Source organism: Enterococcus sp. JM9B (genome assembly GCF_009933265.1).
In the GTDB taxonomy this organism is placed as follows: Bacteria; Bacillota; Bacilli; order Lactobacillales; family Enterococcaceae; genus Enterococcus_C; species Enterococcus_C songbeiensis.
In genome coordinates this window covers 36,311-86,146 of sequence record NZ_MAEK01000022.1, presented here as the reverse complement: position 1 = coordinate 86,146, position 49,836 = coordinate 36,311, and the positions used below count along the sequence as shown (strand labels likewise).

45 protein-coding genes, 1 pseudogene and 1 other annotated feature are annotated in these 49,836 nt (G+C 41.6%); of the genes and pseudogenes, 16 read left to right on the top strand and 30 right to left on the bottom strand.

Annotated features, from left to right (window positions below; all coding sequences use genetic code 11):
• Positions 1-34: 34 nt before the first annotated feature.
• From BAU16_RS06455 to BAU16_RS06420, 8 genes and pseudogenes are all read right to left on the bottom strand, one after another.
• A complete protein-coding gene (locus tag BAU16_RS06455) occupies positions 35-922 on the bottom strand; it encodes a ParB/RepB/Spo0J family partition protein (RefSeq protein WP_161526748.1) in 888 nt (295 codons plus the stop codon).
• Positions 912-1,676 carry a ParA family protein gene (locus BAU16_RS06450; RefSeq protein WP_161526747.1) on the bottom strand — a complete coding sequence of 255 codons (765 nt, stop codon included), beginning with the start codon at positions 1,674-1,676 and terminating at the stop codon, positions 912-914. Before BAU16_RS06450 ends, BAU16_RS06455 begins: the two co-directional genes overlap by 11 nt.
• A gap of 81 nt (positions 1,677-1,757) precedes the next feature.
• Positions 1,758-2,474, bottom strand: a complete 717-nt coding sequence (gene rsmG, locus BAU16_RS06445; RefSeq protein WP_048604651.1) for a 16S rRNA (guanine(527)-N(7))-methyltransferase RsmG — start codon at positions 2,472-2,474, stop codon at positions 1,758-1,760.
• Positions 2,475-2,681: 207 nt separating this feature from the next.
• A complete protein-coding gene (locus BAU16_RS06440; protein WP_161526746.1) occupies positions 2,682-3,326 on the bottom strand; it encodes a FusB/FusC family EF-G-binding protein in 645 nt (214 codons plus the stop codon).
• A 224-nt stretch (positions 3,327-3,550) separates the two neighbouring features.
• Complete coding sequence (locus tag BAU16_RS06435; RefSeq protein ID WP_048604646.1) at positions 3,551-4,504, bottom strand: SPFH domain-containing protein; 954 nt, start codon at positions 4,502-4,504, stop codon at positions 3,551-3,553.
• Positions 4,491-4,706: a hypothetical protein gene (locus BAU16_RS06430; protein ID WP_048605317.1), complete on the bottom strand. Its 216-nt coding sequence runs from the start codon at positions 4,704-4,706 to the stop codon at positions 4,491-4,493. The genes BAU16_RS06435 and BAU16_RS06430 overlap by 14 nt, the downstream gene beginning before the upstream one ends.
• A gap of 186 nt (positions 4,707-4,892) precedes the next feature.
• The gene (locus tag BAU16_RS06425; protein WP_048604645.1) at positions 4,893-6,785 is read right to left on the bottom strand and encodes a heavy metal translocating P-type ATPase; all 1,893 of its coding nucleotides are present in this window, start codon (positions 6,783-6,785) and stop codon (positions 4,893-4,895) included.
• Positions 6,786-6,949: 164 nt separating this feature from the next.
• Positions 6,950-7,330, bottom strand: a pseudogene (locus tag BAU16_RS06420) (HIT family protein).
• A gap of 243 nt (positions 7,331-7,573) precedes the next feature.
• Here BAU16_RS06420 and BAU16_RS06415 point away from each other — a divergent pair.
• A complete protein-coding gene (locus BAU16_RS06415; protein ID WP_147570594.1) occupies positions 7,574-8,188 on the top strand; it encodes a hypothetical protein in 615 nt (204 codons plus the stop codon).
• Between the two features lie 135 nt (positions 8,189-8,323).
• Here BAU16_RS06415 and BAU16_RS06410 read toward each other — a convergent pair whose 3' ends face one another.
• The 22 genes from BAU16_RS06410 to rpmH form a co-directional block, all read right to left on the bottom strand.
• Entirely contained in the window at positions 8,324-8,881 is a 558-nt protein-coding gene (locus BAU16_RS06410) for a GNAT family N-acetyltransferase (RefSeq protein WP_137605397.1), read from the bottom strand.
• 194 nt (positions 8,882-9,075) lie between these two features.
• Complete coding sequence (locus tag BAU16_RS06405) at positions 9,076-9,786, bottom strand: B3/B4 domain-containing protein (protein ID WP_137605398.1); 711 nt, start codon at positions 9,784-9,786, stop codon at positions 9,076-9,078.
• Positions 9,783-10,313 (bottom strand): GNAT family N-acetyltransferase, encoded by a 531-nt coding sequence (locus tag BAU16_RS06400; RefSeq protein ID WP_137605399.1) that lies wholly within the window; start codon positions 10,311-10,313, stop codon positions 9,783-9,785. The genes BAU16_RS06405 and BAU16_RS06400 overlap by 4 nt, the downstream gene beginning before the upstream one ends.
• Before the next feature lie 14 nt (positions 10,314-10,327).
• On the bottom strand, positions 10,328-10,780 hold the full coding sequence (locus BAU16_RS06395) for a MarR family winged helix-turn-helix transcriptional regulator (protein WP_161526745.1): 453 nt from the start codon (positions 10,778-10,780) through the stop codon (positions 10,328-10,330).
• A gap of 192 nt (positions 10,781-10,972) precedes the next feature.
• Positions 10,973-11,242 (bottom strand): hypothetical protein, encoded by a 270-nt coding sequence (locus tag BAU16_RS06390; RefSeq protein WP_048604638.1) that lies wholly within the window; start codon positions 11,240-11,242, stop codon positions 10,973-10,975.
• A gap of 132 nt (positions 11,243-11,374) precedes the next feature.
• Positions 11,375-11,584 (bottom strand): DUF3955 domain-containing protein, encoded by a 210-nt coding sequence (locus tag BAU16_RS06385; protein WP_161526744.1) that lies wholly within the window; start codon positions 11,582-11,584, stop codon positions 11,375-11,377.
• A 504-nt stretch (positions 11,585-12,088) separates the two neighbouring features.
• A complete protein-coding gene (locus tag BAU16_RS06380; RefSeq protein WP_161526743.1) occupies positions 12,089-12,298 on the bottom strand; it encodes a hypothetical protein in 210 nt (69 codons plus the stop codon).
• A 40-nt stretch (positions 12,299-12,338) separates the two neighbouring features.
• Positions 12,339-12,785, bottom strand: coding sequence for a GNAT family N-acetyltransferase (locus tag BAU16_RS06375; protein ID WP_137605403.1), 447 nt, complete (start codon positions 12,783-12,785; stop codon positions 12,339-12,341).
• Positions 12,786-12,804: 19 nt separating this feature from the next.
• Complete coding sequence (locus BAU16_RS06370) at positions 12,805-13,362, bottom strand: GNAT family N-acetyltransferase (protein ID WP_137605404.1); 558 nt, start codon at positions 13,360-13,362, stop codon at positions 12,805-12,807.
• 200 nt (positions 13,363-13,562) lie between these two features.
• A complete protein-coding gene (mnmG, locus tag BAU16_RS06365) occupies positions 13,563-15,464 on the bottom strand; it encodes a tRNA uridine-5-carboxymethylaminomethyl(34) synthesis enzyme MnmG (protein WP_137605405.1) in 1,902 nt (633 codons plus the stop codon).
• Positions 15,465-15,514: 50 nt separating this feature from the next.
• Positions 15,515-16,912, bottom strand: a complete 1,398-nt coding sequence (gene mnmE, locus BAU16_RS06360) for a tRNA uridine-5-carboxymethylaminomethyl(34) synthesis GTPase MnmE (RefSeq protein ID WP_137605406.1) — start codon at positions 16,910-16,912, stop codon at positions 15,515-15,517.
• Positions 16,913-17,185: 273 nt separating this feature from the next.
• Positions 17,186-18,568, bottom strand: coding sequence for a Na+/H+ antiporter NhaC (nhaC, locus tag BAU16_RS06355; protein WP_137605407.1), 1,383 nt, complete (start codon positions 18,566-18,568; stop codon positions 17,186-17,188).
• A gap of 71 nt (positions 18,569-18,639) precedes the next feature.
• Positions 18,640-20,082, bottom strand: a complete 1,443-nt coding sequence (gene tyrP / locus BAU16_RS06350; RefSeq protein ID WP_048604632.1) for a tyrosine-tyramine antiporter — start codon at positions 20,080-20,082, stop codon at positions 18,640-18,642.
• A gap of 69 nt (positions 20,083-20,151) precedes the next feature.
• Positions 20,152-22,020: a tyrosine decarboxylase gene (tdc, locus tag BAU16_RS06345; RefSeq protein ID WP_048604631.1), complete on the bottom strand. Its 1,869-nt coding sequence runs from the start codon at positions 22,018-22,020 to the stop codon at positions 20,152-20,154.
• Between the two features lie 290 nt (positions 22,021-22,310).
• Positions 22,311-23,567: a tyrosine--tRNA ligase gene (gene tyrS / locus BAU16_RS06340; protein ID WP_161526742.1), complete on the bottom strand. Its 1,257-nt coding sequence runs from the start codon at positions 23,565-23,567 to the stop codon at positions 22,311-22,313.
• Between the two features lie 104 nt (positions 23,568-23,671).
• Positions 23,672-23,866, bottom strand: a binding site (T-box leader).
• Between the two features lie 226 nt (positions 23,867-24,092).
• The gene (locus BAU16_RS06335) at positions 24,093-25,946 is read right to left on the bottom strand and encodes an ABC transporter ATP-binding protein (protein WP_048604629.1); all 1,854 of its coding nucleotides are present in this window, start codon (positions 25,944-25,946) and stop codon (positions 24,093-24,095) included.
• 15 nt (positions 25,947-25,961) lie between these two features.
• Positions 25,962-28,367: an ABC transporter ATP-binding protein gene (locus BAU16_RS06330; protein WP_161526741.1), complete on the bottom strand. Its 2,406-nt coding sequence runs from the start codon at positions 28,365-28,367 to the stop codon at positions 25,962-25,964.
• Positions 28,368-28,820: a MarR family winged helix-turn-helix transcriptional regulator gene (locus tag BAU16_RS06325; protein ID WP_048604627.1), complete on the bottom strand. Its 453-nt coding sequence runs from the start codon at positions 28,818-28,820 to the stop codon at positions 28,368-28,370.
• A gap of 462 nt (positions 28,821-29,282) precedes the next feature.
• Positions 29,283-30,023, bottom strand: a complete 741-nt coding sequence (gene jag / locus BAU16_RS06320) for an RNA-binding cell elongation regulator Jag/EloR (RefSeq protein ID WP_137605409.1) — start codon at positions 30,021-30,023, stop codon at positions 29,283-29,285.
• Between the two features lie 17 nt (positions 30,024-30,040).
• Positions 30,041-30,859 (bottom strand): YidC/Oxa1 family membrane protein insertase, encoded by an 819-nt coding sequence (locus tag BAU16_RS06315; RefSeq protein ID WP_048604625.1) that lies wholly within the window; start codon positions 30,857-30,859, stop codon positions 30,041-30,043.
• Positions 30,860-30,882: 23 nt separating this feature from the next.
• Complete coding sequence (gene rnpA, locus BAU16_RS06310) at positions 30,883-31,227, bottom strand: ribonuclease P protein component (RefSeq protein ID WP_048604624.1); 345 nt, start codon at positions 31,225-31,227, stop codon at positions 30,883-30,885.
• A 120-nt stretch (positions 31,228-31,347) separates the two neighbouring features.
• Positions 31,348-31,482 carry a 50S ribosomal protein L34 gene (gene rpmH / locus BAU16_RS06305; protein WP_006703104.1) on the bottom strand — a complete coding sequence of 45 codons (135 nt, stop codon included), beginning with the start codon at positions 31,480-31,482 and terminating at the stop codon, positions 31,348-31,350.
• Positions 31,483-32,018: 536 nt separating this feature from the next.
• Here rpmH and dnaA point away from each other — a divergent pair.
• From dnaA to BAU16_RS06230, 15 genes are all read left to right on the top strand, one after another.
• Positions 32,019-33,347, top strand: a complete 1,329-nt coding sequence (gene dnaA / locus BAU16_RS06300) for a chromosomal replication initiator protein DnaA (protein ID WP_048604623.1) — start codon at positions 32,019-32,021, stop codon at positions 33,345-33,347.
• A gap of 306 nt (positions 33,348-33,653) precedes the next feature.
• Positions 33,654-34,784 (top strand): DNA polymerase III subunit beta, encoded by a 1,131-nt coding sequence (dnaN, locus tag BAU16_RS06295; RefSeq protein WP_048604622.1) that lies wholly within the window; start codon positions 33,654-33,656, stop codon positions 34,782-34,784.
• A 221-nt stretch (positions 34,785-35,005) separates the two neighbouring features.
• The gene (yaaA, locus tag BAU16_RS06290; protein ID WP_048604621.1) at positions 35,006-35,245 is read left to right on the top strand and encodes a S4 domain-containing protein YaaA; all 240 of its coding nucleotides are present in this window, start codon (positions 35,006-35,008) and stop codon (positions 35,243-35,245) included.
• Positions 35,232-36,344, top strand: a complete 1,113-nt coding sequence (recF, locus tag BAU16_RS06285; protein ID WP_161526740.1) for a DNA replication/repair protein RecF — start codon at positions 35,232-35,234, stop codon at positions 36,342-36,344. Before yaaA ends, recF begins: the two co-directional genes overlap by 14 nt.
• Positions 36,345-38,291 (top strand): DNA topoisomerase (ATP-hydrolyzing) subunit B, encoded by a 1,947-nt coding sequence (gene gyrB / locus BAU16_RS06280; protein WP_048604619.1) that lies wholly within the window; start codon positions 36,345-36,347, stop codon positions 38,289-38,291.
• Positions 38,292-38,401: 110 nt separating this feature from the next.
• Positions 38,402-40,870: a DNA gyrase subunit A gene (gene gyrA / locus BAU16_RS06275; protein ID WP_202621253.1), complete on the top strand. Its 2,469-nt coding sequence runs from the start codon at positions 38,402-38,404 to the stop codon at positions 40,868-40,870.
• Positions 40,871-41,067: 197 nt separating this feature from the next.
• Entirely contained in the window at positions 41,068-41,616 is a 549-nt protein-coding gene (locus BAU16_RS06270) for a DUF2922 family protein (protein ID WP_237579217.1), read from the top strand.
• 174 nt (positions 41,617-41,790) lie between these two features.
• Complete coding sequence (gene rpsF / locus BAU16_RS06265) at positions 41,791-42,090, top strand: 30S ribosomal protein S6 (protein ID WP_048604616.1); 300 nt, start codon at positions 41,791-41,793, stop codon at positions 42,088-42,090.
• Positions 42,091-42,137: 47 nt separating this feature from the next.
• Complete coding sequence (ssb, locus tag BAU16_RS06260) at positions 42,138-42,677, top strand: single-stranded DNA-binding protein (protein WP_048604615.1); 540 nt, start codon at positions 42,138-42,140, stop codon at positions 42,675-42,677.
• Between the two features lie 28 nt (positions 42,678-42,705).
• Complete coding sequence (gene rpsR / locus BAU16_RS06255) at positions 42,706-42,942, top strand: 30S ribosomal protein S18 (protein ID WP_137605410.1); 237 nt, start codon at positions 42,706-42,708, stop codon at positions 42,940-42,942.
• Positions 42,943-43,114: 172 nt separating this feature from the next.
• Entirely contained in the window at positions 43,115-45,067 is a 1,953-nt protein-coding gene (locus BAU16_RS06250) for a DHH family phosphoesterase (RefSeq protein ID WP_137605411.1), read from the top strand.
• Positions 45,064-45,513 carry a 50S ribosomal protein L9 gene (gene rplI / locus BAU16_RS06245; RefSeq protein ID WP_048604612.1) on the top strand — a complete coding sequence of 150 codons (450 nt, stop codon included), beginning with the start codon at positions 45,064-45,066 and terminating at the stop codon, positions 45,511-45,513. The genes BAU16_RS06250 and rplI overlap by 4 nt, the downstream gene beginning before the upstream one ends.
• Positions 45,514-45,863: 350 nt before the next feature.
• On the top strand, positions 45,864-47,225 hold the full coding sequence (gene dnaB, locus BAU16_RS06240) for a replicative DNA helicase (RefSeq protein ID WP_048604611.1): 1,362 nt from the start codon (positions 45,864-45,866) through the stop codon (positions 47,223-47,225).
• Between the two features lie 212 nt (positions 47,226-47,437).
• Positions 47,438-48,730 carry an adenylosuccinate synthase gene (locus BAU16_RS06235; RefSeq protein ID WP_048604610.1) on the top strand — a complete coding sequence of 431 codons (1,293 nt, stop codon included), beginning with the start codon at positions 47,438-47,440 and terminating at the stop codon, positions 48,728-48,730.
• 214 nt (positions 48,731-48,944) lie between these two features.
• Positions 48,945-49,814, top strand: a complete 870-nt coding sequence (locus tag BAU16_RS06230; protein WP_137605412.1) for a DegV family protein — start codon at positions 48,945-48,947, stop codon at positions 49,812-49,814.
• The last annotated feature ends 22 nt before the right edge of the window (positions 49,815-49,836 follow it).

The window sequence follows — 49,836 nt, the reverse complement described above, 5'->3', positions numbered from 1 at the left end:
AGTGGAACTGACATTCTTGTTTATAGTCACACTATCAGGCTTCGTCAAAGTGGATATCCAAAATATCCAGGATGCGGGTCAGGTCATTTTGCGAAAGGTATTCGATCTCGATCTTTCCTTTGCCGTCTTTTTCTTGGATTTCGACACTTGTACCGAATTTATCCATCAAACGGTCTTCGCTTTCCCGTAAATAATAAGGTTTGACTTTGGCGATTCGCGGCGTTTTCTTTTCTTCTTTGGCTTCGTTCATTTGTCCCACTAGCTGTTCTAGTTGACGGACAGTCAGGTTTTCCTTCACACAACGATTGGCAAGCTTCAGGATTTGATCTTTTTTCTTCAAACCTAACAGGGTACGGGCTTGTCCCATCGATAGTCGTTCATCTTGAACCATTTCCTTGACCAGCTTCGGCAAAGTCAACAGTCGCAGATAATTGGCGATGTAAGGGCGACTTTTCCCTAAACGTTCGGCTACTTCTGCTTGGGTCAGCTTGAGATTTTTCATCAACATATCGTAAGCCTCAGCTTCTTCCAAAGGATTCAAATCTTCCCGCTGCAAATTTTCTAAAACAGCGACTTGCATCATCGCTTCTTCGTCAAACTCACGAATAATTGCCGGAATCGTTTCTTTGACCGCCAATTTTGACGCCCGGAAACGACGTTCACCTGCGATGATTTCATAGCCCTTCACTGCTGATTTGCGCACGATGATTGGCTGAAAAACCCCAGATTGGGCAATGGAAGCTGCTAATTCCTGTAACGAGGCTTCGTCAAATGTTTTTCGTGGTTGATAGGGGTTGGGACGCAATTCATTCAGCGGAATATCAACAACTGCTTCTTTTTTGACATCCACATCTTCCAAGTTGGCAAAATCCTGAAACAATGCATCGATGCCGCGACCTAAGCCCTTGCCTTTATTTTTCACGAGCTAACACTTCCTTTGCTAGAGCTTGATACACTTCAGCACCTTTTGACCGCAAATCATAATCAACAATCGACAATCCATGACTTGGCGCTTCTGACAAACGGATATTTCTTGGGATGATTGTGTCATAAACTTTTTCTTGGAAATAGCGGCGAACTTCCTCCACTACCTCTGCCCCTAAATTCGTGCGGGCATCATACATCGTCAATAAAACCCCTTCGATTTTCAACGTTGGGTTAAAATGTTTTTGCACTAAACGCACCGTATTCAGTAATTGGCTCAAACCTTCCAGCGCATAATATTCACATTGAACAGGAATCAAAATCGAATCACTGGCTGTAAATGCATTGATTGTCAAATGTCCCAATGAAGGCGGGCAATCGATAAATACAAAATCATATTCGTCTCTGACTTCTTCCAATGCTGTTTTTAACCGTGATTCCCGCGCCATCATGGAAGTCAATTCAATTTCGGCACCGGCTAATTGGATCGTTGCCGGTACGATGTCTAAATTTTCGCGAGAACTTGGTAAAATCGCATGCTTGATTGGTTCTTCGTTAACCAACACATCATACACGTCTTTCACGACATCTGGTTTACGAATACCCACACCGCTTGTTGCATTGCCTTGCGCATCGATATCCACAAGCAGGATTTTTTTGCCGGCATAAGCCAGACAAGCGCCAAGATTCACGGTAGTCGTCGTTTTACCGACCCCGCCTTTTTGATTTGCGACAGAAATAATTCTTCCCATCAAGTTTCCTCCTATTAGTTGGTCAAATGGATCAGAAAAACACTCTCATCTTCTGGTCTTGCCGGAAAAATTTTTACGGCATTATTTGATTGGTTGTTTATTGGGCAGCCCCGGTTTGCGGGGATATTTTTTAGGTGTTTCTTTTTTCTTTTCGATCACAATGATATGGCGCTCGTCACCGGTAATCGGCAGCGGAATCGCCCGTTCCTCGATAAACTTGCCGCCAAGCAGCGCAATCGCCGGTTTGGCTTCAGTTAATTCTTCGTCGCTTTTTGCGGCTTTCAGGGCAAAAAAGGTGCCGTTTTTCTTCACCAAGGGCAGACATAATTCTGCCAATACATTCAAACGAGCCACTGCACGGGCCGTCACGTAGTCAAAAGTTTCGCGAAACTGCTTGTTTTGACCGAATGTTTCTCCCCGATCATGATACAGATGAACATTTTCTAAGCCTAATTCCTGTACCAAATGGGTTAAAAAGGTGATCCGCTTGTTCAGGGAATCTACGATCGTAACCGATAGTTGCGGAAAAACGATTTTCAAAGGAATACTTGGAAACCCTGCTCCGGCACCCACATCGCACAAGGCGACTTCTTTCGTGAAATCCGCCGTCAGCGCCAACGTCAAGGAATCGTAAAAATGTTTGAGATAGACTTCTTTTTGCTCCGTGATAGCGGTAAGATTCATTTTTTCGTTCCATTCGACTAACAGCTCAAAGTAGCGGTGAAACTGCGCCATTTGCTTGTCGCTTAAAATGATCTGCTGCTGCAGCAATTGTTGCTGAAATTCTTCAGGTAACATCTCGTTTTCCTCTCTTTTTTGTGAAACAAATATTTGTTTCACGACTTCCTCTACTTTAACGCAAATGGGCTGTTTCTGCAATGGTTTGTGGGAAAATTTAACGACTGATCTTGAGAACAACTCAATTTTATTGACGGAAATTGAACGAAATCCATCCAATCGAAAAAAGCTGGATAGTGGGTTGAGTTTACCCACATCCAGCTATCTTTATTTTCTCTTCACCCGCTGAACAAATTGTTCTAACGCTTGCAAATCATACAACTGCTGATTACATGCTTGGCTGTCGACACAAATATAGTTGCCTTTTTTCGTATAAGTGCCGTCGCCGCTTTCTTTGGTGGTTGCTAAAAATAGCGCCACCGTCGCGGTGTGGTTGCAAATGCTGCAAATATTTTTCAAATGATTCGGCGACAAATGACCAGAAACACCGGTCAACTGATCCTCTTGATAAAGTAGGATGAATTTCTTTTGACTGCCAGGATCATTCCAACCAATGTATGAATTTTCCCGCAGATCCATGCTCTCCCAGTCAGGGATTTTTAGTTTCTTGGTTTTGCGAAATACTTTTTCCACTTGCTTGTTGGAAGGTGGGGCAAAAGGAATCACATGTTCCTTTATTTCCTCAAAAAAGCGTTCTGCCCGAACTTTCGTCAAGGTCGTGTCTAAAATAAATGGCGAGAGTTTCCTAAAAATTTCTGATGTTTCTCCAAGAATTTGTTGGATCTTTTCGATCGTCAATGCCTGCATCGTTTGTACCGTCTTCGGATCGTTAACGGATTGATAGGTATTGATCAGATGATCGACTTGTTTTTGTACGGCAAAATAATCATTGGGTTTTATTGTTGGTTGCATTGTTTTTCCTTTCTTCAAACCAGTGATACTTTGAAGAAATGCACCAAAGTATCACACTACCAGGCGACACTTTTTGGTGCAGAGGATACGAAACGTATCACATGACCACCCCCCTAAAATAATTTATCTCCTCGTTTTTTCTACAAAGGTGATAATAGCCAGTTTTTGAAAAAAATGCAACAAAAAACGTATCTTCAAGAAAAAGATACGTCATCTGTTACTTATTATTTATTACTATCTGCAGCATTCCAAATTTGTTTTAACGCAGGCACATTTCCCAGCTCTGTCATATTAGTCGGTAAAATCACCGTGTTGCCATTGTTTTCTACCACATGTTTAAAAGCTTCAATTCCAAGATAAGCCAGCATTTGATCGTTGAGTTGACTGTCTTGGATAGCCTGATTGATTTCTTTGATCCGTTGTTTTTCTGCTTCTGTGACGATACGGATACGTTCCGCTTCTGCTTGCGCATCAATATGAATACGTTCTGCCCGTGCAGTGGCATCGATTTTGGTTTGCTTCGACCGAGCAGCAGCATCGATCTCCATTTCAGAGGCTTTGGCTTCTGATTCCAAAATGACTGATTGCTTGCGGCCTTCAGAAATCGTGATTTGTGATTCTTTATCCCGACTGGCGGTAATCAATTTATTCATAGAATTAACGATTTCATCAGAAACGGAAATTTCCCCAATGTTAATCCGATCAATTGACAGCCCATAACCCGCCGTAATATCCCGAACACTTTCGTACAGTGCCACGTTGATTTCTTCCGTACCATTCAGCACTTCATTCAAATCCATCTTCCCGATAATGCCCCGCAGATTAGACTGACAATCTTGAATCATTGAGAGTACAGAATTTTGGTTATCATAAACAAATGCCCGCACATCGGTTACATGGTATTTAATTGCTTCGTCGATTTCAACGATAACATTATCCTTAGTAATAACACTTTGCGGATCGATTTGAATCGGAATCTGTTTCAAAGAAACCCGTCTTTTGACGTTGTATAAAACCGGAATCAAAAAATGCAATCCCGGTTCCAAAGATTTCACGTATTTCCCAAAACTTTCGACAACTTTGACTTCTCCCTGTTCCACGATGACTACCATCTGTGAAGCCAAAAAAACGACTAAGATAATAACTAAAATCAAGATAATAATACTAAAAATTGCCAATGTAATTCACATCACTTTCCATAAGATAGTTGTTCACCTGTACCAACAATTGATTTGCGTCATATGCGACGACTTCCAACATCACTCCTACATCCGGAATTCCAGCGACTACCTTGTAATCATACCAGCTGCCGTACACTCGAACGATACCGGTATACGTTCCTGTCGTTGTCCGAAAACATTTGCCTAATGTCTTTTCCATCTGATAATCTGCCACGACTGCGCCTCCACAAGTAACGATTTATCCGCATTATAGCAGAAAAAACACCCGCTATGTGAAATTTCACGCAAGAAGGAGGGTTTCCTCAAAATGTTTCACATGAAACATAAAAAAGGAAAGATGGATGCAAAATTTTGCATCCATCTTTCCTTTCCTATTAACCCAATTCTACGCTGTCTTTTCCACTAATTGTGGGACGGCTTTTTTGTTGTAGTTGATCAATCGCATAGCATTGAAGATAACCACTAAAATACTTGCTTCGTGGACAAACATTCCGCTTGCCATATAGATGAAGCCAGCCATTAGTCCAATCAGTAAGAAGGCAACTACGCTGATAGCAATGATCACATTTTCCCGTGTGTTCAATACGGTTTTCTTCGATAATTTGTAGGCATGAACCAATGCAGAAAAACTTGATTGCATCAAGACAACATCGGAGGTTTCAATAGCAACATCTGTTCCGCTGCCCATAGCAATTCCGATATCGGCAGTTGCCAATGAAGGCGAATCATTGATACCGTCACCGACAAAAGCAACCCGACGACCTTCTTTTTGGAATTGTTTAACGAATCCAACCTTTTGATCTGGCAGTAATTCAGCATGAACTTCATCAATACCTAATTTATTTGCGACATATTCGGCGGTAACTTGATTGTCACCCGTCAGCATAACCAAATGTTTGGCACCAGCTGCTTTAAGGTTGGCTAATTCTTCCGCAACTTCTGGACGAACGATATCAGAGATACCAATAATCAATTGAATCTTGCTGTCGATGGCTACGATTACGATTGAGCTGCCGGTTTGTTGCAAAGCAACCAAATCTTTTTGTTGTTGGCTGGTCAATGAGACATGGTGGGTTTCCATTAATTTAGCATTTCCGGCACAAACGGTATGACCGTCGATTTTTGCGGTGATCCCTTGTCCTTTAATGGTTTGGTTGTCGCTGATCGACAAGTCATGATACGCAATTTTCTTGTCGTCGGCGTAGCTCATGATGGCCCGACCTAAAGGATGATCCGAAAGAGTTTCAATTTTGGCAGTTAAGCCAATAAATTTTTGTTCCTCTGAGCCATAGCTTTTGATTGCCGAAACGGAAGTCGTTCCTTTTGTCAATGTTCCTGTTTTATCAAAGACAAACGTATCGATTTTTGAGAAAGTATCCATGGCTTCCCCACCCTTGACCAAAATACCGCGTTTTGCGCCATTACCGATCCCGGCAACGTTGGAGACTGGTGCGCCGATAACCAATGCACCTGGGCAGCCTAATACTAAGACTGTGATGGCTAATTTAAAATCACGGGTGAAAAGAAAGACAGCTAAAGCAATCAGTAGGACTGCAGGCGTGTAAAATTGTGAAAAACGATCAATAAATTTTTCTGCATGAGATTTTGTATCTTGAGCATCTTCTACCAATTCGATGATTTTTGCAAAAGTAGTATCGTCCCCAACTTTAGTGGCTTTGATTTTCAAAAAGCCGTCACTTAAAATAGTTCCTGAAAAAACTTCATCAGATAATTGTTTCGTCACTTCTTTTGATTCACCGGTTACGGCCGCTTCATCCGCGTACCCTTTTCCTTCAACAACGACCCCATCAACAGGAATCGCACCGCCGGTCTTGACCAGAACGATGTCTCCTTCTTCTACATCATCGATCTCAACTTCTTCTGTCGTACCATCCGCTTGCACAATCAAAGCAGTCGTTGGTGCCATTTCAGTCAACGATTTGATTGATTCACGGGTTTTTGACAAAGTTTTTTGTTCCAAAAAATTCCCGAACAAGAATAAGAAAGTAACGATGGCTGATTCATTGTATTCTCCGATAATAAACGCCCCGACTACCGCGATGGTTACCAACAGTTCAATACTGATAACTTTTGCCTTCAACGCTTGAAAGGCGTGAATTGCAATTGGGATGACAGCGATAATTGATGCCAATGCCAATGCAAGTTTATACAGTAGCATCACCCCGGCAAATTTTCCAACAAAACCTACGACAATCAACGCAGCGGTAATCCATGTAATATGGTTACTGTGGTCTTGAATCCATTTTTGAAATTTCATTTTTTACTCCTCCATCACTCATTTGATGTACCTAGTGTACGTCCAAAGAAGTGGAAAGAAATTGATGGCTGTCAAGTTTTCAAAAAATTTGCACAAAAAAACTCCCGCAAAAAGCGAGAGTGATAAACGGAAAGTAACTTAATTTCCCCAAAGAGGGTTGTGAATCAATTATTGTTTCTTCGAAAATCTAATCTGTGATAATTCATTTTCTCTGGAATGACACCTCGTACCCCACCAGCAGGATTCTCTGTATCATCCTTCTATCTAGGAATCAGGTGACAATGAAAAATCGTCTGTCCAGCGACTCCTCCACAATTCAATCCAATATTATATCCTTGTGGAGAATATTGGAAATCTAACACTTTTTTTGCTTCTAACAACAATTCGCTCATATTTTTTCGCTCTTGTGGAGACAGTTGAAAAAAATTTATCCTATGCACTTTAGGGATGATTAATAGATGCCCTAAAGAAACAGGCTTCTTATCATAAAACACAATACAAGTTTCATTCTCTAAAATTACCGAAATTATTGCGGTACAAAAAATACAATCTCACACTTTATCTCACCCATTCATAATTAAAATTTTCAGTAAGTTTTCCCATTTACTCTACTAATTTTTTATCTGATAAAATAATCATACCACCCTAAAAAACGATTACAATCCGTTTATTTCCTATTTTCTAGGTCTTCTTCCCATGCTATACTTCAAGTAATTAATCTATCACAGATAAATCAGATTAGAACGAATGCACGATTTTTTAATAAAAGTTGGGAGACGGGTGATTTCTTGCTTAGTGTATGTTATTTGTTCGGTCAAGCTGCAAAAAGTCTTTTACGAACAAAAGGGATAGTCAGTATTGGAATACTAACAACTTTATTAACTTTTTTTTCCTTTCTTGCTGTTAACGCCAGTTTGTTTCTAAACCATTGGCATGGGGTGATGGTAACAGATTTACAATCAGAAATAGGCTTCGCCCAAACAGCACCCTTGTTGGCATCCACTATTTTTAAAGGAATGGCGTTTATACTCGCTGCAGCTTTATTGTTTGCGACTGTAGGTTATTTGCGACGAACCTTTCTACAATTAGCAATCATGGAAAAGGAAGAATTTTTTACGATGTATCTTCTTGGTCAAAGCATTCCCAGAATCGGTATTGAATTCGGATTGCAGGCTGTTTATGCCACAGTATTTTTCTTTAGTATCGGCATAGGTTGTGCAAATTTTTTGTTTCATCGTTTCTTGATGGATGCTGAAAAATCGGGACTTTTCGCGAATATTATCCCTACTTTCTCTCCTTCTTGGTATAGCTATTTTCTTTTAGTTTTTACAAGTCTGCTTTATATTTTTGCTAGAACCTTTTTAGCTGTAAAAAAACAATTCAATAAAAATACCAAAGAATAATTTTCCACACAAAAACAGCCGGCTGGTTAGACCGACTGCTCTAAAGGGAAGAAATGAAAAAAAGTTTGGGTTATTGGGTTGAATAGACTATAACTGGTGCAACTTAAAACAAGCTTAATGCTATGAGCATAATTTTTATTTTTGTCGGTCTTTTTTCCAATCTTCCCGAGTCAAACGTGTAAAATGTTCTGTACGGGTGGTCGCCAACAAAGGCACCGGAATATCAAAAACCGTGTGGGCGTATGTAAAACCAGCCTTTTCCTGCACTCGTTTTGATTTTTCATTGCCTTCATAATAACCGCACCACATCACAGGAATTGTCAATTCTTCAAAGCCATAGCGCAGAATTTCTGTCATTGCTTCCGGCATCAGCCCTTTCCCCCAAAAGGGAACCCCCAGCCAGTAACCAATTTCTGCATCTGAAGAAGCCATAAAAGGCTGCCGTGCTTGTTCCTTATTCATCATAATACCAATACTTCCGATTACTTCTTCCGGTGCTTCCTTCAAGGCAAGAGCAAAGGTCAGCGGATCAGATAACACTGTTTCAATAATCTCCCGACTATTTTCCACGCTTATATGAGGCGGCCAGCCTGCCATCGGACCCACGCGATTATCTGATGCTAGTTCAAATAATTTGTCTCCATCCGCAGTCGTCCATGGTCGTAAAATCATTCGCTTAGTTTGTAACGCCATTTTTCTTCCTCTTTTCTAATACTATTGAACTTATTGTAGCATAATTTCTTTTTTCTACACCATTTTTAAAAAAGCCCACACAAAAACAGCCGGCTGGTTAGACCGACTGCTCTAAAGGGAAGAAATGAAAAAAGTTTGGGTTATTGGGTTGAATAGACTATAACCGGTGCAACTTAAAACAAGCTTAACCGATTTTATTTTTCTTCAATTGCAAAAACCGGTGCATCAGCAGTCAGTTTTTGTGAGCTCCCGGAAACGCCGAAATAGTTTTCCATCAACCGCTGCATTTCATCCATTGCTTGATTTGCCCGCTGTGCTTGTTCTTCGTTGATGGCTTCAATGACCAACAATGCTTCAGTCGTGTCGTCCGTCAACATGGTTCGTTGGGCTTCCCGCCAATTCAAACAGCGGCATACCGCGCCTTTTTCATCGTAATAAATAATTTCTTCTGGCAACGCCGGCGCATCCACTTCTGCTCCTAAAGGCAAAAAAGTTTCCCCACCGATGGCTTTACCTAAATGCAGGTCACCGGCGATTTTTTTCAGATCTTCCCCGCCACAAGGTACGGCATATTTCAAAGAAATACTGTTGTAAATATCCACCAGCGGATTGATTGGTGAAAATTCATGTCCTTGGTTGACCCGCTTCAAGAGAGCTTCGATGGAGGAACGGGCGCCTTTTTTTGTTTTAAATTGACTGAATGCTTGCCGCCATTGTGCAACAACAGGATTTTGGCTGAAGGTTTCTTCTGTCAAAAAATGTTGCGCTTCTTTGGCACCGTTTTTCAATAGTTCTTCAAAATATGCGTGATTTTCTGGCTGATTTTTTACTCCTTTAAGATGCAGGACGTTGACTTGTGCATCGGGAAAAAGTGTCCAAAATTCTGGTTCTACACTAACTTTCATAGGGATTCCTCCTCGATATTTTTTATCATAATCCAATCTGTCTGTTTGTCATCACCCATATAAAAGGAATGAGCACCAACTTTGGCAAAGCCCATTACCTGATAAAAAGCCTTTGCTGCTTCATTGTGCTCCCACACCCCAAGCCAAACTGTCTGATTGCCTTTGCTTTTTGCCAACTGAATCGCCTGTTTCAGCAAATAACGTCCTAATCCCTGCCTTTTAAAAGACGTACGAATATAAATCCGTTCTACTTCCAAAGCATTCGCGGCAATCGATTCTGTTTGGGCGGTTCCTGTGTTTATTTTTAAATACCCCGCCAACTGTTCCTCAAAAAAAAGAAAATAAAATTCTGAATCCATCTGTTGCAATTCTTCTGTGAGTTTTGCCGAATCGTAGGCTTGCTCTAGATAATCTTGTAGATCTTTGGCAGTATTATATGCGCCAAACGTATCCGTGAAAGTTTCGATACTAAGTTGTTGCAGAGTCGCTAAATCCTCTAATGTACATTTTTTTAGTTGTGTCGTCATTCTTTTGCCTCTTTTCAATACACTCGTTTATGCCCTTTTTTTACCTCGTTCCAATCGGTATCAATATTTTTTCTGACCTTTTCCAAAGTTGCGGCAAAATTTGCCACCTCTTCAGGAGTCAGTCCAGACAAAGCCCGTTGATTGGAATAGGCGTTTTCTTTAAGAATCAGCGGAGCAGTCGCTTTGCCTTTAGCGGTGGGAAAAAGTCGTTTGATTTTACGGTTTTTTTCGTCTTCCCGCTTTTCGATAAAGCCATTTTTCTCCAATTTTTGAATTGCTCGGGCAGTGGTGGTCCGGTCTACTTTGATCCGTTCCGCCAATTTATCTTGAATGATTCCCGGATCTTCAAAAATTCGCACCAAATATAAATACTGTCCTCTTGTCAAATCAAATTCTTTGAATTCGATATTGGCGATTGAATCCAAAGCACGGGCAATTACACCGATATCTCTCAAAACTTCCGTCATCCAGATCCCCTCTTCCTTGTAGAAATAATATACAACATTTTTATTGCATTTGCAACAAAAATATATACAAAAAAACCAGCCGGCTGGTTAGACCGACTGGTTTCTAAAGGGAAGAAATGAAAATGAAAAAGTTTTGGTTATTGGGGTTGAATAGAATATAACGCCGGTGGCTTAACTGAGGCTTAAGAATTTTTAGTGTCGTTTTTTTTCTAATTCTTTCGCCAGTTCTTTTTGTTCTTCGCTAAAGAAATTCGTTGTGCCAAGATTTTCACCCGTCATATCAATGACCCCATTTGCCGCCATCCCGCCTTTATTCAAACCTCCAAGACCCGTATCCACCATCCTATTCCAACCTTTGAGAGGATCTTTGCCTTCTGCCCGCAATTTTGCATTTTTTATCCGCAATTCTTCAGCCTTCTCGCGTTTTTGTTCAGCCAACTGCTTTTTCATTTCCTCCAACATTTTGATGACCTCCCTAATTTTAGTTGAATTTTTTTCAAAAGCTCCACGCATTCTTTATAAGTTATTTTTTTACATTATACAACAAATTTCCACAAATGACAGCCTTTTCAAAACCACTTACTATTAAAAGGCTTAGTGAAATCGCGCCCATCGATTTTTTTGATAGGTGATAATCGCAGAGATACCCGCCACAATCAAGGAAAAATACCCCAATGGAATACAGAAAAATGCGGGTTCGATCAGATACCCCTGTGCATCTATCCGTGAGCCTACTACCGCCGCAACCAAAAAGAAAATGAAGCCAAGTACAGTAAATGTTTTCGTCAACGTATACTTTTTCATACCAATCCCTCCTGTAACAAAAGTACCAGAAAAGAATTAAGAAAAAGTTGAGATGACAAAAATGTTCGTTGGCGATTGTGCAGGTATTAAAAGTGAGGCGTTTCTGCTAAAAAAGATTAGAATCCATTCATCCTGATTCCCAATCTAAAATTATTGCTCATGATAACCAGAAGAGAAAAAGTCCATATAGCATAAAATAACAAAGGTCACTGATTAGCCATGATTTTTTCCCACGGGTTGCTTTGGGAACGAAGTACAAGTCAATCGCAGATAATATCAAGATAACTATAGAAAATGCAATGAGTTGCGAAAAGTTAAAAATGAAAAAAATAGCTGCTATTAGAACAATTGCAATGATAATTGTGATTACATAAATTTTTTGCAGATTCTTGGGTAGTTTATCATAATTACCTAACATAAAAAACCTCCATTATCGAACAACTATTAGTTGTCTAAATAATAGCTAAATCATTGTTATTACGCAAATAAAAACGCTTAATAAAATTAAAGTTTTTCTACCGAAAAAAGAGCTAAAATCAGTAATATCAAAGCAGAAAAATAGAGAATACTCCCGATAGTTTTGCCCGTTTCCTTTGCTTCTTCTCCTGGTGGACTAAAGGTATTGCCCGCCATTAACCGCAGCCACTTGCCCTGCCTGAATTTTTTTCCGACTATGAGAAACAGACCCGCTGTGAAGAGTAGAATTAATGACATTAGGCTTCCTCCTTTTCCTACCGTCTTTTTCCTGATAAACCTATTTTAATTTTTTTTGAAATATTGTTTCTTGGTTTCCATGCATCGTTTTTTCCAAACCTATTTTCTCATAACCGAATTTTTCATACAATCCTTTTTCATCCGATACAAGATAGACCTGTCCAAAACCAATTTTTTTCAAATAGTTCTCAGAAAAAGTGAGGAGCTTTTGCGATAGTCGCTGTCCTCGATAATCTTCAAAGACGAATACATAGCCGATAAAGGGTGTATATTGCTTTGTTTGCAATGAGTCTTGTTTCACCACGGTGCAAAAACCTACTAATTCTCCATGAATTTTACCAACAGTGAGTCCTTCCCATTCGGTAAACGCGGAAGTATTCATTTTTTGATACAAAGATTCCCCGGCTGTCCATGAAATAGTTCTGATGGTATTGGCAAGTGTTGCCCATTCAGAAGAATTTACAGATACGAAATAAAAATCTGTCATTTACGTTTATGTCCCTTTCTTAATCTCCATTTAAATCATATTGTGATAGCTCATCTCGCAAAATTCCATACTTTACTGAGTCGAAATAGTGATTTTTCCAAAAACGAACCTTCCGAATACGACCCTCTTCTCGCATGCCACTTTTTTCACCGGCTTTTTGCATACCGATATTTCCAGACCAAGTTGTAAACCCGATATGCGGCAAATATGGATACATTTCAAAAAGCTGTTGATACCATAAACGAAGGGCAAAATGACCGATTCCTTTCCCCCAATAGTCCGCATCATAGATTGCGATTCCTATCTCTAACCATTGTTTGAGGTTTCCATCTTCCCAATAAGCTGTGACGATTCCGACTATTTTGTTGCCGACCAACATCAGATTTCTGTGTGAATCGTTAACCGCGGTCTTTCCCCAGCCAGTAGTAAATTCTTCCCAAGTTAACACAGAATCTTCAAAATAAGGACCATCAAATTCCATCCATTTCAAATCCGCCTTTGGTCCATAACTGACTTCCCATAGCGGTTTTAAATCCTCAGTGCCTACTTTCTTTAGCCAAATTTTTTTCCATAGCAGCTCCTTCTCTTTGCTAATTTTATTCTACTATAGATTTTCATATTTTCGATAGTTCAATTTTCTTGAAAACAAAAAACTCATCTTTAAAAGGACACAACAGTTACCTGTGAACTTTTAAAGATGAGTTTGTTTATCTTATATAAAATAGGATTGGTAGTCACTTTTAAATGTTTCACATGAAACATCGACATTTCTTACCCTCAAGCCGTTTCCTTCGATACCTTCGCAATCTTCCCTTGTTCGATATACACCATCAAAATACTTAGATCAGCGGGGTTTACGCCGCTGATTCGGCTAGCTTGAGCGATGGTTTCGGGTTGGATCTTTTGTAGTTTTTGTTTGGCTTCTGTCGCTAAGCCGTTGATGGCAGCGTAGTCGATGTTTTCAGGAATTTTTTTGGCTTCCATTCGTTTCAACTTTTCAACTTTTTCCATGGCTTTTTTGATGTAGCCTTCATATTTGATTTGAATTTCGACTTGTTCGACTTCTTTGTGGGTCAATTCATCGTTTTCAGGAACAAATTGCATCAATTCTTGGTAGCTGATTTCTGGTCGGCGCAAAAATTCATTAGCCAACACACCGTCTTTCAGCGGGGCAGATCCTTTGGCTTCAAGAAAAGCTTGAACCTCCGGCGTTGGTTTGATTCGAATGGTTGCTAGACGAGCAATTTCTGCTTCCACAGCGGCTTTTTTCTTCAAATACGTTTGATATTGCGGTTCTCTGACTAACCCGATTCGATGCCCCATTTCTGTTAGACGTAAATCAGCATTGTCATGGCGCAAAATCAAGCGATATTCTGCACGGGAAGTCAATAAACGATACGGTTCATTGGTTCCTTTCGTCACCAAGTCATCAATCATCACACCGATGTAGCCATCGCTGCGCTTTAAAATCATTGGGTCTTTGCCTTGTACCTTCAAACCGGCGTTGATTCCGGCAATCAGACCTTGTCCAGCCGCTTCTTCATAGCCGCTGGTACCATTGGTTTGTCCAGCAGTATAAAGATTTTCAATCAATTTGGTTTCTAATGTTGGGCGTAATTGATGAGGAACCACGACATCATATTCGATGGCATAACCGGTTCGCATCATTTCTACTTTTTCCAATCCGGCGATTGACCGCAACATTTCCACTTGAACATCCTCCGGCATCGAGGTAGAAAGTCCTTGCACATATACTTCTTCCGTATTCAAGCCTTCTGGTTCTAAAAATAACTGATGGCGGGGTTTATCTGCAAAACGGACGATCTTGTCTTCGATGGAAGGGCAGTATCTAGCGCCTACTCCTTCAACGATACCAGTAAACATTGGTGCCCGATGCAAATTGGCTTGGATGATTTCATGGGTTTTTTGCCCGGTATAAGTCAACCAGCAAGGCTCTTGATCGGTTTTGTAGGCACTGTCTGGAGTGCTGTAACTAAAATGATTAGGTTCTTTGTCACCTGGCTGAATCTCGGTCACGCTGTAATCGATCGAGCTGGATTTTACCCGTGGTGGCGTACCCGTTTTAAAACGGGCAATCTCAAAGCCCAATTCCTTCAAACTATTGGCTAAACCAACAGATGGTTGTGAATTATTGGGACCGGAAGAATATTTCAATTCTCCGATAATGATTTCTCCCCGCAAAGCGGTTCCTGCAGTGATTACCACCGCTTTTGCTCCATAACGAGCACCGGTATTGGTGATGACCCCTTTACAGACACCTTCTTCTACGATTAGCTTTTCTGCCATTCCTTGACGTAGCGTCAAATTTTCTTCTTTTTCAATCGTATGTTTCATTTCTGTTGCGTAGGCATGCTTGTCCGCTTGTGCCCGCAATGCGCGAACCGCTGGACCTTTTCCCGTATTCAGCATCCGCATTTGGATATAGGTCTTGTCGATATTTTTACCCATTTCGCCGCCAAGAGCATCGATTTCCCGTACGACGACTCCTTTGGCTGGACCACCGACTGACGGATTGCAGGGCATGAACGCCACCATATCCAAATTGATCGTTAACAGCAAGGTCTTGTTGCCCATGCGCGCATTTGCCAGTGCTGCTTCTGAACCGGCATGTCCAGCACCGACAACGATGACATCATAGGTTTCTGCTTGATATTCCATAAATTTCTTTTGCTCCTTTTTTGGGTGAACTGTTTTATCGTTTTTTGCGACTATTTTCCTAAACAAAATTGACTGAATAATTGGGTAATCAACTCGTCTTGTACACTATCCCCGACGATTTCTCCCAAATAATCCCAACAACGGGTCATGTCGATCTGCACCAAGTCCACCGGCATTCCCAGAGCAATTCCGCTGCTGACTTCGCCAAGAGCTTGACTGGCTTTTTCCAGCAATGCGATATGACGTGTGTTGGAAACATAAGAAGCATCCTTATCCCCGGTCTGTCCGGCAAAAAATAACGAAGCGATGGCTTGCTCTAATTGATCTAAGCCAGTATTTTCAATAACGGAAATGGTCAAGATGGTATCTGATTCTGTATATTTAGCCAATTCCGCAGCATCTAGCTGACTTGGCAAATCGGTTTTATTCAGCAAAATAATGCGTTTGCTTGCTTGCGTCAGTGTCAGTAATTCTCGATCTTCTTTGGTCAGTACCTCGCTTTGATTCAAGACCAATAAAACCAGATCTGCCTCCTTCAAGGCTTTTTTGCTGCGTTCCACTCCGATTTTTTCCACTTGATCTTGTGTCTCACGAATGCCTGCCGTATCCACCAGTTTCAATGGCACACCGCGAACATTAACGTATTCTTCGATGACATCACGGGTCGTTCCTTCAATATCCGTGACGATTGCCTTTTCTTCCTTTAAAAGTAAATTCAATAAACTTGATTTTCCGACGTTCGGTCGACCAATAATAGCTGTGCTGAGTCCCTCCCGCAAAATTTTTCCTTGTTGGGCGGTCACTAATAATTCCTGAATTTGTCCTTGAACTTGAGTTGCTTTTTCCTGTAATAGTTTAGTGGTCAGTTCCTCCACATCATCATATTCGGGATAGTCGATATTTACTTCAACTTGTGCCAAAGTTTCCAGAATTTCCTGCCGCAAAGCTCGAATCAAATGAGAAAGATTGCCATCCAATTGATTCAACGCCAAATTCATTGCTTTATCGGTCTTTGCTCGAATCAGATCCATCACCGCTTCTGCCTGTGACAGGTCGACACGACCATTTAAAAAGGCCCGCTTGGTAAATTCTCCCGGTTCGGCTAACCGAGCACCCTGCCGCAATAAGAGCTGCAACATTTGATTCACCACAACGATTCCGCCGTGACAATTAATCTCAACCACATCTTCTCGCGTAAAGGTTTTGGGTGCCCGCATCACGGAAACCATCACTTCATCTAAAAGCTGGTCATTTTGCGGATCAACGATATGTCCATAATGAATCGTATGCGTTGCCACGTCTTGCAGGTGTTTGCTGCCAGAACGATAGACCTCACCGGCAATCTTGATGGCATCCTCTCCGCTTAAACGTACGATGCTGATAGCACCTTCTCCCGGCGGTGTCGAAATTGCGGCGATCGTATCAAATTCTTTCGTAATTTCAGCCATTTTCTTCTCCTTCGCACAAAAAAAGTGCCTACTCCACCCTTTGAGAAAACAGGGTAGACTCTGCACTTTGACTGCTTGTCTGATTAAATTCTGGTCATAGATTAGCATAATTTCAAGGGTTATGCAAGTTTGTCGAAAAAAATTGCATCATTCTTTATTTCTTAGTTTATTCCTTTATTATAGAAGCTTTCTGTATCCTTATGTACAACAATCAGCTTTTGCAGTCAAACTGACGGAAACAAAAGCTGATTGTTTCTTTACTTTATTGGCTTCCTATTTCCCCACCATATGAGGATTGGTTCGCCGTTGATTTAACAAAAATCCAGTAAATATAGTCAAAATTGGTGCCAGTAATGGGAAAAATGCAAAAGGCAGGTACTGAACCGCACCAACTTTCAACGTGCCCATAATAAAGGTTCCACTGACTCCCCACGGAATCAGGGCGTTAACTGCCGCTCCCGCATCCGCAATGGTTCGGGACAGATATTTCCCCTCCAGATCGGCTTCTTCAAAAGAATGCTTGAACGTTTCTCCCGGCAAAATAATCGACAAATATTGTTCACCGACGATTACATTGATACCGATACTGCTGATAGCAGTAAACCCAATCAAACGAGAAGGACGATCCATCGCTTTTTTTAATTTATCAATAAGTGTCGCTACGATTTGATATTCCAACAACAAACCGCCTAAAGCCAGCGCCAAAAGAATCAAACTGACGGAACTGAGCATGCTGACGATACCACCACGGGAAAACAACGCATCCAGCTTGGCATCTGACGTATGGGCGATAAATCCATTCATCAAAATATTGGCTGTTTTAGTAACCGTGAGTTGCGGATTGTGAATAAAAGATAATACCACCGCTGAAGTCGATCCCAACAACAATGTAGGAATTGCGGGAATTTTTTTGATTGCTCCAAAAAATAAAATCAGCAGTGGAATCATCGTCCATGGTGAAATCCAGAAATTAGTCTGAATCGTGTGGATCATCTGATCTACACTTGCCAAATTGGCTGTATGGCTAGTGTGTCCTAAGACTATATAAAGGACCACACTCAAAAGAAACGCTGGCAAATCAGTAAACCGCATATTTGCGATATGTTCAAATAAATTGACGTGACCGATTCCGGCAGCCAAGTTGGTGGTATCTGACAATGGAGAAACATTATTTCCTAAAAAAGCACCGGAAACAATCGCTCCTGCTGTCAGCGCATCATTGAACCCCAGAATGTGTCCAATCCCCAAAAAAGCAATGCCGATGGTAGAAATCGTTGTAAAGGAGCTGCCGACAGTGACGCCCACAATTCCGCAAACAACAAAGACTGTTGGGATAAAGAAACGTACAGAGATCAATTGAAAACCGTAGACCATAATCGTTGGGATTGTTCCAGCTAAAATCCAAGAAGCTACTAACACACCGATTAACATAAAGATAATGATGGGAATGATTCCCGGCGTGATTCCTTTCGTAATTCCCCCATGAATCTCATCCCAACTATACCCGCGAAACCGTCCGTAAAATAACAACAACATGAAAACGACCAAAATCGGGATATGGGGAGTCAGATGAAAGCCGATAATAGAAATACCTAGTATAGCCAGCATTAAGAAAAGCAAAATAACGCTCTCTTTGATGGTATGATTCTTTTTCAATTTGATGTCCTCCTTCCATTGAAAACGACAAGGCCGCTGAACTTTTTTCAAGCAGGACCTTGTCGTATTTTTTAGTGACTATGAGAAACCTTTGAGTAATCCTCTGTCGATTTTTCTACATCGGATTGCCAAGACTGTTTCTTGAAGCCGTTGATTATCAATGGAATAACGAACATCACGATGGCAATGATCGCAACCAGTAAAGCATTTTGCAGTGTCGCTGTGCCTAACGTTGCAAAAGCGACTACCACGATTGAAAAGAGCAGCATACAGCTGACGATCCACGCCATCGTATTGCCGGTTTTACCGATACGATAAGGACGAGCCAAATCTGGTTGTTGACGGCGCATTTCCAGTAATGAAATGGCAATCAAAACATACACGATACAATAAATGATGGTGGTGGCATTGGTCAATGTCAGAAAAACTTCGCTGACATCATCCATTACTCCATAAAGCAGTGCAAACAACGAAATTACAACAGATTGCGTCAATACGACATTTTTTGATACGCCATATTTGTTTTCTTTATGAAAGCCGAATTTAGGTGGTAAAAAGCCTTCTCGTGCCACTTGGATGATGGTTTTTGATGGACCTGTGACCCATGCAGAGAGTTGTAGCAAAACACCAAGAAAGACCATGAAACTAAAAATATTGCCGATAATCGTTGGCAAACCTAAAATTTTACAATAAATCAAGATGGGTTGCGTAATATTTGCTAGTTCCATTTTGCCATTTGGTACGACATTTGCTACTAGCAAAGCATTGATCACATTCAACAATACCAAACCGATTAAAGCGGCAAAAACGCCCTTCGTGTAGTTTTTCGTGGAATCTTTTAATCTTGGCATATAGACCGAGCTCATTTCGATTCCGACAAAAATAAAGGTGATACCGGCTAAATATTTCAATGAATCCATATGTTGTAAATCTGGAAGAACCTTCGACCAAGAAAATGCGCCAAGATAACCGTTAGAAACCAGACCTACTTTAAATGCGGAGAACAGACCGAGAATAAACATTACTGCAACTGGAATATAAACCCCCAGCCAAACACCAATATTCCCGCCGACTTTTGCCATATCAAATTTTAAATTCAGTACTGTAATAATCCAATAAATAACTAGAATACTTGCTAAAACAAACCAATGATTGTTTCCAAGTTCTTGGTTGCCGATTGTATTGCCCAGCAAAGGGCCTAATGTTGAAGCGACCATGACCATTCCGGGGAACATTTGCACCCAAAGCAACCATGCAACAACAAATCCCCATTTGCTGCCTAATGCTGTTTTCACCCACAATTGTGGACCACCTTCTTGTGGCAGCATCGTAGAAAGTTCGCCGGAAATCATGGAGATAGGACCAGCAAAAAATAACACAGCAAAAATAGAGTAGAAAATCAATGTCCACCCGACTGCTGCGAGAGTCGGTATACTGCGGACTGTTGCACATAAGGCCATCGTTAACCCGATAAAGGTACCTAGACCGATTTTATTGATAGATGATTGACTCACTGTTGACATCCTCCTAGAAAATAGGAGGCTGCAGCCAGTGAAGAAAAACTGGTTGCAGCCTCGAATTAGTTATTTTACAGCTAATAATTCGTCTGCGTAAATTTTTTCCAGTTTTTCTTGAAGAGCCGCTTTGATTTTGCCGGCGTATTCCTCAAAATTTTCGGCTTGGTTCATGTAAGGTGTCATCACGCTGGCCCGTAAAACCGTTACTTTGCCGGCGCGCTTCCATTCTGCATCTGAAAAACCAAGCTGATTCACAAATTTCAATGGGCTATCGCCATAATCAGGAATCGCAAAATCAGTATGTGAAGTCAAAAATTCATTGCCATAAATACTTCCTTTGACGTAGGAAGAATAATCATAGATATCATGATTTAGTTTGTTCATCGCTTCTAAATCGTCCACGCCTTTTTCTTTAAAGACATAATCCACCATGTTGAAATCAGGATACGTCAACGGATGAACTTCGATTTCTTTATCCCCAACTGTAAAGGACAGGTTATTCAAGAAATTGAAGAAACGATGTGCGCCTTCGATGGAAGCTCCCATCAGTTTGCCATACCCATGAATGTTCAATGGCAATACATGATGCGCCGCCCAAACGCTGGCAGCCGTTGCACCGGCTTTTGATCCTTCCAAAATATAGGCACCTAAAAGAGCAGGAATGTCTGCGCCTTTTTCAAAGACATAGGTTGCAAAATACGAAATAACATCCCGCATCCGGATATCTTGAATCACGATACCACCGGCTGAATAAGGAACGTACCCCATTTTATGGGGATCGATTGTTACAGATTCTGCTTCTTCAATGGCTTTGTAGGCTTCATATACTTCTTTCAAGATATAATTTTTATTTTCAGTGAAGACGCCATTTTGATAATGAACATCTTTTAATTCTTCAAATGGGATAAAGTCATTGTTTTCATCCAAGAAAATTGCCCGACCATAGCCGCCGTATGCTGCATCAACATGCAAATAGAAGTAAAGTCCTTCTTTTTCAAGAGCATGGCGCAAAGCAACAATTTTGTCGATGCCGTCAATGGCCCCTTCTTCGGTAGAACCAACCACACCAACCACACCTAAAATCGGTGTTTTTTCTGCGGTCAGTTGACGGATGATTCGTTCCAGCTCATGGATATCCATCCGGTAATTGTGATCCACAGGAACCGGAATGACTTGATCTAATCCAACACCGATAATATCGGCGGCCTTCAACCAAGAATAGTGCTTGGTTTGTGGAACCAGCCATTTTCCTAATTTTTCTAAATGTTTGCCGCTGCGGGCAGAATGAGCTTTGATCTCATCGATTTTTTCTGGAACAGAATCTAATAAATCCATGATTTTTCTGGTAGGCATATTCAGCAATTCCCAATCGCTTTTGCCAGAAACAAGTTCTGGTGCGACTTCTTTCATCGCAAGCGGTAAGGATTTGATATTGCGGGCGTACCATAAGCCTTCTAAATTGGCTAATGAACCATCGGCAACGATGTGTCCCCAACCATTTTTGTAGCTCATCAAATGAGCAAATTCATGGCCGACTTCTTCTTCCATTTGACTCGTTGCAGGAGAAGATTCGTAAGCGACGTTGTTCCCGTTCCATAGCATCGCGAAGTTGTATGCTAGTAACGATGGCATCAAGGTTTCTGAATTCATGTGTCCCCAGTAACGCCCTGCATTATGCCATGGAACTGAGTGCGTCCGCATCCGCATGGAAATTTCGGATAGAACGTCTTTCATTTGGTTCACAGTGTTTTCGTAACTCTTTGAACTTTTTTCCTCTGGTGTGATGATGGGCATATCTTGTGGCATGTAATTTTGACGCCATCCGAGATGCTCATCCACCAATTCATTCAACAAAGCTTTATAGAGTTGGCCGTTCTCAGCTTTGTCACCAATGAATAGTGCGTGCAAGTTTAGATCATTTGACTTATCAGTCATAATGAACCACTCCTAAAAAAATATTTTAAATTTTGTCGTTGCCTAGATTACACCTGTTATGGAGGACTGTAAACCAAAATCCGAACATTAATCTCATTATATTTTAATTTTAAGCTATTTTCTCAATTGTACCTACAATTATGAAAAATTAAAAAGGGAGGAAATTTGCAGATGCAAATTTCCTCCCAAGTTTGTATTAACGACGATCGCCGCTCTTTTTTTAGGATGGGTTCCTATATGGGAATTCTTTCATTCTCTCCCAGTTTCTCATGGGAAAAAATTACTAAATTCTAATCCACTACTTCGGCCAAAAAGTAGTTTTTCTTTCCTTTACGGATGACCACAAACTTTCCATCAAAGTGTTCTGATGGATCGATGACAAAATCTAAATCGGCAATACGATCGCCGTTAATACTAATAGCTCCGTTTGAAACATCTTCTCGTGCTTGACGTTTCGATGGTTCGATCTTCGTAGCGACTAAAAGCTCCACGATGTTTTCTGGTGTGCTGGAGATGTCAACTTTTGGCATTTTGCCAAAACCTTGCGCGATTTCTTGCGCATTCAACTCTTTGATATCCCCTGAGAACAAAGCTTTCGTGATTTTTTGAGCTTCTTGCAAGTCTTCTTCACTATGGACAAAACGAGTGACTTCTTCTGCCAAACGTCGTTGTGCTTCCCGTTTTTCAGGGGCAGTTTCGACTTTTTTCGCTAACTCATTGATTTCTTCTTGAGACAGGAAGGTAAAGAATTTCAAGTATTTCACAACATCCCGGTCATCTTGGTTCAACCAGAATTGGTAAAATTCAAAAGGTGATGTCTTGTTGGCATCCAGCCAAACCGCACCGCCGGCAGTTTTGCCGAATTTTGTGCCGTCTGCTTTTAACATTAATGGAATCGTCAATCCAAAAGCTTCTGCTTCTGGGCCTTCGATTTTTCGAATCAAGTCCAAGCCGGCGGTAATATTCCCCCATTGATCTGCGCCACCGATTTGCAGTTGGACGTCAAAGGTCTTATGCAAATGTAAAAAGTCGATGGATTGCAGGATTTGGTAAGTAAATTCTGTAAAGGAAATACCGACTTCTAACCGGCTGGCAACGATATCTTTTGCCAACATCGTATTGACGTTGAAGCTTTTTCCGTAATCTCGTAAAAATTCCAACAAGGAGATTTTTGACAACCAATCGTAATTGTTAACGAAGCTGATTGTCGCATCTTTCCCAAATAATTTGCGCATTTGAGCAGTCAGTGCATCAACATTGTGTTGGACTTGTTCCATGGTTTGCAACACCCGTTCGGTCTTCCGTCCGCTGGGATCGCCAATCGTTCCGGTTCCTCCACCAATCAAAATATACGGATGGTGGCCCGCCAATTGAAATCTTTTCATCATCATGAACGGGATTAAATGCCCGATATGCATGGAATCGCCTGTTGGATCAACACCGCAATAAAGTGAAATGCTCTTTTCGTTAACGAGCTTGCGAAGACCTTCTTCATTGGTTTGTTGATTGATGGCATCACGCCATGTTAATTCATTAATAATATTCATTTTATTGACCTCCATCTTTTTTTTGAAAGCAGAAACCTGCTAACTGACAAGTAGTGATTGTGGTGATTACCGGAAAATAAAAAAAATCCCTTAGCTGTTTTCAGCTAAGGGACGATTCTACGTGGTACCACCCAAATTCGTATGCACATGCATACCTCAAACATATAACGCTGTCGCGTGGCATTTTTGCCATAGACTCGCAAAATGTACTTCGTTTTAAAGCATGTGCTAGTTCGCAGCCCCACTAGCTCTCTGAAACATTGGCTTTATCCCTACTTCGTTTTGGTCATTGTCGTTTTCAATAATTACTATACCAGTATCATAGGACCCAACTTTTTCTTTGTCAACCGTAAATTTTTTAAATTTTCATTTCTCCTTGGGATTTTTTGAATAAAAATACTACTCTGACAAGGAGAAAAGCCGGTAAAAAAATTTTTTTCGTTTGTTATGATTTTATTAAAATAACAAATTACCAAATAGCTGTGGGCATAAAAAGGACATTGAGAAAACTCAATGTCCTTTTTATTAGACTGCTGCCACAGTTTCAAATTGTGAATTGTAAAGGGAAGCATAGTAGCCGCCTTTTTCGAGCAATTCTTCGTGGGTTCCTTGTTCTTTGATATCTCCGTCTTGCATGTAGAGGATCTTATCGGCATCTTTGATGGTGGACAACCGGTGAGCGATGACAAAGGAGGTTCTTCCTTGCATCAGGTTGTTCATTGCCGCTTGGATCAATTCTTCCGTACGGGTATCAACAGAAGATGTTGCTTCATCCAAAATCAAAATGGGTTTGTCTGCCAAAATCGCCCGGGCGATGGTCAGCAATTGTTTTTGTCCTTGAGAGATGTTGGAGGATTCTTCGTTCAACACCATGTTATAGCCACCAGGTAACGTCTTGATAAAGTGATCCACATGGGCTGCTTTTGCCGCCGCGTAAACTTCTTCATCCGTCGCATCCAAACGACCATACCGCAGATTATCCATGATTGTTCCTTTGAACAACCAAGTGTCCTGCAAGACCATTCCGATATTTTCCCGTAAGTCAGCACGGTTAAATTTGCGGATATCATGACCATCAATTTCGATTGCACCAGAATTCACGTCATAAAAACGCATCAACAGTTTCACCATCGTTGTTTTTCCGGCACCTGTCGGACCAACGATTGCAACGGTTTGTCCTGGGTCCACATGGGAAGTAAAGTCATTGATGATGATTTTATCCGGTGTATAGCCGAAATGAACGTGATCGAAATCTACCATTCCTTTGGCTTTCCCGATCTTCACTGGGTTTTCAACCGTTTGATCTTCTTCCTCTTCTTCCAAGAATTCAAAGACCCGTTCTGCTGCTGCTGCCATGGATTGCAGCATATTAGAAACTTGTGCCAATTGTGCGATTGGTTGTGTCAAATTCCGCACATATTGGATAAAGGCTTGGATATCTCCGACTGTGATCGTGCCATTGTAAGCCAAGACTCCACCGATGATCGCTACTGCCACGTAACCTAAATTACCGACAAAGTTCATGATTGGCTGCATCAAACCAGACAGAAATTGGGATTTCCATGCCGATTTGAACAAAACATCATTTTGCGCTTTAAAATCTTGCAGCGCATTTTCTTCATCATTGAATAAACGGACGATATTGTGTCCGCCGATTGTTTCTTCCACCTGCCCATTAATAACACCTAAGTATTCTTGTTGGGTTTGGAAATGCTTTTGTGATCTCTTGACAACAAACGCAATTAACAGAATCGAAAGAGGTACAATCAATACAGCAATCCCTGTCATCGGTACTGAGATCGACAACATCATTACGATAACTCCAATCACGGTAAAGACAGAAGTAATCAGTTGGGTGATGGATTGATTCAAGCTTTGTCCCAGTGTATCTACGTCATTGGTGATCCGTGACAGGACATCTCCCACCGTCCGGCTTTCGAAATAATTCATTGGCATCCGATTGATTTTTTCTGAAATTTCTTTCCGCATCCGGTACGTAATTTTTTGGGAAACGGTGGACATAATCCATCCTTGAATAATCCCAAAAAGTGATGCAACAAGATACAAACCTAACATAAATAACAGAATGCCACCAATTTTTTCAAAATCAATGCCGCCGGTTCCTTGATATTTTTCAAGCAATCCGTTGAACAATTCAGTAATTGCTCGGGATAAAATTTTCGGTCCCCAAATATTGAAGATCGTTGACGCGATCGCAAAGACGATAACGAAAAAGACCGCGATTTTATAAGCGCCGATATACGACACTAATTTTTTCAATGTTCCTTTGAAGTCTTTGGCTTTTTGCCCGCCGCCCATATGACCGCCAGGACCGCCGAAACCGCCGCCGCGAGGGCGATTGTTTGTTTTTTCACTCATTGTTTTCGCTCCTCCCTATTCAGCTTCTTCTATGCCTAATTCTGAATTGCTCAATTGTGATTGAGCGATTTCTTGATAGACATGGGATGTTTTGATCAGTTCTTCGTGGGTTCCTTGTGCGACTGCACGTCCTTCTTCTAACACGATAATATTGTCAGCATGAAGAATCGTTGAAATCTTTTGTGCAACAATGATTTGTGTTGCTCCGTGAATATTTTCAGACAAAGCTTTTCGCAGTGCCACGTCGGTTTTATTATCCAAAGCAGAGAAGGAATCATCAAAAATCAAGATTTTTGGATTCTTCGCTAATGCCCGTGCAATGGAAAGCCGTTGTTTCTGTCCGCCGGAAACATTTGAACCACCTTGTGAAATAGCACGTTCATAGCCGGTTTCGTTGCCATTGATAAACTCCGTTGCTTGGGCAATTTCTGCTGCTTTTTTCATTTGTTCATCAGAGATTTCTGCATCACCAAATTTGATGTTGGATTCGATATCCCCAGAGAATAAGATTCCTTTTTGTGGGACAAACCCAATCAGTTCATGCAATTTATGCAAGTATAAGTCGCGAATGTCGATTCCATCGATGGTGATTCGTCCACCTGTCACATCGAATAAACGAGGAATCAAGTTGATGACTGTTGATTTTCCTGAACCAGTAGACCCGATGATTGCGGTAGTTTCTCCCGGTTTAGCGGTGAAATTGATATGATGAAGCACATCTTCGTCCGCATCGCTATAACGGAATTCAACGCCTTCAAATTTCACTTCCCCCTTAAACTCAACGTCATTGTCTTTCACAGTTGGTTTGTCTGTAATGCTAGGTTCAGTTTTCAATACTTCATCTACCCGTCCAGCAGCAACGTTGGCACGAGGCAAAATGATTGAGACCATTGAAAGCATCATAAAGGCCATGACAATTAACATCGTATAGGTAATGAAGGCCATCATATCACCGACTTGCAGTTGACCATCGTTCATGTTGTGACCACCGACCCAAACGATCAATACAGAGATACCATTCATCAATAACATCATGACTGGCATCATGATTGACATTGCCCGGTTGACAAACAATTGGGTCTTCATCAAATCTGTATTGGCATTGTCAAACCGTTTTTCTTCAAATTTTTCCCGTGAAAAGGCGCGGATAACAGAAAGTCCGGTCAAAATTTCCCGTGAAACCAAGTTCACTCGGTCCACTAAATTTTGCAGGGCTTTGAATTTCGGCATGGTGAAGGCTAACAAAGTCACGACTAAAAATAAAACTGCCCCCACTGCAACGCCAACGATCCAGCCCATGCCGGTTCCCGTTTTGGCTACTTGATACACACCGCCGATTCCTAAGATTGGTGCATATAAAACCATCCGGATAATCATCACAATCCCCATCTGGATTTGTTGGATATCGTTGGTGTTTCGGGTAATCAAGGAAGCAGGCGAGAATTTTTCCATTTCATTATTGGAAAATTGCAACGTCCGTTCGTATTGTGCGACCCGTAAATTTCTACCGACAGATGCGGCTACCATAGAAGCAATCCATCCAACAATTACTGCGGCTGCCGCAGATAAGAAAGTCAAACCGACCATTTTACCACCGGTTTTGATCATGTAATTGGTTTGGATTTGTTGGGTGTCCATCTTCAAGGCTTTGTATTCTGCCAGAACGAATTGGATCCCAACGGTTTTCATAGAATCTTCTCCAAGATCCCCCATGGCTTTTTGTGTTGCTTTTCGAGCAGCAATGACTTTGTCCGGCATTGCATCAGCAGCTGTTTTCGCTTCTTCTGCAACTTCTTGTGCCTGTGTACCTTTTTCTTGGGCTTGCGCGGCTAAATCTTGTGCTTCTTGACTTTTTGCCTGTGCCTCAGCAGCAGTTTGTGCGGCCACTTGCGGGTCGGTTGCGCTGGCAGCCTCGGTTCCAAGTTTTTGAGCTTCTTCTCCGGCAGTTTTCGCTTGTTCACCGAGAGTTTTTGCTTCTTCTCCTAATTTTTCTGCTTCTGTTCCTTGTTCACTGAGTTTGGTATACGCCTCAATGATTGCCTTTGCTTCTGTGCTTTCTTCTCCTTTTGTTTGGGAAGCAGCCAACATCATCATCGGCAGTTCAAAAATTTTAGAAAGTTTTTCTTTCGTTACCCCGTCTTGAAGATCCAAGGTATAAATTTTTCCATCTTTTGAAAGTTTGTAGTTTTCTTCAATTGTTTTCTTTTCCGCAGCAGTCATAAACATTTCGACTGCTTGAAGGGATTCTTTGCGGATTTTTTTCGGTGTCGCTGTTTCGATCCCTCCTTGTTGAATACCGACATCAACGATATCAGAGGTTAGATTTGGTAAATTCAAATCACTGTTTGCCTGCACGATTAACAGGACAAGCACGGCGAGAATGGCATACCAGTATTTGCCAAGATGTTTAAAGATCTTCATTTAGGTGTCACTTCCTCTTTCTGTTTCATTGTGCATTTCGTGGGAGTATTTCATAAATTTCACGATCAATTCGAGAAATTTCTCGGTATCGTCTTTTCCCATTTTTTGAAAGACACAAACGATTTTTTCTTGCATTTTTTTCTTTTCAGCTTCAGCGGCTTCCTCGCCTGATTTGGTTAGCGTCACTTGGATTCGGCGACGATCATCCGGGTCCATTGTGCGCTGGATCTTCCCTTTTTTCTCAAGGCTTCCCAATAAAGCGGCGATTCTTGCGCTAGAAACATTTAACGCACCAGCCAAATGTTTAGGACTGACGGCCCGATTTTCATGACCAAGATACTTGATCACAACCGTTTCACCACGATTGCTTTTTTCCATCTCACTGAATGCACCATGACGGTTTCGCACCATCAACTGCTCTAATTTTCGTTGCGCTTCCTCAGCGTAGGACATGATTTTCCTCCTTCACGATTAATTAACACTATTAATCACTAACACTATTAATCACTAACACTATTAATCACTAACACTATTAGTGAATTTCGCTTTGCTATAATAAGCCTATTTTTTTCTGATGTCAACCGATTAAAACCGTGATTTCGCTTACAGTTTTACTTTTTTTATTCCACCCTTCTATGGATGAAAAAATTCCCTTAGCGTGTGATAAAGATACCTTTTTCCTTTTGCAGATTTCGATGCTATACTGACAAAAAAAGAACCGTTTACAAAGAAATTGTTTCTTTTACCTCAAAATCAAAACAAGCCGGGTTCCTCCATCAAACGGGAGAAACTCGGCTTGTTTTTGATCAAAATGACAAACGCAACGTCTTTCACTTTGATAAGAATGATTTCTAGTAAAATATACTTGGTTTCGTAAACGTTGTCAATCGCTTTTTAAAAAGGGATACGTCCTTTTTAGTAATGTTTTTTGACGGGTTCGACAACGAGGTACCGGTAAGGTTCATCCCCTTCTGAATGGGTCTTGACTTGATCGTCATGACTCAAAACAGAATGGATTTGCTTGCGTTCAAAAGCCGGCATCGGTTCGAGGAAAACAGGACGTCCGGTTCGTTTGACCTTGTCTGCTGTCCGTTCAGCCAACCGTTGCAAAATTGCTTGCCGCTTTTGACGGTAATCCCCTACATTGACTACTACTGAAAGTTTATTTTCAGCAATACGATGGATGAAAACCTGTGCCAAATATTGTAAAGCATTTAGCATTTTGCCATGTTTTCCAATCAGAATCCCTTGTTTTTGCGTTTCTAGATGGAAAATGATCAATCCGTCTGCTCGCTCCATTTTGACTAACGCCGGTGCTTGCAGTTCGTTGGTGATATTGGTCAGATAAAGCGCCAATTCTGTCAAAGCAGCTTCATCGCCAAGTTCACTTACCTCGGCTTCAGAGACAGGTGCTGGAGCTGGAGCAACCGGTGCTTCTTCTCTTGCAACGGCTGTCACTGTATCCACGACAGCCTCGCTGATTTCTTCACTGACGGTTGGTTCGAGGGAAACACGGGCATCTTTTTTGCCCATTCCCAAAAATCCTTTTTTTCCTTCTTCTAAAACCTCGATGGATGCTTCTTCTTGCGTAAGTCCTAATGCGGCTAACCCTTTTTGGATCGCTTCTTCCACAGTTGTCCCTTCATAGATCGGCATCTGTTTGACCTCCCTTACTATTTTTTACGTTTTTTCTTCGGTGTCATCGCTTTTTGCAACGCCCGTTCCCGTTCACGAATTTTACGAGCTTCTTCTTCCCGTTCTTTGCGGATCTTGAATGGGTTGTTAATCAAAAGTGTTTGAACGACTTGGAAGGCGTTGGACACTACCCAGTACAAGGACAACCCGCTGGCTAAATTGACACCCATTACCAAGATCATGACCGGCATCACAAAGTTCATGATTTTCATGCTTGGGTTCGCATCGATTTGGCTCATGCTGGACAAGTAAGTACTTGCAAAGGTAAAGATCGCTGCCAGAATCGGCAAGATAAACGTTGGATCAGATTCCCCAAGGTTCAACCATAAGAAATGGCCTTGACGCAATTCCGGTACCCGTTGAATCGATTGCCACAACGCCATCAAGATTGGCATTTGAACCAGCAATGGCAGACACCCGGCATAAGGATTAACATTGTTTTCCGCATACAGCCGTTGTGTTTCTTCCTTTAACTTATTTTGAGTCTCAACATCTTTTGACGCATATTGTTTTTGCAGCGCTTTTAATTTGGGTTGCAATTCTTGCGTCTTGCGCATGCTCTTCGTTTGAAAATGCATCAATGGTAATAAAATGATTCGGATGATCAAGGTGAATAAGATGATCCCGATTCCGGCATTCCCAAAAGATAAGCCTTTAATCGCTTGGGCAAAAGTATAAACAATGTAGCGATCCCAAACTCCCGTACTTTCTGCACTGACATTTCCCGTTCCGCAGGCGGATAGGAAAAGAACCAGTCCTAGCAGACTTGCTAATAAGATAAGCTGTTTTCTCTTCACGAAACAAATTCCCCTTTACTTCTTTATTTAGTTTTTAAAATTTTTGCGAGTTTCAAGACATGTTCCAGATTTGTATAGACTTCCTTGCTATCCAGCTCGCTGATCGCTGGTCGAGCAATGACGATGAAATCAATCTCAGGCACTATTTTTTCCCGCATGTCATACAGGCAAGCGCGAATTTTTCGTTTCACGGCATTTCGTGTCACGGCATTGCCGATTTTTTTTCCTACCGAAAGCCCCACGCGAAAATGCGCTTGTTCAGGCTTATCCAAGCGATAGACCACAAACTTGCGATTGGCAAAAGATGCGCCGTTTTGAAAAACTGTTTGAAAATCACTTTCCTTTTTTACTCGATAGGACTTTCTCATTTCGCTTCCTTCATTTCTCTCTCATTTACTCACTCAACAATAATACCATATCTGCGCCGCTTACTTCATCCTTTTAAAGGAAAAAAGGGCATAAAAAAAAACCACTGTGGTTTCAGTGGTTTACGCTGCAAGAACTTTTCTTCCTTTACGACGACGGCTTGCTAAAACACGACGACCGTTTTTAGTACTCATACGTTTTCGGAATCCATGAACTTTTTGACGTTTACGTTTATTTGGTTGGTAAGTTCTTTTCATTACTTCCACCTCCATCAAGATGATCTATCTAGATACTAGACATACTTTGATAGTATAACGAGAACTTATCTATTTTGTCAATAAGAAAACGTGAATTCTTCCGTCGGACAACCAACGAAATTATCCACATTTTTACTGCCAGCTTGGGAAAATTTGTGGATGCCTTTCAAAGATGTCAACAGCTTTTCAGGATTTTTCCGGAAGTTTTCAACAATTACACAGCCCTAAATAAGTTTTCAACATTTTTTTATTACACTGTGGACAACTTGCTAGAAAACGCCTAATATCGGGCTTTATAATTCACATTCGCTTGTGGATTACTTTTGGACAATAGCAAAGAATCCCCAAAAACTTTTTTTGTGTGGATAACTTTATTGCCTTCCGTGGATAACTTTTATTTTTTTATGCACAGCTGTGGAAAAGATAAAAAACTTTTTTTCTGCCTTTGGCTTTTTTTTTCGTTAATCTGTGGAAAACTTTGCTAATCCATGCTAAATTAGTACTAGTATTCTAAATTGAACCTAGGAGGACATTCTATGTCATCTCTTAAAAGCATATGGGAGGAACTTCAAAACACCTTTCGAAAGGAACTCAATCCGCAAAGCTATGAAGTGTGGATCGAGACGGTCAAACCGATTTCTTTTGAAAACAATCAATTGGTGATTGAAGTCCCTACAGATGTCCACAAGACATATTGGAAGAAAAATTTGGCGTCAAAAATCGTGGAAACAAGTTTTATGCTGTACGGCAAAGAAATTATTCCTACCTTTGTAACCCCGGAAGAGGCCCAACAGCTAACCCCGGTGAAAAAAACCGAAGAACCAAAAGAAGTCAGCAAACCAAATGCCATGCTCAATCCCAAGTACACCTTTGACACATTTGTTATCGGGAAAGGCAATCAGATGGCTCATGCAGCAGCTTTAGTGGTAGCGGAAGAACCCGGTTCGATCTATAATCCGCTCTTTTTTTATGGCGGCGTTGGTCTAGGAAAAACCCATTTGATGCATGCCATCGGACATCAAATGCTGCTAAACCGCCCCGATGCAAAAATCAAATATGTCAGCAGTGAAAATTTCACGAATGACTTCATCAACTCCATTCAAAAGAATAAAATGGAGGATTTTCGCAACGAATACCGCAGTGTCGATTTACTTTTAGTGGATGATATTCAGTTTTTAGTCAGCAAAGAAGGCACCCAGGAGGAATTTTTCTATACATTTGAAGAATTGTACAAAAACAATAAACAGATCGTCCTGACCAGTGACCGGTTGCCTCATGAAATCCCAACCTTGCCGGAACGATTGGTTTCCCGCTTTGCGTGGGGGTTGTCAGTAGACATCACACCACCGGATTTGGAAACTCGAATCGCTATTTTGCGGAAAAAAGCCGAAGCAGAACGTTTGGAAATTCCCGATGATACGTTGAGTTACATCGCCGGGCAAATCGATTCCAACATTCGTGAATTAGAAGGGGCGTTGGTCCGAGTGCAGGCCTTTGCTACCATGAATAATTCCGATATCACCACCAGTTTGGCGGCAGAAGCCCTAAAAGCATTGAAATCCAATCATGGCTTGGCACAGGTTTCTATTTTGCAAATTCAAGAAGAAGTGGCAAAATATTATCATATCCAATTAAAAGATTTAAAAGGGAAAAAACGGGTCAAAACTATTGTTGTTCCCCGACAAATCGCCATGTATCTCTCTCGGGAGCTGACGGACCATTCCTTGCCGAAAATCGGCGCAGAATTTGGTGGAAAGGATCACACCACTGTCATCCATGCCCACGAAAAAATCGAAAAATTAGTTGCCAGCGATGAAACCATAAAGACCGAAATCGGCGAAATCAAAAATCTGCTGATTCATTAGCATGTGGATAAAAGCGGCAGAATCCCAAAAGTTATCCACACGTTATACACATGGGGAAAACTGGACTGTCCGCACTTTTTCTGAGTTATCCACTGTTTAAACAGCCCTACTACTACTATTATCTTTAATTATCTATTAATAGATAAAGCACCACCGAACAAACAAGAAAAATCCAGACAATAAACCGAATAAGGATGTCAGTTCCACTTTTCCAAGTATTCTAGTGGAATGATATACGGTGCGAAAATAAACTTAAATTTTCTTTTAGAAAATTTAATACACTAAAATGAGCAAGGAGAGTCATCTATGAAAGTCACCCTAAATCGTGCGTCATTTATACAAGAATTACAAACTGTTCAACGGGCAATTTCTTCTAAAACTACGATCCCCATTTTGACAGGCGTAAAAATCGTTTTAACCAGTGAAGGATTGACCTTGACCGGCAGCAATGCCGATATCTCGATTGAAACCTTTTTATCAGTGGAAAATGAAAAAGCCCAAATGCAGATCGAGGAAACGGGAGCTGTTGTATTACAGGCACGTTTCTTTAGCGAAATCATCAGACGATTACCAGAAGACACCTTTTCGATGGAAGTGTTAGAAAATAATCTCGTTGCCATCAACTCTGGAAAAGCCAACTTTACCGTCAACGGTTTGGATGCCGACAGTTATCCACATTTGCCAGTTGTCGAAAGTCAAAATCAAATGAAGATTCCGGTACATGTCTTGAACCAACTGATCAATGAAACGGTTTTTGCAGTGTCTCAACACGAAAGTCGTCCCATTTTGACTGGGGTCCATTTTGTTTTAGACAATCAAAAATTATTAGCTGTTGCGACAGACTCTCATCGTTTAAGCCAACGAGTGATTCCTATCGAGCAGGCAGCCAGTGATTTCAATATCGTGATTCCTGGCAAGAGCCTGATCGAATTATCCCGTTCATTGAGCGATGAAGAAGAAATCGTGGAAATCAGCATTATGGAAAACCAAGTTCTGTTCAAAACCGAAAATATGTTGTTTTATTCTCGCTTGTTAGAAGGCAATTATCCTGATACCAATCGTTTGATTCCAGCCAGCTTCAATACCGAAATCGAATTTTCCGTACCAAAACTATTGGCTGCTATCGAACGGGCGTCATTGCTGTCTCATGAAGGCCGCAACAATATTGTTCGTTTGTCTATCCGCAACGATGCAGTAACTCTTTACGGAAATTCACCAGAAATCGGGAAAGTAGAAGAAGCGCTGAATTACGAAAAAGTAACCGGCGAACCATTGGATATTTCCTTCAATCCAGATTACATGAAAGCTGCATTGCGGGCATTTGGCGATATGAGTATCACCGTCAAGTTCATCTCTGCAATCCGTCCTTTCACTTTGGAACCAACGGAAGGCGAAGCAGCCTTTATCCAACTGATTACTCCGGTCCGCACCAACTAAGAGATGTTTAGAAAGTGAAAATCCTCAGAAATTTTACAGAATAGAATCAATCACAGAAAACGGGCTTAAAATCGATTTTGAGCCCGTTTATTTATTTTTGTTAAAAAAACTCGATTTGGAACAAAACTTCTTAGAAAGAAAATAAACAAGATAAATTTGTTTTTCCCCCTAAAAAAAGGTATAATAAAGCCATATGTCTGCCATAGAATTGAGGGATGAAAATGAAAGAGAAAATATTTTTGGAAACAGATTATATGACATTGGGGCAGGTGCTCAAAGAAGTCAGTGTCATCAGCAGTGGCGGACAAGCAAAATGGTATCTGGCAGAAAATACCGTATTTGTTGACGGAGAGCCGGAAAATCGCCGCGGTCGAAAACTTTATGCCGGTATGATGATCGAGATACCTGATGCAGGTACTTTTTTTATGACTAAAAAGGAACAACCCCATGAGGCTGACTGATCTCCATTTAAAAAATTACCGAAATTACTCAGAACTCTCTCTTTCTTTTTCCAAAAATCTCACTCTTTTTTTGGGAGAAAACGCACAGGGAAAAACCAATTTATTGGAAAGTATCTATGTATTGGCCATGACCCGCAGTCATCGGACGAATAATGAGCAGGAATTGATCCAATGGGGCAATGAATTTGCGCATATTCAAGGAACGGTGACAAAAAATACCAGCAAGATTCCATTAGAGATCACACTTTCGAAAAAAGGTCGGAAAACGAAAGTTAATCACATGGAACAAAAAAAGCTCAGCAGTTATGTGGGGCAGATGAACGTGATTTTGTTTGCGCCGGAGGATCTGTCGCTGGTCAAGGGCAGTCCGCAGGTGCGGCGAAAATTTTTGGACATGGAAATCGGGCAGATTGATCCTATCTATCTCTACGATCTGGTCCAGTACCAGCATGTACTGAAGCAGCGGAATCAATACCTAAAACAAATGCTGAACAAAGCCGATCCTCTGTATCTGGATATCTTATCCGAGCAGCTGGTGGCATTTGGCAGCAAGGTGCTTTTAGGACGAGCAAAATTTGTCAAACATTTAGAGTACTGGGCAAATGAGCTGCATCATAAAATCAGCCATGAAAAAGAGACTCTGACGATCGATTATGTTTCAAGTATTCCATTTCACTCTTCAAATTTGGAAGAAATCCAAGCAGCTTTTACCCAAGAGTTGAAAAAAAGCCGAGAAAAAGAACGGCTGCGTTTATCTACGTTGGCAGGTCCTCATCGGGATGATCTGCATTTTGCGATTAATGGCAAAGACGTCCAAACCTATGGCTCTCAAGGACAACAGCGAACGACAGCCTTGAGCGTCAAACTGGCAGAAATCGATTTGATGAAGGAGGAGACCGGCGAATATCCAATTCTTTTATTGGACGATGTCATGAGTGAATTGGATGACACACGGCAGCTCCATCTCTTAGAAACCATTGAAGGCAAAGTCCAGACCTTCTTGACTACCACGACGTTGGAACATGTGAAAAATAAAATGACTGTTGAACCGGAAATTTTTTACGTTCAGCAAGGCGAATTAAAAGGAGAAGAAAACTAGATGACAGAAGAAGAAAAAAGTTTAGTCGAACGCGCCAAAGAATATGATGCCAGTCAGATCCAAGTGTTGGAAGGACTGGAAGCCGTTCGGAAACGTCCCGGTATGTATATCGGTTCGACTAGCTCTGAAGGATTGCACCACCTTGTTTGGGAAATCGTCGATAACTCCATCGATGAAGCGCTGGCAGGTTTTGCGACGAAGATTCAAGTCGTTGTGGAAGAAGACAACAGTGTCACCGTTGTTGATGATGGCCGGGGAATTCCTGTCGGCATCCAAGCCAAGACGGGACGTCCCGCAGTGGAAACTGTCTTTACGATTCTACATGCCGGCGGAAAATTCGGCGGTGGCGGCTATAAAGTTTCCGGTGGGCTGCACGGGGTAGGTTCCTCCGTTGTCAACGCCTTGTCGACAACACTAGATGTCAAAGTGTTTAAAGACGGCAAGATTTATTTCCAAGAATACCATCGGGGTGCTGTCGTAGATGATTTGAAAATCATCGGAGAAACCGATCAACACGGAACGGCGGTCCATTTTGTTCCGGATCCGGAAATTTTTACGGAAACCGTTGAATTTGATTTTGACAAACTAGCTACTCGGATTCGTGAATTAGCTTTCTTGAATCGTGGCTTGCATATCTCTATTGAAGACCGTCGTGGGGAACCGGTATTGAAAGAATACCATTTTGATGGCGGAATCAAGAGCTACGTGGAACATTTGAATGCCAACAAGAATGTATTGTTCCCTGAACCGATTTATGTTGAAGGGGAACAGCAAGACATTACGGTTGAAGTGTCGCTACAATACACAGACAGCTACCACACGAACCTGTTGAGCTTTGCCAACAATATCCATACCTATGAAGGCGGGACCCATGAGTTCGGCTTTAAAACGGCGCTGACACGGGTCATTAATGATTATGCCCGCAAACAAAAGCTGATGAAGGAAAATGATGAAAATCTGACGGGGGAAGATGTCCGAGAAGGCATGACTGCCGTGGTTTCCATCAAACACCCTGATCCTCAGTTTGAAGGTCAGACCAAAACCAAATTAGGCAACTCAGAAGTCCGGACGGTTACCGATCGTTTGTTTTCAGAGCATTTTACTAAATTCTTGATGGAAAATCCGACGATTGGTCGTCAAGTCGTTGAAAAAGGGATGCTGGCTTCCAAAGCTCGACTAGCTGCCAAACGAGCACGGGAAGTGACCCGACGAAAAGGTGCGCTTGAAATCAGCAATCTCCCTGGAAAACTGGCAGACTGTTCCAGCAACGATCCGGAAAAATGCGAATTGTTCATCGTCGAAGGGGATTCCGCTGGTGGTTCTGCAAAACAAGGACGAAATCGGGAATTCCAAGCGATTTTACCAATCCGCGGAAAAATCTTGAATGTTGAAAAAGCAACGATGGATAAAATTTTAGCCAATGAAGAAATCCGTTCTCTTTTCACAGCAATGGGAACCGGCTTTGGTTCCGATTTTGATGTCTCCAAAGCCCGTTACCACAAATTAGTGATTATGACGGATGCCGATGTCGATGGCGCCCATATCCGGACCTTGCTATTGACGTTGTTCTATCGTTACATGCGTCCAATCGTGGAAGCAGGGTACGTTTATATCGCCCAACCACCATTGTATGGCGTAAAGCAAGGAAAAAATATCACCTACGTTCAGCCTGGAAAACGTGCAGAAGAAGAGTTGCAGGAAGTGATTCAATCCTTGCCGGCAACACCAAAACCTAACGTACAACGGTACAAAGGTCTAGGAGAAATGGACGACCACCAATTATGGGAAACCACAATGGACCCTGATAATCGCTTGATGCTGAGAGTCAGCGTGGATGATGCTATCGAAGCCGATCAAATCTTTGAAATGCTAATGGGAGACCGGGTAGAACCTCGCCGTGCGTTTATCGAAGAAAATGCCCATTACGTGAAAAATCTTGATATCTAGATGAAGGATGTCAGCTCCACTTGTGTAAGTATTTTGTGGAATGATAGACGGCATGAAAATCGGTGGAAATTTAAAAGAAATTTCTTACCTTGACATAAATAAGGAGGAAAATCGTGAGCGAAGCAAAGAAAAATATCCATGATGTAAATTTAACCAGCGAAATGAAAGAGTCCTTCATCGACTATGCCATGAGCGTAATTGTTGCTCGGGCCCTTCCAGATGTCCGCGACGGCTTAAAACCGGTCCATCGGCGAATCCTTTACGGGATGAACGAATTAGGTGTAACACCGGATAAACCCCATAAAAAATCAGCCCGGATTGTCGGAGATGTTATGGGGAAATACCATCCCCACGGCGACAGTGCCATCTATGAATCAATGGTGCGGATGGCACAACCCTTTAGTTACCGTTACATGCTAGTAGACGGCCACGGAAATTTCGGCTCTGTCGATGGTGACGGTGCTGCGGCGATGCGGTATACCGAAGCCCGCATGAGCAAATTAGCGTTAGAGATGTTGCGGGACATCAATAAAAATACTGTAGGCTTTATCAGCAACTATGATGATACCGAAAGAGAACCAGAAGTTTTACCGGCACGTTTTCCTAACTTGCTGGTAAATGGAACTACCGGGATCGCAGTAGGGATGGCGACCAACATTCCTCCACATAACTTGAATGAAGTCATTGCAGCGATTGATTTGTTGATGGAAAACCCAGAAGTGACCAACAGCGAATTGATGGAAGTTTTACCAGGACCAGATTTTCCAACAGGGGGTCTTGTCATGGGAAAATCCGGCATTCGTCGGGCCTATGAAACTGGAAAAGGATCAATCACGATCCGCGGTCGGGTAGAAATCACCGAGATGCCTAACGGAAAAGAACGAATTTTGGTGACTGAACTGCCTTACATGGTCAACAAAGCCAAGCTGATTGAACGAATCTCAGAACTTCATCGCGACAAACGGATCGAAGGAATCACGGATCTACGGGACGAATCTTCTCGGGAAGGCATGCGGATCGTCATTGACGTTCGACGGGATGTCAGCTCTTCGGTTATTTTGAATAATTTATATAAAATGACGTCATTGCAAACCTCTTTTGGCTTCAATATGTTGGCCATCGAAAAAGGTGTGCCAAAGATTCTCAGCTTAAAACAAATCTTGGAAAATTATGTCGAACACCAACGGGAAGTTGTGACTCGTCGGACAGAATTTGACAAAAACAAAGCTGAAGCCAGAGCGCATATTTTAGAAGGTTTGCGGATTGCTTTGGATCACATTGATGAAATTATTGCGATTATTCGCGGATCAAAATCAGATGATGTGGCCAAAACCACGATGATGGACCGCTTCAAGCTGTCAGATCGACAAGCGCAAGCGATTTTAGACATGCGTTTACGCCGATTGACCGGTTTGGAACGGGAAAAAATCGAAAATGAATACCAAGATTTACTGACTTTAATTGCTGATTTGAAGGAAATTTTAGCAAATCCAGAACGGGTTTCTGAAATCATCCGAACAGAATTAGGTGAAATTGCCAATCGTTTCGGAGATAAACGCCGGACGGAATTGTTGGTGGGTGAAGTGTTGAGTTTGGAAGACGAGGACTTGATCGAAGAAGAAGAAATCGTGATTACCTTGACCAACAACGGCTACATCAAACGTTTGGCAAAAAGTGAATTTCGCGCGCAACGCCGTGGCGGCCGCGGAATTCAGGGGATGGGCATTCACGATGAAGACTTTGTGAAGACGCTGGTTTCTTGTTCCACCCATGATACGTTGTTATTCTTTACCAATAAAGGAAAAGTTTATCGGGCGAAGGGCTATGAAATTCCAGAATATGGTCGGACAGCTAAGGGAATCCCAGTAATCAATCTATTGGGAATCGACTCCAGTGAAAAGATCCAAACGATTATTTCCGTTGACGGTTCACCAAAAGATGGTCGCTATCTCTTCTTTACGACACTATTGGGTGTAGTTAAGCGGACTTCAGTAACGGCATTTGCCAATATCCGCAGCAATGGACTGATTGCTATCGGATTGAAGAAAGGCGATGAGTTAGTCAACGTCTTGGAAACAAATGGTGAAAATGTCATTATCATTGGCACGCATAACGGTTATTCCGTTACCTTCAAGGAAGAAGCCGTCCGAGATATGGGACGGACTGCAGCAGGTGTTCGCGGAATTCGTTTACGTGAAGAGGATTATGTCGTTGGCGCAGCTGTTATTACTCCTGATCGGGAAGTACTGGTCATTACCGAAAACGGCTATGGCAAACGAACCGGCGGCGATCAATACCCAATCAAAGGTCGGGGAGGCAAAGGGATCAAGACTGCCAATATCACGACGAAAAATGGTCCACTGGCTGGTCTGACGACGGTAAACGGAGAAGAAGATATTTTACTGATCACCAATCGTGGTGTAATCATTCGTTTCAATGTTGCGACAGTCTCGCAAACCGGACGGGCAACCTTAGGGGTTCGTTTGATGAAGATGGAAGACAATGCCAAGGTAGTTACCATGGCAGCCGTTGATCCAGAAGCGATTGAAGAGGAAGCAGAAAGTGTTGACCCAGAATAAGAAAGTAGACCGCCTAGTTTGTAGGTGGTCTTTTTTCTAAAGCGAGACGTAAAAAAAGAAATGTGGATAAATAAAACCGTCAAAAGTTTTCCCCAGTGGATAACTTTTGACGGTTTCTTTTTATCTTTTTTCACAAATTCGTTTGACATTTTGTGCTTTTTTTTCGTTATAGAGGTAAAGGGATCGGAGGGAAAAAGATGCGTTATTATTTGGATACGAAAATTGAACTCTTGTTTCAAAATGGGCGGGGACAGCTCTTTAAGCAGGGATTGAACGATGTCATCAAAGGACCAACAGAAGAAGCGCTGCACCGCTGGACTGAACTTTGTCAGCGATTGATGCCGTCAGAATTTGCAGCTGTTGCAGTTATTGAAACCACACGAAAAATACAAAAACTGGCAAAAGAGGAGGATTATTTAGAAAAAGTGAAGCTGCGAAATTTCAGAAGGGAGGGAGATGCTCGAAAAAAGCTGTCCTTAACTTTTTTGGATGGCAACAATCGTCCCCACACCTTTATGCCAATTGCCTGTCGAGAGGATCTGACCGAAGCAGAGGTGCGGGAGATTATGACAGAGATGACGAAAGTGAAACTTTTTGAAAAAGAAGGCGTTCGTCGGTTTTGCTATATGGAAAGCGCCAAGTATGTGGAGCAAGAAGAACAAATTCTTTTTGAAATAAAAGATTTGAAAAAAGATTCGACTGAAAAAGGCGTATTTAAAACTAGAGGAGAGAAAAACAGCAGCTAAAAATTCAGAAAAGCCGCAATTCTTTTACGAAAAAAGCCTGGAGAATCAGCGATTCTTTGCTTGCCTTTTAGGAACTTTTCCTGTATAATTTGACTTTGTGAGTAGTCTTTTATGACAGCTCTCCTTGCTCTTAGGGAATTCTAAGGGCCAAAGTCCATAGGGAGGTGAAAATCAATGGAAAACACGAAGTATGAAATCTTATACATCATTCGTCCTAACATTGATGAGGAAGCAAAATCTGCTTTGATCGAACGTTTCGATACAATCTTGAAAGATAACGGAGCTGAAGTTATCGAATCAAAAGATTGGGAAAAACGCCGTCTAGCGTATGAAATGAATGGATTCCGCGAAGGCATCTATCACATCGTAAAAGTTTCTTCTCCATCAAGTGCAGGTGCAATCAATGAATTTGATCGTCTTGCAAAAATCAACGACGATATTCTTCGTCACATGATTGTTAAAGAAGAAGAATAAAAATGTTTCACGTGAAACAAATTTTAACGATGAGGAGATGAATCGATTTGATCAATAATGTCGTATTAGTTGGACGATTGACTAAAGATCCTGATTTACGTTACACTGCTAGCGGATCGGCGGTAGCTACTTTCACACTTGCTGTAAATCGCAACTTCACAAACCAAAGCGGTGAACGTGAAGCTGATTTTATCAACTGTGTCATTTGGCGCAAACCAGCCGAAACAATGGCGAATTATGCACGCAAAGGTACTCTGCTGGGAGTTACCGGACGGATTCAAACCCGTTCTTATGAAAACCAACAAGGTCAGCGGGTCTATGTAACGGAAGTTGTTGCTGAAAACTTTCAATTATTAGAATCACGTTCAGCATCTGAACAACGTCGTACAGATGGTGGCGGGTATTCCAATAATTCTTTCAACAATACCAATACAAGTTCTAACTCGAACGCTAACTCCAATTCATTTGGTAATCAAAATCAATCATCTCAACCATCAACCGGAATGCCGAATTTCGATCGTGATACTTCTGATCCATTTGGAACAGATTCTTCGATCGACATTTCAGACGATGATTTACCATTCTAGTATTTTTAGTTGATAGGAGGGAAACAGAATGGCACAACAAAGAAGAGGCGGACGTAAACGTCGTAAAGTTGATTATCTTGCAGCAAATCATATTGAACACGTAGACTATAAAGATGTTGAATTATTGAAACGTTTTATTTCAGAACGTGGAAAGATTTTGCCACGCCGTGTAACAGGTACCGGCGCTAAAAACCAACGTAAATTAACTATTGCGATCAAACGCGCACGTATCATGGGCTTACTACCATTTGTAGGCGAAGAATAATTAGAATTTCAAAGATGGAACAAAAGTCAATTGATTTTTGTTTCATCTTTTTTATGTTATTTAAATGATGGGTTTTCGCGAAAATGTTTCACGTGAAACATCCTAAATCGCATTCACAGGCAAGTTGTGATAAAATAAAAGAGATGAAATGAGTTGTAGTGAGGAGTTATCTATGAAAAAAGAAGTTTTTGGGAAACTTGCTTTGCTTTGTTGTCTCTTGCAGGTCCTGAGTCTCCTGTTTCTCAATAAATGGCTGGCAGTTGGCATCGTGATTGTTGCCAATCTTTTTCTTTTTCAAATGCACATTCGTTTGCGCCGATGGCATCAAATCAGTGAGCAGGAGAGTATCCGAATGTCTGCCAGAGTTGCGCAGGAAAACTCCAAATATTTATCTGAGAAATCACCTTCCTTGATCTTTATCTATGATGAGCATCAGCAGGTAGAATGGATGAACCAAAATGCGCTGCAACTGCTGCACAAGTACAGCAAGTCTGTTTGGCAGGACTATTTGGTCAATTTGCTGAATCACAATAAGGAACAGGGCTTGCTGCATTTACCAGATGATGTATATACCTATTCCATGGATCGAAAAAAAGGAATTCTTTTTCTATACAATGTCACGGATCAGGAACGGGCAAAGAAGAAACAATTGGCAATTCGTCCGGGAATCGGAATTATTTCGGTAGATAATTATACCGACGTCGTGGATAAAATGGATGATAAGGAAGTTTCTTATTTGAATTCCCTGATTACCACGGTTATTTCTGATTGGATCAACGAATATCAGATTTTTTATAAACGCCTGAATGCGGAACGTTATTTTTTTGTAGCCCACAATGAAGACATCGATAAAATGGCACAGGATGAATTTTCTTTGATGGAGCGAATCCGCAAAGCCACGGAAGAACAGGCACCACCATTGACCATCAGTATTGGTGTAGCGTATGGTTCAGAATCGTTGGTGAAAATTGGGGAAGTTGCCCAAAATAATTTGGATATGGCATTGGTGCGTGGGGGAGATCAAACCGTTCTCAAAGAAGCGTTGGACGAAGCCAAACCGAAATTTTTCGGCGGCAATACTGCCGGCACTGCAAAGAGAACACGTGTTCGCTCTCGTGCCATGAGTACGGCGCTGAAAAATATTATCAATGAAAACAATGACATCTATATTATGGGTCACCGTTTTCCAGATATGGACGCAATCGGTTCGGCTTTTGGGGTTGCTTGTTTGGCGGACTTTCAAGGCAAGACCAATTATATTGTGATTGACGAAAATGAGCTGATTCCTGATGTGGAACGTTGTCTGGAGGAAATCCATAAACATGAAGAGCTGGAAGCCAAGCTGATTACGGTACAACAGGCGATGGGGCAAATCACCAAGGATAGTTTGCTGATTATGGTGGATTACCACAAGCCTTCTCTTTCGATTTCGCAACCTCTTTACGAGCAATTTGAAAAGGTCGTGATTATCGATCATCATCGACGAGGGGATGAATTTCCGTCGAAACCGTTATTGACCTATATTGAATCTTCCGCATCTTCTGCCTCGGAATTAGTCAGCGAATTGATCCAATACGAGAGCAACAGTCAGAAGAAACTTGATAAAATAACAGCAACACTCCTGCTTTCAGGAATGATTGTGGACACGAAAAGCTTTGCGGTACGAACCAGCAGCCGAACCTTTGACGTTGCCAGTTATTTAAAAGACAGCGGAGCAGATGGTGCAATCGTCCAGTACATGTTAAGTACCGATCTAACGTCCTTCTTGGAAATCAGTGAGATGGTGGCAAGCAGTGAATTTATTACCACCAGTATCGTGGTTGCCTGCGGATCGGAAGAAAAGCTGTACGACAGCGTTACCGCCGCAAAAACAGCAGATACGTTGCTTTCAATGAATGGCGTGGAAGCTGCGTTTGTCATCACGAAACGTGAGGACGGCAAAGTGGGAATCAGCGCCCGCAGCAGTGGCAAAGTCAATGTCCAAAAACTTATGGAAACACTAGGGGGCGGCGGACATTTTACCAACGCAGCGACACAAATTTCCGGAAAAAAGATTAACGAAGTGAAAACAATGTTATATAATGAATTAAAAGAGTACCAAGTGAAAGAGGGGACCACGGAATGAAAGTAATTTTTATTGAAGATGTCAAAGGCAAAGGCAAAAAAGGCGACATCAAAGAAGTACCAACCGGATATGCGCAAAACTATTTGCTGAAAAATCATCTGGCAAAAGAAGCGACATCAGAAAGTCTTGCGGAAATGAAGGGCAAGAAAAAAGCCCAAGAAAAACATGAATCAGAAATTTTGGCAGAAGCCAATCAATTGAAGGCCTTTATTGAAAAAGAAGAAACAGTGGTAGAAATCAAAGCAAAGGCAGGAGAAGACGGCCGTCTCTTTGGCTCGATTCCTTCAAAACAAATCGCAGAAGGTCTGAAAAAGCAATACGATGTCAAAATTGACAAACGTAAACTCGAATTGGCGAATCCCATTCGGACACTAGGCTATACAAAAGTTCCAATCAAGCTACATCCTGAAGTATCAGCGACCCTGAAAGTCCATGTGGCAGAATAAGTAACCAAGTGAAAACAACAGCTTACAGGCTCAGAAGTTTCCTTCTGGGCCTATATTGTGCTTTCCTAAAATATCTTGTAGAATTAGTAGACCGAAATGATTTTAAAAGACTGATTTTTCCTAGTAACGCAAACCTGCCAGTTCCACTAATGTACAGTGTCTAGTGGAATGGGGATAGGGCATGAGAAACAGACTAAATTTTCTGTAAAGAAAATTTAATACTTTAAAACGAATAAGGATGCCAGTTCCACTAATGTACAGTGTCTAGTGGAATGGGGATAGGGCATGAGAAACAGACTAAATTTTCTGTAAAGAAAATTTAATACTTTAAAACGAATAAGGAGAACACAATGGTAGAATGGCAAGATCGGATGCCGCCGCAAGACATTGAAGCAGAACAAGCTGTCTTGGGAGCAATTTTTCTTGAACCAGATGAATTGATCAATGCGATGGAAGTCGTTGAAGCCAAAGACTTCTATCAAAGACGGCATCAAATCATTTTTCAAGGAATGATCAATTTAAGCGACCGCAATGAAGCGATCGATGTAGTGACATTAAAGGCGGAAGTCGAAAAAAGCAATGCGCTGGAGGATATCGGTGGTGTCAGTTATTTGGTGGAGTTGAGCCAGACAACGCCTTACGCCGGCAGTATCGGCTTTTATGCGAAAATTGTCAGCGACAAGGCACTTTTGCGTAATCTGATCCAAGCAGCCAATCAAATCGTTACAGAAGGCTTTGAACAAAGCGGTGATATTTCCGCTATCGTTGAAAATGCAGAGAAACGGATTTTAGAGGTTTCCGAGCGCCGCAACAGCAATGGGTTCCAAATGATTGCAGATGTACTGACACAAGCCATCGAAAACATCGATCAATTGGCGCAAAATAATGAAGAAATCACGGGACTTCCCACCGGCTACCCAGCATTAGATAAAATGACAGCAGGATTGCAGGAAGAAGAATTGATTATCCTTGCTGCCCGACCAGCTGTCGGAAAAACAGCTTTTGCTTTGAATATTGCGCAAAATATCGGTACAAAAACCGATCGTTCCGTGGCTATTTTTAGTTTGGAAATGGGGGCAGAGTCCTTGGTACGGCGGATGCTTTGTGCGGAAGGATCGATTGAAGCCAGCCATTTGCGTACTGGACAATTGACGGAAGAAGAATGGCGTAATTTGATTATTGCCATGGGAAGTTTATCCAAGGCCAATATTTATATCGATGATACTCCCGGAATCAAAATCTCGGAGATTCGTGCCCGTTGTCGCCGATTAGCCCAAGAAAAGAAAAATCTTGGACTGATTTTAATCGATTATTTGCAGTTGATTGAAGGAACGGGTCGGGAAAACCGCCAACAAGAAGTTTCCGAAATTTCCCGGCAACTAAAAAAATTAGCCAAAGAATTAAAAGTACCTGTCATCGCCTTGTCCCAGCTTTCACGGGGTGTGGAGCAACGGCAGGACAAACGCCCCGTGTTGAGTGATATCCGTGAATCCGGATCAATCGAGCAGGATGCGGATATCGTTGCCTTTTTGTATCGGGAGGATTACTACCAACGAGACGGGGAAGAGGACGCCCCTGAAGAAGCCCACAACGACAATATCGTTGAAGTCATCATTGAAAAAAACCGGAGCGGGGCACGGGGGACGGTAGAATTGTTATTTATCAAGGAGTACAACAAATTCTCCTCCTTGTCACCAAGAGAAGAATTTTGAGCCAAAAGCAGAAGGTTGCGGCCTTCTGCTTTTTTTCTGCAATTTTTTTGATTATTCATGAAAAAAAGGTTTTTTTGACTCAATCCAAAATAATGTTCGTGTTTTACTAGATTAATTAATAAAATTAAAACGAATATTCGATTATTAGTTGCCTTAGGGGAGGATTATTGATACAATAATTCAGGATCAAGAAGAAAGAATGAGGTGTTCGAATGTCATCAGTAGTTGTAGTAGGAACACAATGGGGCGACGAAGGCAAAGGAAAAATCACAGACTTTTTAAGTGAAAATGCAGAAGTGATCGCTCGTTACCAAGGAGGAGACAATGCCGGACATACCATCAAATTCGACGGTGTGACCTATAAATTGCATTTGATTCCGTCCGGGATATTTTACAAAGATAAAATCAGCGTAATCGGAAACGGTGTTGTGGTTAATCCGAAATCCCTCGTGACCGAATTGAACTATTTGAAAGAACACAAGGTGCAAACCGACAATCTGCGGATTTCTGATCGGGCGCATGTTATCTTGCCTTACCATATCAAATTGGATCAATTACAAGAAGATGCGAAGGGCGACAATAAAATCGGTACCACCATCAAAGGGATCGGACCTGCGTATATGGATAAAGCCGCTCGTGTGGGGATTCGGATTGCCGATTTATTAGATAAAGAAATTTTTGAAGAACGGTTACGGATCAATTTGGAAGAAAAAAATCGTCAATTCGTGAAAATGTTTGATTCAGAACCAATCACTTTTGAAGAAATTTTTGAAGAATATTATGAATATGGTCAACAAATCAAAAAATATGTCACCGATACTTCAGTTATTTTAAATGATGCTCTTGATGCAGGTAAACGGGTGTTATTTGAAGGCGCGCAAGGGGTAATGCTGGATATCGATCAAGGAACCTATCCATTTGTGACCTCCTCCAATCCGGTAGCCGGCGGGGTAACCATCGGCAGCGGCGTTGGTCCATCAAAAATCAATAAAGTTGTTGGCGTCTGCAAAGCCTACACATCACGAGTGGGGGATGGTCCATTTCCGACTGAATTATTTGATGAAACCGGCGAACGCATTCGGGAAGTCGGCCGCGAATACGGGACAACAACAGGACGTCCCCGTCGTGTCGGCTGGTTTGATTCCGTGGTAATGCGCCATTCAAAACGAGTTTCCGGGATCACTAATCTGTCATTGAATTCGATTGATGTCCTGAGCGGATTAGAAACTGTTAAAATTTGTACGGCTTATGAACTTGACGGGGAATTAATTTATCATTACCCAGCAAGTTTGAAGGAATTGAAACGGTGCAAACCAGTCTACGAAGAACTTCCTGGCTGGAGTGAAGATATCACCAGCTGTAAAACACTAAGTGAATTGCCTGAAAATGCCCGTAATTATGTACGACGGGTGTCCGAATTAGTCGGTGTACGCATCTCGACTTTCTCTGTTGGACCCGACCGTACTCAAACCAATATTTTGGAAAGTGTCTGGGCACAAATCTAAGCAGCAATAAATCGATCAAAAAGAGATGCTGATTCCGTAAAAAAAACGGTGTCAGCGACTCTTTTTGTTTTTTTATTGCTATTCTATGATAAAATGGGAATAGATTTAAGTGGATACAACTTCACCGAGAAGGTTTCGTGAAGGAGAGACAAATGCGAAAATCAAACTAAATTTTCTAAAAGGAAAATGGATCACCAAAATAGGAGGCATCGTTATGTACCAAATCATTACTGACTCATGCTGCGACATTCCTTTTCAACAGTTGGAAGAAGTCGGGGTTGCTTATATTCCCATGCTGATTGAAATGGATGGACAAGAATATGTAGACGATCTTGGTAAGACCTTTGATTACGAACAATTTCTTGAAAAAATAAAAGCCAATCACCAAGCAACGACAACACAGATCAATGTCGGTCGCTACGTGGAATTTTTCCGTCCTTATGTGGAACAACAAACACCGATTTTGTATTTGGCATTTTCTTCTGGAATGAGCGGTTCTTATAATAGCGCCTTGCAAGCAGTCGCTTTGCTGAAAGAAGACTACCCGGAAGTACAGATTACTGTCGTTGACACATTGGCGGCTTGTGCCGGTGAGGGACTGCTGGTCATGGAAGCACAAAAACGCCAAGCTCAAGGCAAAACTTTGGAAGAAGTAGCACAATGGGTCGAAAAAAACAAAATGAACCTGCAATCATGGGTAACCGTGGATGATTTGAAACATTTGGAACGAGGCGGACGTATCTCAAAAACCGCAGCGGCAGTCGGCGGGTTATTGAATGTCAAACCGATCATTCATGTGGATGCTACGGGGCATTTAAAAAACGTGGACAAAGTGCGGGGACGGAACAAATCCTTGCAGAAAGTGGCGGACGAAACCATCAATCGCATCGCTTCTAAAGAAGATCAAATCATTTATATCGCCTATTCCGGAGATCGCCCAAGTGCTGAAAAAGTGGCAGATCTGCTAAAACAAAAAATAACCATCAAAGAATTGAAGCTGCTGCCGATGGGACCAACCATCGCCAGTCATACCGGCTACGGCTGTATCGCTGTCTTTTCCTTTGGTGAAGTGCGCGTGGATTAAGTTGAATAAAAAAATCTTGTAT

What these genes read in the sequence shown, in the direction of transcription:
- BAU16_RS06450 (WP_161526747.1), bottom strand. Translation starts at nt 1,676, where the DNA reads ATGGGAAGAATTATTTCTGTCGCAAATCAAAAAGGCGGGGTCGGTAAA.
- rsmG (WP_048604651.1), bottom strand. Translation starts at nt 2,474, where the DNA reads ATGTTACCTGAAGAATTTCAGCAACAATTGCTGCAGCAGCAGATCATT.
- BAU16_RS06440 (WP_161526746.1), bottom strand. Translation starts at nt 3,326, where the DNA reads ATGCAACCAACAATAAAACCCAATGATTATTTTGCCGTACAAAAACAA.
- BAU16_RS06430 (WP_048605317.1), bottom strand. Translation starts at nt 4,706, where the DNA reads ATGGAAAAGACATTAGGCAAATGTTTTCGGACAACGACAGGAACGTAT.
- BAU16_RS06425 (WP_048604645.1), bottom strand. Translation starts at nt 6,785, where the DNA reads ATGAAATTTCAAAAATGGATTCAAGACCACAGTAACCATATTACATGG.
- BAU16_RS06410 (WP_137605397.1), bottom strand. Translation starts at nt 8,881, where the DNA reads ATGGCGTTACAAACTAAGCGAATGATTTTACGACCATGGACGACTGCG.
- BAU16_RS06405 (WP_137605398.1), bottom strand. Translation starts at nt 9,786, where the DNA reads ATGAAAGTTAGTGTAGAACCAGAATTTTGGACACTTTTTCCCGATGCA.
- BAU16_RS06400 (WP_137605399.1), bottom strand. Translation starts at nt 10,313, where the DNA reads ATGACGACACAACTAAAAAAATGTACATTAGAGGATTTAGCGACTCTG.
- BAU16_RS06395 (WP_161526745.1), bottom strand. Translation starts at nt 10,780, where the DNA reads ATGACGGAAGTTTTGAGAGATATCGGTGTAATTGCCCGTGCTTTGGAT.
- BAU16_RS06390 (WP_048604638.1), bottom strand. Translation starts at nt 11,242, where the DNA reads ATGTTGGAGGAAATGAAAAAGCAGTTGGCTGAACAAAAACGCGAGAAG.
- BAU16_RS06385 (WP_161526744.1), bottom strand. Translation starts at nt 11,584, where the DNA reads ATGAAAAAGTATACGTTGACGAAAACATTTACTGTACTTGGCTTCATT.
- BAU16_RS06380 (WP_161526743.1), bottom strand. Translation starts at nt 12,298, where the DNA reads ATGTCATTAATTCTACTCTTCACAGCGGGTCTGTTTCTCATAGTCGGA.
- BAU16_RS06375 (WP_137605403.1), bottom strand. Translation starts at nt 12,785, where the DNA reads ATGACAGATTTTTATTTCGTATCTGTAAATTCTTCTGAATGGGCAACA.
- mnmG (WP_137605405.1), bottom strand. Translation starts at nt 15,464, where the DNA reads ATGGAATATCAAGCAGAAACCTATGATGTCATCGTTGTCGGTGCTGGA.
- mnmE (WP_137605406.1), bottom strand. Translation starts at nt 16,912, where the DNA reads ATGGCTGAAATTACGAAAGAATTTGATACGATCGCCGCAATTTCGACA.
- tdc (WP_048604631.1), bottom strand. Translation starts at nt 22,020, where the DNA reads ATGACTGATAAGTCAAATGATCTAAACTTGCACGCACTATTCATTGGT.
- tyrS (WP_161526742.1), bottom strand. Translation starts at nt 23,567, where the DNA reads ATGAATATTATTAATGAATTAACATGGCGTGATGCCATCAATCAACAA.
- BAU16_RS06335 (WP_048604629.1), bottom strand. Translation starts at nt 25,946, where the DNA reads ATGAGTGAAAAAACAAACAATCGCCCTCGCGGCGGCGGTTTCGGCGGT.
- BAU16_RS06330 (WP_161526741.1), bottom strand. Translation starts at nt 28,367, where the DNA reads ATGAAGATCTTTAAACATCTTGGCAAATACTGGTATGCCATTCTCGCC.
- BAU16_RS06325 (WP_048604627.1), bottom strand. Translation starts at nt 28,820, where the DNA reads ATGTCCTACGCTGAGGAAGCGCAACGAAAATTAGAGCAGTTGATGGTG.
- jag (WP_137605409.1), bottom strand. Translation starts at nt 30,023, where the DNA reads ATGCCGATCTATGAAGGGACAACTGTGGAAGAAGCGATCCAAAAAGGG.
- rnpA (WP_048604624.1), bottom strand. Translation starts at nt 31,227, where the DNA reads ATGAGAAAGTCCTATCGAGTAAAAAAGGAAAGTGATTTTCAAACAGTT.
- rpmH (WP_006703104.1), bottom strand. Translation starts at nt 31,482, where the DNA reads ATGAAAAGAACTTACCAACCAAATAAACGTAAACGTCAAAAAGTTCAT.
- dnaA (WP_048604623.1), top strand. Translation starts at nt 32,019, where the DNA reads ATGTCATCTCTTAAAAGCATATGGGAGGAACTTCAAAACACCTTTCGA.
- dnaN (WP_048604622.1), top strand. Translation starts at nt 33,654, where the DNA reads ATGAAAGTCACCCTAAATCGTGCGTCATTTATACAAGAATTACAAACT.
- yaaA (WP_048604621.1), top strand. Translation starts at nt 35,006, where the DNA reads ATGAAAGAGAAAATATTTTTGGAAACAGATTATATGACATTGGGGCAG.
- recF (WP_161526740.1), top strand. Translation starts at nt 35,232, where the DNA reads ATGAGGCTGACTGATCTCCATTTAAAAAATTACCGAAATTACTCAGAA.
- gyrB (WP_048604619.1), top strand. Translation starts at nt 36,345, where the DNA reads ATGACAGAAGAAGAAAAAAGTTTAGTCGAACGCGCCAAAGAATATGAT.
- BAU16_RS06270 (WP_237579217.1), top strand. Translation starts at nt 41,068, where the DNA reads ATGCGTTATTATTTGGATACGAAAATTGAACTCTTGTTTCAAAATGGG.
- rpsF (WP_048604616.1), top strand. Translation starts at nt 41,791, where the DNA reads ATGGAAAACACGAAGTATGAAATCTTATACATCATTCGTCCTAACATT.
- rpsR (WP_137605410.1), top strand. Translation starts at nt 42,706, where the DNA reads ATGGCACAACAAAGAAGAGGCGGACGTAAACGTCGTAAAGTTGATTAT.
- BAU16_RS06250 (WP_137605411.1), top strand. Translation starts at nt 43,115, where the DNA reads ATGAAAAAAGAAGTTTTTGGGAAACTTGCTTTGCTTTGTTGTCTCTTG.
- rplI (WP_048604612.1), top strand. Translation starts at nt 45,064, where the DNA reads ATGAAAGTAATTTTTATTGAAGATGTCAAAGGCAAAGGCAAAAAAGGC.
- dnaB (WP_048604611.1), top strand. Translation starts at nt 45,864, where the DNA reads ATGGTAGAATGGCAAGATCGGATGCCGCCGCAAGACATTGAAGCAGAA.
- BAU16_RS06235 (WP_048604610.1), top strand. Translation starts at nt 47,438, where the DNA reads ATGTCATCAGTAGTTGTAGTAGGAACACAATGGGGCGACGAAGGCAAA.
- BAU16_RS06230 (WP_137605412.1), top strand. Translation starts at nt 48,945, where the DNA reads ATGTACCAAATCATTACTGACTCATGCTGCGACATTCCTTTTCAACAG.